Consider the following 43,410-nt stretch of genomic DNA (forward strand, 5'->3'; position numbering starts at 1 on the left):
CGCGGTCGACGGAATCCCGACGATCACCACGTCGCGGTTGAAAGTCCGGGCGCAGGTCGCGGGCCTGGACGACGAAGCGTTCGCCACCGTGGTGGGCCAGGCCGCTGCCCTGTGTCCGGTATCGCGATTGTTCGCCGGCGCCACGATCAGTGTCGACGCCGAGCTCGACGAGAGCGAATCCGCCCGCTCCGCGGGTTGACGCAGAGGAGCACGCGATGCCCAGCCTGGCCTTGGCTGTCGAGCTGACGAGGGAACACCGCGAGATCGACGCTGCGATAGAGACTTTCATGGAGACGCTCGATTGCGGCGGCATCCAGTACGAAGTCCTAACCGAGACATTGGAAGCGCTGCGCCGGCACATCTACCTCGAAGAGGTGTTCCTGTTCCCTCCGCTCCGGGATGCGGGGATCGTGATGCCGATCTTCGTGATGATGCGCGAGCATGGTCAGCTGTGGCGCACCATGGATGCACTCACGGATCTGCTCGCTGACGGAAACGACAACTTGCGGCTGAGGGATACGTGCGTGCAGCTGCTGGACCAACTTCACCAGCACAACTCAAAAGAGGAGCCGGTCATCTATCCCAACGCCGACACCGGCGTACCACCACAAACGAGCGCGGAACTGCGCCGGTTCATCGAGACCGGCCGCGCCCCGGATGGATGGGTATGCCAGCAAGCGGGTGGGTGAGGTTCGACTGTTGTGCTCTCCCAGCCCATCCGACAGCCGGAGTCGGACTAAAGGAGGATTCACATGCGCGTCGTGGTAGACCGTGATCGCTGTGAGGGCAACGCGTTCTGTGTGAATATCGCGCTGGAGGTGTTCCAACTCGATGACGACGAGTACGCCGTGGTCATCACCGACCCCGTCCCCGTCGAGCAGGAGACGCTGGTCGAGCAGGCGATCGAAGCCTGCCCTCGCGCGGCGTTATCGCGCGCAGACTAGCATTCGGCTGACGCTGAGGCTGCTCAGTATGCTGCGTCACAACGGATTTCGAGCCGCCTGTCTGAAGTAGCGGTTGCCTACCGCTTAATCAGGCGCAGCCGCCAGGCCTCCGGCCCGCGCAGCTCGTACTGAATTTCGAGCCGGCCCGAGGCGCGGTGGTCGAGTTGGTGCAGGAGCGGGATTGGATCATGTGGAGCCACCAGCACCAGCGCGCCGCCGGCCGGAACGGCGTCGAACGCGCCGAACACGGTGGCATGCCGGATCGAGTGCGGCACGTCGCGAACGTCGAGCACGGGAGTGTCGGTATCGGCTTCGCCACAACCGCAAGTGTGCGATGGCTCGGCGCCGTTGGCTGGGTGGGCATGGCCGAGGAGTTCATGCATCCCGCGGGTCACCTCGACGAGGGAGACCTCTGGATCGCCGGCCACGATCGGCAGGATCCGCTCGTTCTCGTCGGTCAGGTGGGCGTCGAACACCACCCGCAGGGCGTGGCCGGACGCGGCCGCACGCAGCGGTGGCTCGATGCGGATGCGCTCGACGAGTGAGCCGATGATGCGGTGCACCGCAATCATCGATTCGACCAGCGGCCGCGCGCCCTCGGTCCGGGTGGCAGCCGGGTACAGGCGGCCCTCTTCAGCGGCGGCGTGCGGCAGCAGCTCGCCGGTCAGGAAGGCCAGGGCCGCGGCGCGCGCCGGCTCGAAGTCCGCACCACGCTCGACCGCCCACAGCATCGCATCGGTGAGCACCGCAAGCTGTCCGGCGAGCTGAGCGTGATGACCCTTGATGGCTTCGACCGCCTCGGCGTCAGCTGCTGTGGACGCGACGATCACATCGTTGGCCGGCATGTTGGTTCCTTCCCGTCGAGTCCAGAAGCTCCGCTGAGCGAATGGTGACTCATTTGCCCTATGTGCATTGCCTCCTAATTTACTACACTAAATTCCGTGAAAAAAGGCGTGGCCGCCCTGGGGCCCGAACCGACGCCGGTGCTCCGGTCGCCGGTGGCGCTGTCCGGGCAGCGACTGCGGGTGCTCGAGTATGTGCGCGCGCACTCCCCCGTCCGGGTCGCTGACGCCGCCACCGCTCTTGAGCTGCACCCCAACACCGTTCGCGAACACCTCGACGCGGTCGTTGGGCTCGGGCTCGCGGAGCGCTCCACGGCAACCGCATTCGGACGCGGACGTCCGGCGGCGTTGTATCGCGTGTCGGCCGCCGACCCCGCCGTCGCGGTCCGCGATTACGCGGGTCTGGCGACCGCGCTGGCCGGTCATCTGGCTCGCAACAGCGTCCACCCCGAGCGCGATGCGCGGGCGGCCGGCATCGAGTGGGGGCGCGAGCTCATCGACGAGGGGAATGAGGGCGGCAGCGATCCGCGGCAGTCCGTGCTCGAGGCGCTCACCCGTCTCGGCTTCGCGCCGGACGACGGAGAAGGCACCCTGGGCGTCCGACGGGGCATCGCGTTGCGTCGGTGCCCGTTGCTGGACGCGGCCAGCCGCTACCCGACTGTCGTTTGTCAGGTCCACCTTGGAATCGTCGCGGGAATGCTGGAGCGGTTGGGCGCCCCCAATGAACGGGGCCTCGATCTCATTCCGTTCGCCGAACCCGGCGCCTGCCGGCTGTTCCTGCCCGATCCCGCTGTGCGACATGGTGATTGACCGGCGGGTTCCAGCCCGGGCAATACTGCTGGTTCCCGGCGGGTTCGCGCTTTGGCCGGACTCGATTCGGCGCTGGTGCCGCTCGACCTGCCTGCGCCGATCAAGACGGCGAGGCTGACCGAATGCACGGTGTCTCGGTAGTGCTCGGGTTCGTCGGCACGATGGTTGCGCTGAAGCGGCCCGGGAAGCGCCTCTGGCTAGACACTGACAACGAGTGACAGTCCTCGACGACCGCGTATTTTCTTAGGTTGCTTACTGATTGCTACCAGACGTGCCACCGCCAACTCGATTCCGCGGGCCAGTGCGTCGATATCTGCCACGGCATCGTAGTCGGCGAGGACACCGAAAAAGAGGTCCTCGGCATAGCTGAGCATTGCCACCCCGGTGCGCAATTGCATCGCGATCGGCGGTACCGGAAACACACTGAGCACTCGTTGGCCCATGAGCTGCAGTGGCTGACGAGGGCCCGGAACATTCGTCGCCAACGTGGTAACGCCGCGTTGCGGCAGTTGGGTCAACAATCGGACTGCCCATGCGGTCAAGGGAAATGGAATGCGGTTGGCCATCGACACGAAAGCGTGACCCGCCTGGCGCTGACCGTGAGACTTCGTGCGGTTCAGGCGGGAATGGACGGTCCGCAGCCGCTCCACCGGGTGCTCCTCGTCGACCGGTAGGTACGGAAGCATCACGGACACGCGGTTGTCCGTCTTATCGAACGCGTCGGCAGTCCGCATCGACACCGGCACCAACGCGCGAAGCGCATCCGGCAGAGGTTCTTCCCCCCGTTGGAGGAGGACGTCGCGGTAACTCTCCGTGATAGCGGCGAGCGCAACGTCGTTGATGGTGACATCGAAAGTCCGACATATCTGCGCGATGTCGGCGAGAGGGACCCGCGCGACGCTGTAGCGACGCAAAGTTGTTATCGGCCCGTTCAGCGACGTCGTGGTGGGGCGCAGCATACCGGCGGCAATTTCTGCAGCACCCAATGCCGTGCGGGTGGCGGCCGCCGTGATGGCAGCCGATGCGTTCCAAAGGCCTCCCAGCACGCTCAGTGGACTTAGATCCCAGAAACTCAGCGAGAGACCTTGCGCTTTAGGCTCTTTGGTGGCGCGGATATCGGTTGCGAAGCTCTCGCCGATTCCGTCGTCGCATAGGCCGGCGAGCATGTGGGTGGCGGCAATTCCGTCGGCCATGCAATGGTGGATCTTGGTGAGCATTGCCCACCGATTGTCACTCAGGCCTTCGATGATCCAGATTTCCCACAGCGGCCGATCCCTGTCGAGACGCCGAGACAGCGCATCGGCGGCCAGCTGGAATAGCTCTCGGTCGTCTCCGGGCCGTGGTAGGGCAACGTGTCGTATGTGACGGCCGAGATCAAAGTCCGGATCGTCCACCCATTCCGGTGCGCCGAGGTCAAACGGGCGCGTTCGCAGCCGCTGGCCGAACCGGGGGCACGCGCGCACCCGCCGAGCAAGTGTCGCCATCAACGAATCACGGTCCGGGATCGGCCCCGCGATGACCGCCAGGCCACCGATCGCCAAACTCACGTGCCGGTCAGCGTCTTCCGCTTTGAGAAAGCCCGCATCAAGGGTTGTCAATTGATCCACGACCACACCTCCCAACTTTATATGCAACTAGTAGTAACACCATTTTCGCCTGCGCTGCGGGCGCGACAGCAGGGCCAAAAGTCCCCAAGCCGAGCGGCCGGGTAACAGCGCGGAAATCTGCCCCAGCACTCTCAGGCATGGGGCGAAAGATGTTTTGGCACTGTCGGTTAGCGCCTAGATGCATGCGCTCCGACGGGCTTGGAACCATCCTGACCATCCGCCCAAGTGCCCTCTCGCAAGTTGCCCAACCATCTATTTAACGGATATTATTCATTAAAATATCTCCCGCCGCAAGCGGCTTAGCCCGGCTCGCCCGAGTGAGCGCATCAACCGCATTCCCTTCGTACGTCTTGCGCCGCGCCCCCGCCTGGCCAAAGTGTTTGGCGCCAGCCAGGAGCCGATGGTGCGCTCTGTGGCAGGCGCGGCATCGCGGCTGGTAGCGTTGGTAGCACTGTGAGTTTCGGAGTTGTAATACCGTCACGGTGGCCACGACAGCAATCTGCGTCAGCCATCGTTGCTGCGCTAGCCCTCCTCGCAGCTGTGCTCAGTTGCGGGGCTTTGCGCGCCGAGACGACAACCGATGCGTTGCAGCCCAACGTAGTGAGCTCATCGATCGGTCCGGTTTCTGGCCCGACGGCGTTGACCAACGGGTCGGTCCCGGTCCGTCGTGTTGGAGTGGGGTCGACCGTGAACGACGACCAGGCGTTCAAAAGCGCAGGGCTGAAGCGCTTTCGGTCGACCAGTGTGGCGCTCTCCACGCCCCGCCCGTCGGGATCCGCGGTACCCCCAACGGTGGGGGTTGCGCGGTTTCAGCAGTGGGTTGACGCACCCGCTCGTGCGCCGGCATTGAGGTCCGTCAACGAAAATCTGTTGATTCGATTCTGCATCGCCCGCTGCTGACCGAGGGCGGCTCTTCGTCGGCGCCCACCACTGTCGCGGCAGGTTAAACGTTAGACACCAATAGCTTCCGCGTCCTCGGCATCGGCTGATCCGATCGTCGCGGCTGTTTCATAGGTGTGCTCGACGCTGTCGACGGCGACACGGCGCGCCAGTTCCGCAAAATTCGAACGTCAAGCGGCGAACCGTCCGCGACGTAGCTCACCACGCCGCCATTGCGCGACGCCTTGGCGATTTTCATTTCGTCACGACTTGCTTCTACCGCTGACCAGATGTCGTGCGCGCGAAGCCTCCACGTCACCCCGAGGCGACGGCGCGAGCAAGGTCAGCCCAGACGAACAACCAAGAAATTAGGGATAGACATGGATTTTGGCGCTTTACCACCGGAGATCAACTCTGGTCGAATGTACGTGGGGCCCGGGCCCGCCACCTTGCTGGCTGCCGCCGCGGGGTGGGAGGCGCTGGCCGCCGAGCTGACCGACGGCGCCGGCAGCTATCACGCGGTGGTCGCGAGCCTCACCGACGAGTCCTGGTCGGGGCCGGCGTCGATGTCGATGGCGGCGGCGGTCATGCCCTACATAGCGTGGATGACGACGACCGCCGAGCAGTGCGGGCAGGCGGCGGCGCAGGCGACGGCCGCCGCGGCAGCGTTCGAAACCGCATACGCGATGACGGTGCCGCCTCCCCTGGTGGCGGCCAACCGGGTGCGCCTGCTGGCGTTGATTCAGACCAACATCTTCGGGCAGAACACGCCGGCCATCATGGCGACCGAGGCCGAGTACAGCGAGATGTGGGCCCAGGACGCCACCGCGATGTACAGCTACGCCGCCAATTCCGCTTCGGCATCGACACTTTCGCCCGTGCCGTCGCCGCCGCAAACGACCAACCCGTCGGCCGCCGGCCACCTCGCCGCCCTCACCCACGCGGCAGCCCACGCCGGCAGTACCGCACACACATCGGCGACGCAGGTGATCTCCTCGGTGCCCCAGACCCTGCAAAGTCTCTCAACCCCCAGCTCCTCCTCGAGCGCCGGTCTGTCGCAGGCGGCGATGGGCACCGGTGCGTCGCTGGGATCGTCGGGAGCCTCCGCCCCACTCAGTTCACTGTCGAGCCTGACCGGCGCCTCGGGTAAAAGCGCGACAAAGACCGCGAGCACCGGTGCGGGCGCGGCCTCGGGATTGGCGTCGGCGTTCGCTGCCGCACCCGCGGCGGACGGAGCCGCCGCCGGGCTGGCATCCGAGGCGGCCGGGTACGGCGCCGACGGCGCCGGTTTGATCGCCGACGGCGGTGGCATCGGCATAGACCTCTATGGCCTCGATCTGGATTACCAGGGCTTAGCGCTCGATGAAGCGGGCGCCGGATCCATTTTGGGGGCCGAGGGTGGCGCCGGGATCGCGGGCATGGGAGGTGCGGGCGCCGCCACCGGTTTGGAAAACCTCGGGCCGCTGGCAGGACTGGGTCAAGGCGCGTCGGCGAGCGTGGGCCAAGCCAGTTCGCTCAGCACCTTGTCCGTACCCCCGAGCTGGGCGACGACGGTGTCGTCGGTCGCCCCGCTGCCGGCGCTCAACGGCGGGGCGGCGCCGGGCGGGTGGGCCGTCGCGCCCGGCGCATCACCCGGCACCGCGGTGTCCAAGCTGCCGTTGGGCGGCATGGTCGGCCGCGAGTCCGAGGGTGCGGTTCAGCGCGTCGGCATGCGCGTCTCGCTCATTCCGCATTCGCCGGTGGCCGGGTAGTGCACCGAATCAGTCACCACATCGTCCAAGGGTGTACAAGCGCATCAACTCGAAAGGAAGTCGCATGGCCATAGCCAAGCCACCCCAGCCAGGGCGGCCCTCGCTGGTCGCCCGAACCCCGTTGGCTTTCAACATCAAAACGCTGACCTGTGTTGCCCTGATCGTGGTGTTCTGCGCCGTGCGGCCGGCGCCGGCGGTTGCCGATCCGAGCCCCGGTGGCTCTAACCTCAACCCTTTCGGCAACCTCAGCTGTAGCTGCGGCCCGAGCGCCCCGACCGACGGCGCGACCCGAAAGCAACAGATCCGTCGGGGAATGCGGCAGGGGCTTTCCGGCAGGCGTCGTGACTGATACCGTGCCGTCGTCCCGGTAGTCGCCCGATTAAGTCCGATCGCCAGACCGAAGGGAGGTTCGACCACAGCGGCCTTCAGCGGAGCCGCCCCGCGGGATTGGGAGCGCGCGTTGCCTAGTCACGGTGAGCGTTTGGTGCCTGCGTGCTGGCAAACCCATCCATCGGGTATGCGCCCAGTAACGAGGAACCGGCTCAGTTCCGCGCTCGTCGGCGCCGGCAAATGGTAGTCGGCGTGGAGATAGACGGGCGGCTCCTCTTTGAAGTTGTGCCGGTGCAGCTGATCCAGCAACTGAACGCACGTATCCCTCAGCCGCAAGCTGTCGTTTCCGTCAGCGAGCAGATCCGTGAGTGCATCCATCGTCCTCCACAGTTGGCCGTGTTCGCGCATCATCACGAAGATCGGCATCACAATCCCGGTCTCCCGGATTGGCGGGAACACGAAGACCTCCTCCAGGTAGATGTGCCGACGCAACACTTCCAACATCGACGTCACTAGTTCGGGTTGCAAACCGTCGGCACCGAGCTTCTCGATGAAAAGCTCGATTTCAGCGTTGACTTCGCGGTGCTGCCGCATCAAGGCGGCAGATAAAACCTCGCCGGGCATTTTGTGCTCCCTCCGCGTCAGCCCGCAGGACGGAGCCGTCCGCTTTCGTCGAGTTCGGGTTCCAGGTCGACTGCGGTACCCGCCTCAAAGAACCGCGCAACCGGAGCATGGCGTAGCGCTGCTGAGCGGGGCCCAGATCCACGCTTTCGCCGCGCGGTAATAATCACGGGGGAAGCCTCGGTCGTCACATTGCCGTCGCTCGACTTCATCCGGTGGCATAGCCTCTGGCGGCGGCTACTAGCAGTTGAGCCCGGCAATGCACTGGGCGAGCACACCGTGGTGGATCGGGGCCCCGCCTACCCGCGAGGGCGCGCCGCCAGGATTGGCCCGACTCCCCCTCTCGACCGAAACCGCACCTTCCGGGCCCTCGCGATGATCGGACGTCGTCAAAACACCCACTGCTTCGGCCTTTTCACGTCCCGTGCCGTCATGCCGCCCGAGGGACGGCGCGATGCCAGCGACCACGAAAGCCGCGGCGACCACGCCGACCGCGCACCGCGTTGGGCTCCGAGGTCGGATCCGTCGGGTGAATTCCAGCGATAAGGCGGGCAAGCAACCGCTCTCCTCTCATGGGCCAAGTCCTCCGTCGGATACGATAGTCTATTACAGTAGACAACAGTAGCCTCTGGAAACCTTTTCTCCAGCGATTGCGCTCTATGTCCACCTGGCAGGTACCCTGATGGGCATGGACGACCGCGACAAAGACCCAGCGGTGGTTCTGCCCTACCTTGTGGGCAGATCTCTCGCCGCAACCGAGGTCTACGAAGCGTTTGGCTACCGTAAGTCGGCCTACTACAAGGCAGCTCGCGAAGGCAGGCTTATCAACGCCGACAATCTGATCCGGGTCGCCAAGTACTTCGGGCTCAATCCCGTCGACTTACAGGTCCGCTTCGGCTTGGTCTCCCGCGATGCGGTCGCTGAATATGTGGAATCGTTACCCGCCACCCCGCGGCTGCGCGATTTGCGCCCGGATCCCACCAAACCACCTATCTGACATCGGCTGCGAGGTCCGGTTTGACAATCAGATTCGCGCTCATCGTTTTCACGCTGGTCGCGGTCGTCGCCAGTTTGTGGGTGCGACGTCATAGTTGGCGTTCACGGTGGGAAGCCGGCGCGAGTTTGAACATCGCACTGCAAGGGTGCGCGGTGCTGCTGATGTCACCGTGGGCATCGGCGACCTTGGGGCCACGCTTGCATCGCATTCTCGGGCGGTGGAACTTTGAAGATCTCTTAGGCCACATCTGCCTCATCGCCGCGGTAACCGCGATCATCTATCATGGACTGGCCCGACTCGATGACGAACGCCAACTCCGCGGACTCTTCCGTCGGCACGTCAAAAGCCCTCTCCTGCTGGGTATTCCAGTGCTCGTGCTGGTGTTCATCCTCGCCGACGAGGGTTATCACGCGGATCTGTTCCCGGCTCATGTCAGCACAGTCTGGTTCGGTGCTTACTGGCTGGTGTTGGGCGGCTTGCTGGTCTATTTGTTCAGCTATGCGGGCAGAGTGCTGCTGATCCTGCGAGAGGATCCCCGCTCGAGAGCGACCGCTAACCTCTACCTCGTATCGGCCGCCTTTGGTGGGGCAGCCACGGTGATCCAAGTGACTACCGCCGAGGCGGGAATCGATATCACTCTGCCGGTATGGCTGTGCGCGTGCCTGGCAGCGGTCGGCTTCGCATACGGGTCCGCGCGATCCTGGCACACCAAGGTCGAGTGGTTCACGCCCAGAAGGCCCTCGCCGTAACCAGATCAGTCGGCCGCGTCGGGGCACCATTAGGGAAGCCATTACGATCCGACCCCCAGTATCTACGAAACCGAGGCACTGCCACAGCGATATGTTCCCCTCCGACTGGTACCGCACCTGAAATCGGCTGTCAGCAGCATAGGTGATGAGGCGTGTGATATCGGATATAGACTCGCTACTCATCCAGACAGCGCCGTGCCGTGGTGGCGATAGGGTGTTCCATCCCTGAAAAATGGCTAACCCTAACCAGACTCGTCCGCTCCGTACTTGCGGGCCAGTGCGCTTTTATAGATCTTGCCGGCATCAGTACGGGGCAGTTGAGCCTCGAAAGAGATCGATCGCGGGCACTTGTATCGAGCGAGCCGATCCCGTAGCCAGTCTAACAACTCACCGGCGAACTCGTCGGTCGCGTCGGCCGGGTCCACTGTCTGCACAGCGGCTTTCACCGACTGACCCATGGCCGCGTCGGGGGTTCCGAAGACCGCCGCGTCGAGCACCTTAGGGTGACATATCAGGAGATCCTCGGTCTCCTGCGGATAAATGTTGACCCCTCCCGAGATGATCATGTGGTGCCGACGATCGGTCAGATACAAGTAACCGTCCTCATCCAGATAGCCAATGTCTCCCACACTGACCCAGCCGCGGTCGTTGCGCGCCACGGCGGTCTTGGCGTCATCGTTGAGGTACGAGAAGGACAATCCGCCTTCGAAGTAGATCTCGCCCGGCTGCCCCGGCGGTAGCTCAACGCCGTCGTCGCCGAGAACGTGGGCACACCCGACCATCGGTCGGCCCACCGACCCCGGATGCGTCAGCCACTCCTCGGCCCGAATATAGGACGCACCGGCGCCCTCTGAGGAGCCGTAGTACTCGTCGACAATCGGCCCCCACCAATCGATCATCTGCCGCTTGATCTCGGGCGGACACGGTGCGGCCGCATGCACCACGCGGCGCAGGCTCGACGTGTCATAAGCGCTGCGCACCGATGCGGGAAGCTTGAGCATCCGAACGAACATGGTTGGCACGAACTGGCCGTGAGTGACCTGATAACGGGCGATCGCCTCCAGCGCGTCCTGCGCATCAAATCTTTCCAGCATCACCACCGTGGCTCCGAGGGCCTGGGTCGACATCGACCAAAACGACGGCGCCGTGTGGTACAGCGGCGCAGGGCTGAGATACACCGCATGCTGGTCGATTCCGACTGCACTAAGCAGAGGCGCCAGCATCACACCCGACTGTTGTGGTGACGTCTGCGGAAGGGCACGACGAATCCCTTTGGGTCGCCCGGTGGTTCCGGATGAATATTGCAGCAAATCACCCTCGGACTCATCGGCGATCGGGGTATCCGGGCACGACGCGACGCACTCGGGATAGCGCTCCCAACCATCCAGATCGTCATCAGCGAGCAGGCGCACCCCCGGAAGGCCCCCGGGGAGCTGCTCGCCCAACCCCGCACATAGGGCACGAGTGGCCCGCGAGCCAATGATCGCCCGGGCGCCACTATTTTCGACGATGTACGCGGCCTCCGGCGCGGTGAGGTGGGTACTGATGGTCGCGTAGTACAGACCGCAGCGCCGCACTCCCCACATCACGGCGTGCATGTGTTCGTTGTTCTCCATCACCACGGCCACCGTGTCGCCTTCGCGCAAGCCCACGCCGCGTAGGTAATGGGCCAACCGGTTCGCGCGCGCCTCAAGCTGCGCGAAGCTGATCTCTACGCCCGCCGGATGCACGATCAGCGCGGCCCGCTCGCAGTCCACCCACTGCCGAATTTGCATCGACTAATCCGATGCCGGCAAGGGCTTCGCCCAACGAACGACGAGTTCACGTCCAGCGAACTGCAACGGGCCAGACCCCGCCTTTACGCACAGCACCTCCAGCCCAGAGGACTCATCTAAATAGCGCTTGCCAAGCTGGATGTCGACCGATGCGCCATCGAGCCCCTTGGCACCCTTGGCTGCCATTTCGGCTCCGGCGCAAGTCAATACGCCCTCATCTGCATTTCCCGGCGGTCGCACCACCAACACCTCACAAGCGGATGCGGGCGTCGACAGCCGCATCCCCGGCTTGAGTGACATCACACCTCCTTAATAGGATACTGATCTAGTTAATCGTAGTAGCTCGGACAAGACAAGGGAGACCACCGTGCACGGGATCTCAGTGCTGCTGGAGATGGCCGCCTCGGCCGACCCCAATCGGGAGGCCGTGGTGTGCGATGAGCAGCGCTGGACCTCTGGCGAAATCAACACACTTTCCCGGCGAGGGGCCGCCGCGCTGTCCGGCTACCAGGCCGCAAGCGTCGCCTACATCGGGCTGGGAGGGTCGATGATGCCGCTGCTGATATTCGCCGCCGCCCGTAGCGGGTTGCCGTTCGCCCCACTCAATTATCGCCTCAGCCCGGCCGCGCTCGATGAGCTGATCGCCCGGCTGCCCGGTCCGCTGGTGATCGTCGATCCCGATTATCGCGACGCAATTGGCACTACTCACCGGGTGATCGACACCGCGGAGTTCCTGACGTCCGCCACTGTCGCCGAGCCGGGCGAGGACACACCTGTCGATCCTGATGACATCGCGGTCCTGCTGTTCACCTCGGGCACCACCGCCAGGCCCAAGGCGGTTGAACTGACTCACGCCAACCTGTCCAGCTACGTGCTGGCTAGCGTCGAATTCGCCTCCGCGGCAGCCGAAGACGCGGTGCTGATCGCGGTGCCGCCGTACCACGTCGCCGGGGTCACGGCGGCCTTGTCGAACCTCTATGCGGGGCGCAGGATGGTGTATCTTCCTCGATTCGATGCCGGCAATTGGGTGCGCACCGTCCGTGCCGAAAAGATCACTACCGCGACCGTGGTGCCCACCATGCTCGACCGCATCGTCACCGAACTGCAGGAGGACCCTCAGCCACTGCCGTCGTTACGCACACTGGCCTACGGAGGCGCCAAGGTGGCGCAGCCGCTGCTGCGCCGCGCGCTGGACCTGCTGCCCGACACCGGATTCGTCAACGCTTACGGGCTGACCGAGACCAGCTCGACCATCGCCGTGCTGGGCCCCGATGAGCACCGGATCGCCCACCGTGCAACAGAACCCGCCATCGCGCGGCGGTTGTGTTCGGTCGGACGGCCGCTACCTGGAATCCAGATCCAGATCCGCGCCGAGAACGGCCGGGTTCTCGGGGCGGGCGAGCCGGGCGAATTGTTCGTCCGCGGTGAGCAGGTGTCCGGGCGCTATGCCGGACTGGACTCGGCGCTCGACGAGGACGGCTGGTTCCCCACCCGGGATCTGGCCGAATTCGACGAAGAGGGCTATTTGTTCATCGCCGGCCGCGCCGATGACACCATCATCCGCGGCGGGGAGAACATCGCCCCGGCCGAACTGGAAGATGTGTTGGTGGAGCACCCCCAGGTGCGCGAGGTGGCCGTGGTGGGCGCCGAGGATGCCCAGTGGGGCCAGATCATCGTGGCCGCCGTGGTTCCGGAGCCCGGCAGCACACCAGACCCGGATGAGTTGCGATCATTCGTGCGAGATCGGCTGCGCGGATCCAGGACTCCCGACCGCATTGTGTTTCGTGACGAACTACCCACCACCACGACCGGCAAGGTGCTGCGCCGCGAGATCGTCGCAAGCTTGAACAGTTGACCTGACGCCGAGCCCCGTCAACCCGCAGCCCGAGCTGGGTGTCAGCCGTCCGGCGCAGACGCATCAGAACTGCCTTCGGCGTCAGATGTCCCACCGCAAGGGCAGCCGATCGATACCGAAGACACCGCCGGCGTGCTCCGACACCGCACCGAGTTCGCCGTCGTGGGCCAGCTGGTAGTCGGGAATCAGGCGGTGCCATTCCTGCAGGGCGACCACCATCTCCTGGCGGGCCAGATGCGAACCGAGGCAGCGGTGCGGACCGGCGCCGAATCCGATATGACGCGGCGCGCCGGCATCGAAGTCGACCTCTCCACCGCGCTCGTGTTCCTTCGGGTCGCGGTTGGCCATGGCAAGCGGAAAGGCCACCATGTCACCCTCTTTGATCGGACAGCCGTGAAAGTCGATGTCCTGCATGGCGATCCGTGCGGTCTGCACGATCGAGTAGGCGCGCACCAGCTCTTCGACGGCGTCGGGCACGCGGTCCGGATCGGCAACAAGTTTGGCACGGCCGGCTTGGTGGCTGGCCAGGTGATGCATGGCGTAGCAGAGCTGCGAGGTCACTGTGTCCAGGCCCGCCATGAACAGCAACAAAAAGCAGGACAACAGATCTTGGTCGGCAGGTGGTTCACCGTCGATACGCCACTCCAGGGCGTGGCTGACGATATCGTCTTCCCAGCTGTCGGGATTGGTCCGCTTCTCGGCGATTAGGCCGGCGAAGTAACCCATCACCTCGACCATCGCAGCTCCGGCCTTCGACCCGTCCGGGTCGCTGTCGGCGTTGGCCCGCAAGATGGCGTCCTCCCACACCATGAAGTCCGGTAACCGATGGATGGGCAGGCCCATGATCTGCAAGAAGATCGTGGTGGGGAAGATCGCCGCGAAGTCGCGATAGAAATCGCAACTTCCCGTCGCCCGGAACCCTTCGATGAGTTCGCTGGCAAACGAACGTTGCTCTTGCTCAAGCCTTTTGACTCGGCCCGGCGAGAAGTACTCAGCCAGCAGTCGGCGCCACACCGAATGCTCCGGGGGATCGAGCATCAACGGAATCCACTTGTAGGCCGGGTTGGGCTCGGTGGGCACCATCACCCGGTTCGAGAACAACTCCGGGTGCTGCAGCCCTTCTCGGATCGCATCGTGATCGGTGATCACCCAATAACCGCCGGCCTCCTCGGTCTGCAGGTAGGGCCGGTGCTGCTTTTGCAGTCCGTCGAGTTTGGCGAAGTTCGCACAGGGCGGAACGGGTCCACTCTGAAATGTGTAGTCCGTCATGTGAGCGTTGTCGGCAGTGCGCATCACAATCCTTAGTTTTCGGCGGTGACGGGTTGACGCGCGGCGGCCCGGGCGCGGGCCTGCCGGACTTCCAGGATGGCCGGGTCCTCACCGGCGGAGTTGAGCATCGCCTTGAGTGCGGCCCGGCGGGCCACCCGTCCCAACGGCGTGAGCTTCGGGGTGTTCATCAGCTTTTGTGCCCACTCCGGATGCATGTCCTGCACGGCCCAATAGATCACCGAGTACAGCGGACGCTGATGGCGCGGATAACGCCACGGCGCCAACGGATTGAGGAGTTCGACCGTCGGCATGGTCACCCCGAGTCGAGGCACCGAGTCCGCCAGGTATTCGTCCACCCCGGACTTGGTGGTCGGTGGCGGCGCCGAGCCGATTTCGATCGCCATCCGGGCGTATTCGGAGAAGAACTGTTCCAGCCGCTCCCCTTTCAGCGGATTCGGGTGGAACCGGGTATGCGACTCGGCCAGCGCCCACGCCTGGGTGCAGTAATTCCAGCACAGCAGATCCGGATCATTGGCCCGGTACGAGACACCGTCGGGCCGGGTTCCGTAGATATGTTCGTGGATCCCGTAGACGGTTTTACTCACCTTTTCGGCGACCGCTGTCGGCCCCATCGCGGTGCCGTAGAAGAACGACAGCGTGTGGCCGCCCCGCGAGACGATCGCCTCGTCGTCAATGTTGCCGGTCGGCACACCGTCGGCGTCTCGTTCGATGGCCCTGGTGTGCTCGTAGGCCATCCAGGCCTGCGTGGGGTGCAGCGTCTCCATCATCGCCGCCGCGGCCATGGCGATCTGCACCGTAGGCAGATGCGAGTACACGTACCAGACCGCGCTGTCCGGACCGAACCAGCCAGGGTCGCCCGCCGGTTCGGTGAATTGCACGGTCTTGAAGAACTCCCGCCGGGTCGGTTCGAACATCCGGTCCAGCATGCGCGCACCGAAACTGACCTTCTGCGCGGCGGTAGCGGCGGAAGCGGTTACCATGACCCCACGTTAACGCGAGTAGTTACTCGCAAAATAGTCGCGTTTAATCCCGTCCGGAGGTGTCCCGTGGCACGTCAGCTACCACGCAAAATACCCCGCCAGGAACGCTCCAGGCAGATGGTCGAGAAGATCTTGGACGCGTGCGCTCGCATACTGTCCGTGTCGGGCTACGACGGCGTGTCGACCTATCGCATTGCCACCGAGGCGGACATCAGTCCGGGCAGCCTGTATCAGTATTTTCCGAACAAGGACGCCATCATCGCCGCGGCGGTGGAACGCATGATCGAAAAGGTGGCCGGCGAACTCGCGGCCGCCCTCGCCGAGATGCCCCGCGGCGAGCCGAGCACTCAGATCCGTTACGTCGTCGGCGCAGTGCTCGACGCCACCGAGCGCAACCGTGAGCTCGCCCGCGTGCTCGTCGAACAAATGCCACGCCTGGGCGGGTCGGCCGAGATCAGGAGCATTGAGCGACGGGCCATGGACATGGCACTCGGTTATCGGGCCGCCCTCACCGACGCCATACCGTTCGCGCAACGCTCTGCAACGGAATGGATGTCGATCCAGGCGCTACAGCAGATCACCGCCCGCTACGTGCTCGACCAACCCCCGATCGAGCGGGATGTCTTCATCGACGAATTAAGCCGACTCCTCACGACTTTCGTCGCGCTGTCGATGTCCGAGCCGGGCTCGACTCGATTGCCGGGCTAGGGAGCGATCGCGCCCGGAACCCGGTAGGCGTACGACTTCTTCTGACGTTCCTTCATCCTCTCCATGCATTGGTGATGTTTGCGTGCGTGATACGCCAGCGGGAAGTAGGTGAGCCGGTCTGGGAGCACGCGGTACGCGATGCGGATCCCGCGGTAGATGCGCTGCAGTTGACGTTCCTCCGCCGCACTCCAGTTGACACCGAGCTTTGCCCGAAGGCGCGGGTCCAGCAAGCCGACGATCGACAGATAGTTGAGCCGCATGGCGGGTCGCAACAGCGCCCGGACCAGCCTGTAGAGCACCCTGGGCACCGACGGCCCCAACTCCAGCTGCCCGGTGACGAGGTCGTCCATCAGCCGCATCGCCTGCGGAGTCGGTTGCAGCGTGTCGATCATGGCCTCGAAGTACTCGGTCATCTCCTGATCGGTCTCGGGATAGCCGCGCATCGGCACGTGGAGCAGTCGTGCCAGCCTGCGGTTGTCCCGGACGAGTTCGGCCTTCTCCGCGTCGGTGAACTCGCGCCCGATCAACAACCGGCCGCCTTGCGCGTTCACCAGATAGCCGGTGACGATCACCCATTGGTACGCCTCCGGATTCAGCGCGCTGATCTGCTTGCCGGTCGCCTCGCTCTTCATCGTCATGGGCTTGTGCATGGCGCGGACCCGGTTGCCCTCGGCCACTGCCTCGGTGCCGCCATAGGTCCAGCGCAACACCGAATCGATGGAACGTATTGCACGGCCCCCCGAATCACCCTGGAACGCAGCCGAATAGCGGCCGGTCACCTCGGCGATGACGGGGTGCATCGCCTGCATCATGAATGCCGCACCTTCGACGATGAGGAAGGTCCACCGTCCGGTGTGCTCTGCGGTCAGCGAGTCCGGTGGGACGAGTTCGGGTGTGTCAGGATCGGCGACAGCATCGGTCGGGGCCTGGACGTCGATGTGCGAAGTTGCGGTCATGAGTTTCGAGCGCCTCCTGTCGAGGGGATGACCGCGACGGTAATCTGACCATCAGGTCGCATTCAAGTCGCGAAGGGATGCTGTTTGAACATGAGTAACCGCAGCTCAGGGCGGCGCAAGCCACCGCAACAGCAACGCTCCCGCGACATGGTCGCAAAAATAGTGGGGACGACGGCGGCCTTACTACGGACCACCGAGCCCGCTCAGATCACCACCAACCTGATCGCCGAAAAGGCCGGCATCAGCAAAGGGTCGATCTACCAATACTTTTCCGACAAACACGACATCCTCGACGCCGCCGTCGAACGCCTGGCCGCCGAGCAGGCACCGGCCGTTGAGGAGATGTTGCGTACCGTCACGCTGGACCAACCGGCGGCCGCGATGGCGGCTTCCATCGATATTCTCATCGACCTGACAATCGCCAATCGCAGCCTGATCAGATACTTGGCGGAACGTCCACATCACGTCCGGACGATAGAGAACATCTCCGGCTTGAACGCCACCCTAGTGGCGATGTCGACCCTGCACATGAACCACTACCGCGACCAGTACCGCGACGAACTCACTCCAAAAGCGCTGGCCTGGTTGTTCTTCAACATGGCGGTGGCAACCACCCTGCGCTACATCGAAGCCGACGACCCGATCCGACTCGACGAGCTGCGCAGCGGACTGAAGTTCGCCTCATCGGGCCTGCTCGCCGGCGGCCTCAATCGGCTCGATTGACTACCGACTGCCCCCGCTGTCACGGTAACGGCGGGCACGACGGGTTGGGATCGATTCCGCACATCCCGTGATGCACGTAGCTCGGAACGTGCTCTGTTGGTTGCACATCGGCATGCGCGTTGACGAAGTTAAAGCCCAACATGAACACCATCATGATCAGGTTGAACACCGCGGTCAGGGCCAGGATCCGCACCAGCGGCAACCACCGTGTTTTGCTGAGCTGCTCGCTACCCTTGTCGGTCAACATCATTCCGTCGTTATCCCGGAAGCAGTAGACGCCGATGGATAGCACGGTGACCACACCGCCGAAAAAGATGCCCTCGTAGAGCGGGAACTGGTGCATGGTGCCGGGGAATATCGACCAGTCGGAGTCGACGCGCAGGTAGTGCCACGCGCCGATCCGGAGGAAGAACTGCTCGCACCCCATGCACAGCACGGTGAACAGCCCGATCATGAACACGATCACGCCGGCCTTGTTGATACGGGGGAACCGCTTGCGCACGGTCTCGATCAATTTGTCGATACCCATGATGGACAGCGGGGTGAGCACGATATAGCTGGCAAGGAAATAGATGAGGGGCTGCGGGTTCTCCGGCCCCTTCTCCACCCAGCCGGGAATGAACTCTCCCCAGGTACCCATGTTGAAGAAGCCGCCGTTATAGCCGAACACCGGCCGCACGGCGTTGACGCCGACATCCTGCCAGGCGGCCAGCAGCCAGGCGAAGACGAACACCCCGAGCGTGGGAAATTGCCGGTCGCGGCGGAACTTTCGGATGATCCACCAGAACAGACCGACCCCGAGCACCAGGCAGCCGATCTCCCAGAACCGGATCCAGGCCATCGTCGAACCGGGTATCCGGTCGGGCCCGTTCGGTGCGGGCGCGAACTTGTCCGAGAAGATCCAGCGCAGGTACACATACGTCTGGAAGACCACGAACACCGCGCCGAGTCGGGCCAGCCAGACGATCGGGGGTGAATCTTTGGCACCCACCCAAAGGCGGTCCAAATTCTCGGAGGCGGTCCTGCTCACCTGATCTGCGGTCACTGCACAGCTCCAATCCGTCCGAAAAGTTCGCCAATGTGCGCGCCGTACTGTCTGCGGCGCCGTGGACTCACGAGAAAGCCCGGGGAAGACAGGAACCCGATGTCGGGCAGTCGTTCGCGCGCCGCCAGCATCTCGGTGGCTTGCGCGGTGTCACCACACACCGCGATCGACCACAGCATGTCGTCGGATACGTGCTTGCCGAGTTGACGGAGACCTCCACCGGCAAACTCGGTGCGAATGGCGGCGACCTCGTCGTCCCAGCCGTGCAGGGCCACCAGGGAGTCATAGGTCCTGGCAGTCAATTCGAAGGCGATCTGGCGCTTGGCATCCGCGATCGCGCGCTCAGGATCGTCATCGTCGATCGCGGTGGTGATCCAGCCCCAGCGGTGCAGGTCGGTGACGTCACGGCCGCGGTCAGCCGCGCCGACGGCGAGCTGGGGCTCGATCATCTCGGTCCACCAGCGGTCGGTGAACAGCGGATGGCCCAGCACTCCGTCGGCGACCCGCCCGGCGGTACGGATCATGTGCTTGTTAAAGGCGCCCAACACAATCGGAACATCGATTCGGCCCAATACCGGTGCGCGGATATGGGCGTTGAGCGAGTAAAATTCACCGTCGAAGGTGATCTTCTCATCGTTCTCGGCCTCCAGGAAGGCGCGGATACAGGTGACGAGTTCGGCCATCCGTCGGGCCGGATGGCTGGAGTCCACCCCGAACCAATCCCGGTTCATCCGGGCCGTGCCCGCCCCGAGGCCCAGGAACACCCGGCCCGGCGCGATCTTGTTGAGACTTCGGACCGAGGACGCGTGCACGAACGGGGACCGGGCGAACGCATAGGCGATGCCGGGCCCCGACCTGGCAGTGGTTGTCATGCGCGCCATCTCGGTGGCCGTCACGTACGCGCCGGTGTCCGCGAATTCTCCGGAGCAGAATGCCACTGCGCCGGCGCTCTCGCACTGCTGCGCGAGTTCAGCTCCGGGCCAGGGCATTCCCCACTTCATCGCGGTCCTCTCAGAATTTCAGGGTCGCGCCGGCGTCGACCTTGAGCTGCACGCCGGTGACATACCGCGACTCGTCGGAGGCCAAGTAGCACACCGCATGGGAGATGTCCTCGGGCTCCACGTAGGGAATCGGCATGCCCTGCATCAGCGGGAAGACCGGCAGCGCATCGTCGATGCCCGGGTGTTCCAGATCGGGCCGGAACATCTTGTACATCGGCTCGTTGTGCAGCATCGCAGTGTTGACGTTGGTCGGGTGAATCACGTTGGCGCGGATGGATAACGGTGACAGTTGGCCAGCCAGCGCCAAGGTGTACTTGTCGATGAACTGTTTGGCCAGGTTATACCCGGCGCCACCGGCACCTTGCGGGCCCATGGCCGAACCCGGTCCTGCCTTCTCGGCCAGCAGTCCGGCAACCGAGCCGACGGTGATCACTGATGCACCGGCGGTCAGATATCGCAGCGCTGCGTGCACGGTGTTGATCACACCGCCGAAGTCGACGTCAAAAGCGTTGACAAAAGCGCCGATCGGCTGGTCAATGCCAAGTGGACAGATACCGGCGTTGGCGACCACGACGTCGAGCTTGCCCAGTTCGGTGACCGCCGAGGCCAGCGCGGTCTCCAGCGCGGCGCGATCCCGGACGTCGACGGCGGCCGAGACGACGCGGTGGCCCGACTTCTCGACCTCCCGGGTCGCCTCGTCGAGGTCATGGGTGGTGGCCATCGGGTAGTCGTTGTGTTCGATGTCGGCGCAGATATCGAACAGAATGACATCGGCACCTTCCTCGGCCAACCGCACCGCGTGCCGCCGGCCCTGACCGCGCGCCCCACCGGTGACCAGGGCCACCTTGCCGTCAACTCTGCCCATTTCGGTTCCTTCCCGCTATTTCAATTGGTTTCGCAGAACGTGCTTTTGAACTTTTCCGCTCGCAGTACGCGGCAGCTCGGAGACCACCACGATGCGCTCCGGGGTCTTCTGGCGCGCCAGCCCACACTCGGCGAAATGCGCTGCGGCATCGGAGATGTCGAAGCTAGTCCCGGCGTTGACGACCACGAACGCGCAGACCCGTTCGCCATAGGTTTCGTCGGGTGCGCCGATCGCAGCGGCCTCGGCAATCGCCGGATGTGCGCTGAGCACATCCTCCACCTCCTTGGAGGAGATGTTCTCCCCACCCCGGACGATGATGTCCTTCTTGCGGTCGGTGATCGTGAGATATCCATCGGGATCCAGCCGCCCGACGTCACCGGTGTGGAACCAGCCGTCGACCATGCTGGCCCGGGTGTACTCGGCATTGGTGTAGCTGGTGAACATTTCGGGACCGCGGGTCAGGATCTCACCGGGCTCGCCGGGGGCCACCTCACGTCCGTCGTCGCCGACGATCCTGATCTCGGTACCCGGGCAGATGCCGCCATCGGTGTCGGCCCGCTTGTCCAGCGGATCCTCCGGCCGCCCCGAGCTGATCGTCGGGTGTTCCGAGGAGCCATAGCAGCGGAACGCGCCGACGCCGAATTCGTAGGCCCGACGAATCAGGGTGCCGGCCACTCCCGCGGCGCCCGTGACGTATTCACGCAGGCTGGACAGATCGAGCCCATCGCGTGCGGCGATATCCAGGATGCCGTTGAGGTGGATCGGCGCACCCCCGGAGGAACTCACCGCGTGCCGGTCGATGAGCTTGGCGGCCTGTTCGGCGTTCCAGGCGTCCATCGCGATGGTGGTGTCGCCCCGGCACAACATCCGCAGAATGCCGAGCGTGCCCGCGATATGCCCTGACGGAAAAACCGAAAGTGTGGTGCGATCCGGTCCCGCCGAACGCATTTCATCCATCGCAGCGATCTCACCCAACAGGCTGGCATGAGTGTGCTGGACACCCTTCGGCTCGGCAGTAGTGCCGGAGGTGTACACCAGCAGGCAGCGCTGGTTCGGGTCGTCGCCGGTGATCGGGGTGAATCCCGGTGCCGCGGCAGCAGCAAGCTCTGCATAGGACAGCGTTCCCGGCAGCGCGGGCCCGACCACGATGTGGTGTTGCAAGCCGGGCACATCGGCCAGCGCCGACAGCGTGGTTGCGGCATCCCGCTTGCGCAGTTCGCGGGCCACAATCAGCGCCCGCGCACCGGATTGGCCTGCGATGAAAGCGACTTCGGCGGGACCGTAGATCGGCACGATGGGCAATGCCACCGCACCGGCGAGCCAGATCGCGGCATGCGCGGTGAAGCACTCCCGCCAGTTAGGCAATTGGATGGCCACCACATCACCGGGCCGGATGCCCAGCGCCACCAGCGATGACGCCACCCTTCGACTTTCCTCGAAAAGATCCCCGAGCGTGCCGGCGTACGGGTTGACCTCGCTGTGCACCTGCACCGCGGTGTCCGCATGCGCGGCGGCGGTCCGGACGATCTCGACGGGTATCCCGACCAATGTGTCGGGGCTGGTCTGGGTCAGCATGACAGCAGCACACATCCCGCGATCGGACCGCCGCCGGCCGAAACCACCGCCACCTCAGGGCGTTTCGCCAATGCTGTCGGTCCGGCATGTCCCCGCAGCTGCTGACAGGCCTCGTGCAGCACCCAGTAACCGTGCATCCGGCCGGCCGACAGTTGTCCACCATAGGTGTTGAGCGGAAGCTCGCCGTCGGGCGCGATGCGTCGGCCACCGTCGACGAACGGTCCGGATTCACCGGGTCCACAGAACCCGAGCGCCTCCAGCCACGCCAAGGTCAAGAAGCTGAACCCGTCGTAGAGCTCGACCAGGTCGACATCACCAGGTTTGAGCGTCGTCTTCGACCACATGTCCGCGGCAGCATCCGTAGCGGCCATCTGCGGATAATCCGCGCGGCCGAACCACCCGCCGGCGCCCGGGGAACCGCCGGTCGACTCGATGGCGACGGCACCGTTGGGGGCATCGTCACGGTACCGTCCGGCCGAGATCACCACGGCGATGGATCCGTCGACCGGCACATCGCAGTCCAGCAGACCGAGCGGGGTGGAGACCGGCCTCGCGTTCAGATAATCGTCCATGGTGATCGGGTCGCGGTACACGGCCAACGGATTGCGGGCCGCATTGCGGCGCGCGTTGATCGCCACCCAGCCGAGCTGTTCCTTGGTGGTGCCGTACAGATCCATGTGCCTGCGGCAGTGCATTGCCAGCCAATTGGCGGCCGAATAGGCATGTGCGGCAAGTAGATATCCGACGTCGGCCATGGCCGGCGGAACGATCTGTCCCTTGTTCGGTTTATCGACGGTACCGCCCATCATCTGCACGGTCCGGTAGACCAAGATGTGGCGGGCCCGGCCCTGCGCTACCGTCGCCGCGGCCTGCGCTACCGGCGTGAGCAGTCCCGCTGATCCCAGCGCTGCCCCGAAATCCCCTGGGCTTGCGACGCCCAGCAGTGCAGCGGCCTCGGCCGCCGGGGTGTCGCCGAGAGTGATGATGCCGTCGATGTCGGCAGCGGTCAGCCCCGCATCGGCGATTGCTGCGGCGGCGGCCTGCACCGTGAGGTCCGCGGCAGCGATGCCGGTGCGCCGTCCGATCTGGGAGATCCCGGTCCCCGAGATCACCGGAGCGGATCCCGCTGGCTCAACCATCAGTTCCTCCAACGACAATGTATTAAATGAGTGTACTATTTAGCAATGACTACTGTGCGCCCTTTCGCGCCCCGGATCCTGCCCGAGATCACCGATGAAACCCGGCCCTACTGGGCCGGCGGTGCCGACGGGGAGCTGCACATCGCGCGGTGCGAGGCGTGCCGGCGGTATGTCTACCCGCCGCAGCGCAATTGCGCGCACTGTGGCCAGGATCTGACCTTTGTCGCGGTCAGCGGGGAAGCCACCCTGTTCAGCTATACCGTGGCGCATCAGCAGTTCCATCCAGCAGTACCAACACCCTTCGTCATCGCTTTGGTCGAGCTCGTGGAGCAGCCCGGCCTGCGCCTGGTCGCCAATCTGGTCGACTGTGATCCCGACTCGTTGAAATCCGGTATGGCGCTTCGGGTTCGGTTCGAGGAGCACGGCGAGACGTTCGTGCCGGTGTTCGCACCGGCCTGAACACCCCGCCGCACGCCTCATTTGATCAGCGGGTCCCGCGGCAGACCGAGGATGCGCTCGGCGATCTGGTTGCGGGTGACCTCGGAGGTGCCACCGGCGATCGTCATGCCGCGTGAACCCAGCACCAGCAGGCCGGTCACCTTGGCCGGCGCCGTCAGCACCGCGATATCTGGCCCGAACAACTCCGCCGACAGCCCAGCCCGTTTGACCACGTGCTCGGCGATCAGGAGCTTGGTGACGTTGCCCTCCGGGCCCGGCTCGGCCCCGGCCACACTGCGCGCGGCCCGCCGCAGGTTGAGCAGACGCAACGCATGGTCCTCGGCGATGAACCTGCCGGCCCGCTCCGGTGCGCCGGCCACCCCCTCGGGGTAGCGCTGGGTCAGATCCACGATCACACTGGCCGCCCCCTGCGCGCCGGCCGCCCCGCCACCGATGCTGACGCGCTCATTGCCCAGTGTCGCCCGGGCCACGGTCCACCCCTCATTGGGTTGCCCGACCACATCGGAGTCCGGGACGAACACGTCGGTGAAGAACACCTCGTTGAACTCCGAACCACCGGTGATCTGCCGCAGCGGCCGAACCTCGACACCGTCGGCGGTCATATCGATGATCACCGTGGTGATACCCTTGTGCTTGGCCGCGTCCGGATTGGTGCGCACCGTCGCCAGACCGAGCTTGCAGTGCTGGGCACCGCTGGTCCAGACTTTCTGCCCGTTGATGATCCAACCACCGTCGGTACGGACGGCCTTGGTGCTCACCGCCGCGGCATCCGAACCGGCGCCCGGCTCGGAGAACAGCTGGCACCACACCTCCTCCTTGCGCAGCGCGGGGTTGACGTAGCGCTCGATCTGCTCAGGGCTGCCGTGCTGGATCAGCGTCAGGATCACCCAGCCGGTGATGCCGTAATCCGGGCGCTTGACCGCAGCCTCGGCCATCTCCTGTTCGATCACCAACTGTTCCACCGCATCCGCGGCACGGCCCCACGGTTTGGGCCAGTGCGGCATCACATATCCGGTCTCGATCATCCGATCGGTCAGCGCGGCCTCGTCCAGACCGGACCAGGACGCGAGCTCGGCGCGCACCTCGGTGCGCAGCGCCTCGGCCTCCGGTGGCAGGTCGATCGAATTCTCCCGGATCACGCCCTTAGCGGTCAGCTCGTACACCCCGGTCGGTGCATCGCGACCGCCGAACAACCCGCGCAGCACCAGCGACCGGCGCAGGTGCAGATGCGCGTCGTGCTCCCAGGTGAATCCGATGCCGCCGTGGAGCTGGATGTTCAGCTCGGCATTGTGCACGTAGGCCGAAAAGGCAAGGGTGGCAGCACATGTGGCCATTAGCGCGAACTCATCGTCACCGTCGCCGGCAGCGCGGGCGGCATCCCACACCGTGGCGGTGGCCGATTCGGCGGCGACGAGCATGTTCGCCGCGTGGTGTTTGACGGCCTGGAACGTTCCGATGGTGCGGCCGAACTGCTCACGCACCTTGGCATAGTCCACCGCGCGGTCCACGCAGTCCTGTGCTCCCCCAACCGCTTCGGCGGCGAAGATGGTGCGGGCCAGCGATCTGGCCACCGCGGCGGCACCGGGCAGGACCTCGTCGCCGGTCAACTCGACATCGGCGAGTACGACCCGCCCCGCCCGGCGGGTGGGATCGAGATTGGCCGGGACCTCGACAGTTACCCCGCCGGTGCTCGGCCTGACCGCGATGATGTCTTCGCCCACCGTCAGCAGCAGTAGATCCGCCAGTCCGGCTCCCACCACCAGGCCGGCATCACCGGAGAAACGGTTGCCGTCGACGGTCACCGACGACCCGACGCCGACCGCGGCGGTCACCGACCCGTCGACCAGACCGGGAAGCCAACGCGCCCGCTGGGTCTGGTTACCGGCTGCGGAGATAACCGCCGATGCGGTCACCGTCGGGACGAAAGACCCGGGGGCATTGGCGCGGCCGAATTCTTCCACGACCGTGACCAGTTCCAGCAGACCGCAACCGGCGCCACCGTATTCCTCGTCGATATGCAAACCCAGCCAGCCCAATCCGGCCAGCTCACTCCAAAACGAGGGCTGCGCTTCATCTTTGGCATCGAGCAGCGTCCGGGCGGCGTCCCGTGCCTTGCGTGCTTCCAGGAACGACCGGGCAACGCCCGCCAGTTCCCGGTGGTCTTCGGTGATTGCGATACCCAACGGTCCTGCGCTCCTTGCCTATTGTTCGATCGAATGACTCAGCGGCGGCCAAGTCCGGCGCGCCAGCGCGCCGGAGGCCGTGCGGGTCAGATAGTCATCTCGTTTGATGCCGCGCCATAGCTGCGCGACATAGTCGTGTTCGCTGATCGCACCGCGACCGACGGCCACGGCCAGGGCGGCCCGGCCAGCCGATACCGAGGCCGGGGCGTGCCCCAGCAGCTCGGCCAGTTCGGCCGTCTCAGCCGCATCGACCTGCGCCCCGACCCGGTCGACCTCGGCGAGGTATTTCATTAGTCGGGCAGCACCTTTGACATAGCGCAGTGCCAGGGCGTCGGTGATACGCGCAGCAGCCCCCGACATCGATCCGGCAGCCGCTTCATACACCCCCGTGAACTCCGAGCGTCCGGCCTCGTCGGGCAGGTCGACCTGCACCTCGGGGATGCCCACCACCTTGGCCAACGCCTCCACCAGCATTCGCCGGTGCAGCATGCCATAGATCAGGCTGTTGCCGGCATCGGATGAGCCGGCCGGAGCGGAGGCCCGGATGTCCACCGTGCCCGGGCTGATCGACGTCAGCCGGGTCTCGGCGAACAGCCGGTAGTACCAGACCCGGTTCTCGTCGATGCGGTGGCCGGACAGCATTTCGTACTCGGCCAACCGGTCCGGAAAGACCGTGAAGGTGTCCTGCACCGTACGCAGTGACAGCCAGGCGATGTCATCCATCGGGTCACCGAAATGTGCCAGCTCCCAGTCGACCACGGCGGTGACGGCGCCGTCGGCATACATGAAGTTTCCCGGCCCGGTGTCCCCTTGCACCAGCACGGTCGGCCCGTCGTAGTCGGGCACATTGCGGTCCAGCCAGTCGATGCAGAATCCCAGCAGCGGTGCCGGTTTGCCGTGGCGTGCCACCCTCGCGCGCATCGCCGCGATCTCGGCACGGACGTGTTCGGCGACCGGACCGGCTGGCCCTAGGGCTTCGATCTTCATATCGCGCCCGTCGATACGGTGCAGCGCAGCCAGTTTGGCGATGAAATCCTGGGCGGTGCGCACCTGCTCGTCGGGATCCTTGATCAACCGGAACCAGGTTTCGCCGCGCACCCGCTCCAGCAGCACGGCCTGCTGCACCGGATGTGCGGCGATCACCCTGGGCACCGTCACACCGTGGCGATACAGCTCGGCCATGATCTCGGCCTCCACCTGCAGCGGATGGAAGGCCCCGCCGGGTTCATGGGTCTTCGGGTCATACCGCAGGAACAGCTCTTGAGTTACCTCCCCGGACACCGCGTCGACGAACCAGGCCTGCCGGCTCGCGCCGCCGGAGACCTGCTTGAGCTCGACACGATCGGCACCGGTGGCCTCGGCGATCCACTGCCGAAGTTCATCGCTGACCTGTGGTTCGCTCATGCTTTCGCACCTGACTTCTGCGCCGCCGTGGCCATCCACGCCCGCACCGCCGCCCGGTGTTCAGCGGTCAGAGAACTGCGAACCATCCGTTCGCTTTCGGCCAGTACCGCCTCGGTGAGCGGCAGGCGTTGTGCGTCAAGCACATTGGCCTTGGTGCCGGCAAATGCCGCGGTCGGGCCGGAGGCGATCTCGGCGGCCCAGGCCAAGGCCGCGGCGGGCAGCTCCTCGTCATCAACCACACGATTGAAAAGGCCTAGCGTCGAAGCGGTTTCGCTGTCGATCGGCCGATCGGTGATCAGCAACTCCAGCGCAATGGACGGTCCGAGCAGGTGCGTGAGGAACCAGGCGCCGCCGAAGTCCCCGGAGAACGCCAGCTTCGACCACCCCGGCACCAACGTGGCCGAGCGCGCCGCGATCCGCAGATCGGTGGACAGCGCAATGCTCATGCCGGCCCCGACCGCAGCGCCGGGCAATGCGGCGATGGTGATCTTCGGCATCTCGTGCAGCAGTGTCACCATCCGGGCGTTGTCGGCCAACATCGCGCCACGCTCCTTGACCTGCGCCTCCTGACCAGACTCGGGATCCATGCCTCGAGCCTCGCGGGCCGACCCACCGTCGCGGACATCGCCGCCGGCGCAAAAGGCGGTGCCGCTGCCGGTGATCAGCACCGCGCCGACGGCGTCATCAGCGGCGAAGCGGTCCAGCAGGGCCGGTACCGCCACATACATCTCGTGGTGCAGGGCATTACGCCGATGCGGCCGGTTGAAGGTGATGAGCCCGACCCCGTCGACGACCTGTGCCAGCACCATTTCGGTGCCGGTCTCGATCACCGTGTGGTTCCCCGTGCCAGTTCGTTGTGCCGCTGCATCATCGCCGCGCCCTTGCGGCGCAGGTCCTCGCTGGGCTGCGGCAGGAGCACCGGGCCGAGTTCGCGGCTCGGGAGCGCCACGGTGGCCTTCGCCGGAGCGGTCACCTCGCCACGCTGGCTGGTGGCCCGGAACTCCAGATCCACCAGCGCATTACCGCTCTCGACACGCTTGCCGACGACCTCGCCGGTGATCACCTGCGTGTCGCCGATGAAGTTGAACTTGCGCATCTCGTCGTACTGGCGCACCAGCCAGCCGTCGTCGCCCATCCAATCGGTGAGGAAGTGGGTCAGCCAGCATTCCCGCATCACGCCGTAGTCGTAGGCCATCGGGTTGCCGATGGACTGTGACCACTCGTTCTCCCAATGCAGGCGCTGGGCGACGTCGGGAATGCCCGCTGCGTTCTTGATGTAGAACTTGGGCGCGCGCTGCCGGTTCCTGTAACCGACCCGGCCGGGCCCGATGCCGTACGGGGCCAGGCCGTATCCACCGGTGTGGAAGCAGATCATGTCGGTCAGCGTGAACGGGCCCTTGACCATCTTCGGCAGCACTTCGCCGACGTTGACGTCCTCGTAGTAGCGCGGTTCGGCCCCCCGGGGACCCTCGGCGGCGTAGATCTCGTCGATCTCGGCAATCTCGGCGTCGGTATAGGTCGCCGGCTTGAGATCCATGTATTTGCCGCGCTCCCGCGACTTCTTGCGCTCGGTCGCGATCAAAATCATCCGGGTCACCGCTACCACCTCGGCCCGCTGGTTCACCCGCACCGAGCGGATGATCCGGATGACCGAACGGCCGGCGTACTCGCTGACCTTCTCCTCGATGGACTCCAGGCCGCCGAAGCCATAGAGCGTGTCACCCGGATGGACCGGCGCGAACCACTCGGTGTCCTGACCCGAGACAAACATGTGCACACCGGAGAACAACCCCTTGGTGGCCTTGCGGATGTCATCGGGGATCGGGTCACCGAGCATCTTGCGCGACATCGCGATATGAATCATCGGCGGTGCGATCGGGCCACCCCAGCGGGTGCTCGCCGCGTACTCCGGGTCGGCGAACAGCGGGTTGTCATCTCCGTAGGCGCGGGCGAAGTTGCGGATCCCATCGGCGCTCAGTTGATGGTAGTACTCGTCGATGCTGGTCGGGGCGTCCACGCCCAACAGCAATTTGGCGCGCTCGATGTCCTCGTCTTTGATGGCGTAATCGAATTCGTTGGCCTGCTCTGTCTGAGTCATGTCAGTACATCCGTATCGGTAGTGTGGTCAGTCCTCGAAGCGAAACCGTCGGCTTGTAGCGCAAGTGATCCCGAGGTGTCGCCAACTCCCAATTGGGAAAGCGTTCCAACAGCGTCGCCAGCGCGGTGCGGCCCTCCAGTCGCGCCAATTGGTGACCCAGGCAGTAGTGGATCCCGAAGGCGAACGCCAAGTGTTTGTTGGGTTTGCGGGTCAGGTCCAGCGCCTGGGCGTTGTCGAACACCGCTTCGTCGCGGTTGGCCGAAGTGATCGAACCCAGCAATTGAGACCCTCGAGGGATCGGGATACCGCGAATCTCCATGTCTTGCAATGCCAACCGAGGGGCACCATCGGCGACCGGCGAGGTGAACCGCAGCAGTTCTTCGATCCCGGTGGTCTCGAGCAGTTCCGGCTGTTCACGCAGCAGCGACTGTTGGCCTGGATGCTCGATCAAGGCGAGCACGCTGCTGCCGATCAGGTTGGCCGTGGTGTCATGCCCGGCCAACAGCAACAAGAAGACCATGGCGACGGTTTCCTTGTGGCTGAGCCGGTCACCGTCCTCGTTGGCGCGGACCAGCTCGGAGATCAGGCCCTCGTCGGGCCGCAGCCTGCGATCCTCGATCAAGGCCTCGAACAGCTTGACCAGCCTGCGGGCACTAGGCAGTTCACGCAGCATGCCACCGCGCTTGCCCGAATCAGAGCCGATCTTCTCGACCAGCAAATGAAACTTGTCCCGGTCCTCGTCGGCAACCCCCAGCATGGTGGCGATGACCGCAAGCGGGAGACGTACCGCGAACTGGTGGACCAGGTCCACGTCCCGTTTGGCCTCCACCTCGTCGGCAAGCCGTTCCGCGATCTTGGCGATGTCAGGCGCCATGGTCGCCACCAGCTTCGGGGTGAATGCCTTGTGCACCAAGGTGCGCAGCCGCTTGTGGTCGGGGTCGTCCTTGAACACCATCGTCTGCGTCAGCATCCGAATGGTCGGCGGCAACAGCCACGCGAACTTCCCCACCGACGTGTTCCGGATGACGTCGGTGGAGAACCGTTCGTCGCTGTGCACCTCAACAACGTCTTCATAGCGGGTCAGCAAAAACCCGCCGTGACCGTACAACAGCCCCGGTGCTGTCGCCCAAGAGACTGGTGCGTTCTCACGCAAGTGCGCGAACCGGGTATGAGGGCGGTCTAGCATCTCGCGACTTCCCAGCTCTGTCTTCTCCAATGCGCCACTGGCTTTGGACATCGCTACTCCCATCCGTGCCTACTCCTGCGAATCCGGTCGCACCTTGGCAGTGCCCGCGAGCACGATCGCTCCGTGTTGGTTGTGGGTCGTCAGGGTGATGTCCATTTCTTGCTGTCCGGCGGCGCCTTCCGGTCGCACCGCGTCGATCCGCGCGGTCGCAGTCAGGGTGTCACCCGGCCACACCTGCGCGGCGAACCTCGCGCCGTACTCGACAATGGACTCGGCCCCGAACCAGTCGGTCAGCACTCGCCCGGTCATCCCCATAGTCAGCATGCCATGCGCGAAAACACCTGGCATACCTAACTTTTCCCGCGTAAATGGTTCGTCGTGGTGCAGCGGGTTGAAATCCCCGGATGCGCCGGCATACTGAACGATCTGCGTCCGGCTCAGCCCCTCGACGAGCCGGGTCTCGCGGGCATCGCCCGCCTGCACTGCAGTCACTGCTCGCCCCCCGCACTAGCTGGCGGCACTCGGACCGCCACCGCCGTGGCGACCACCACCAGCTCCGCATCGCCGTCGCGGTACTCGGTGATCGTCTCGGTGAAGCTCAGTCGGCCCCCGCTGCGGCGCTGCTTTTCCCAGCTGCGACCGATCCGCTGGGTGGCACTCAAGATGTCGCCGACCCGCACCGGACGACGAAATTCAAAGCGCTGCTCGGCATGCAGGACGGTGCCCTGCGGTTTGTCGCTTCCGATACCGGGCTCGGACTCCGATTTGTCTGTCACCCAAGGCTTTCCCGGCTGCGGACGCAACACATAGTCCGGGTCGAACTGCGCGGAGGCCTGAATGAATGTCGGCGGCACTGCCACACCGGCCAGCCCGCTCCGGCTGAACGCCTCATCAGAATAGGACGCGCTGGTGTCTCCGATCGCACGCGCGAACGTCAGCACGTGTCCGGCCTCGACAGGGAATCGATTGATGCCCATCTCAACCCCGCATCGGATGGTTGAGCTCAAACGGAACCTCGGCGAAATGGGCCGCTTTAGTCTGCAGGTCCGCGACGGTCCAACGACGCCCGTCAGCTGTGTCGATCCGGTCGATGATCGACCACGGCTGGAACAGCTGCACCGATCCCCCCATCACGAAGAAGACCCGTCCTGTGATCGGGCAATCGGCGGTACCCAGGTAGGCCACAAACGGTGAGACATTGGCTGGATCCATGGCGCCCACGGCATCTCCGCGCCCCGGGTCGGGCACGCCAGGCAGTCCGGCCGTGAGGCGAGTCAGGGCGGCCGGAGCAATGGCATTGACCCGCACGCCGTACCGAGCCAACTCGCCGGCAGTGATCATGGTCATCATCGCGATACCGGATTTAGCCGCGCCATAGTTGGTCTGCCCCGGCTGACCGAACAACCCAGAGGTCGAGGAGGTGTTGATCACCGACCGGTCGGCGGTAGCACCGCTCTTGGCCTGTTCGCGCCAGTACTCCGCAGCGTGACGCAGCGGTCCGAAGTGGCCTTTGAGGTGGACCCGGATCACGTCGTCGAACTCCGCCTCGGACATGTTGACCAAGGTTCGGTCACGCAGGATGCCGGCATTGTTGACAAGGACGTGCAAGTCGCTGAAGTGGTCGACGGCGGTGCGGATGAGGGCCTCGGCACCCGCCCAGGTCGCGACGTCATCATGGTTGGCCACCGCATCACCGCCGCGGTCGCGGATCTCGACCACGACTTCTTCGGCCGGCGTACGGTCGCCACCGCTGCCATCGATAGCGCCCCCGAGGTCGTTCACCACGACCTTGGCGCCTTCAGCGGCAAACAACAAAGCGTGCTCGCGCCCGATGCCGCGCCCGGCGCCCGTCACCACGACGACACGCCCCTCCAGACTGCCCATATCGACTTCCCCATATCTCGTATTCAGCGCTCCGGTTTATTAGTACACTGATTTCTATGATTTCCGCTACCCCTCAGCCTGACACCAACGACAGACCCCACGAAGCAATCGCGCTCGCGCACATCGAGTTCGACGTCAACGAGCACGTCGCCACGATCACCCTGAACCGTCCCGACGCGATGAACGCAATTTCGGCCCAGATGGCTGGCGAGTTGGCGTGGGCATGGCAGACGGTGCGCGATAACGACGACATTCACGCCGTCGTGCTACGGGCGGCAGGCGACCGAGCATTCTGCACCGGGGTCGATGTCAAAGGCGATTCCAACTGGTTCTTCCGAAGCAATGTCTGGAACACCTTTGACCCGGGCACCGTGGTCTCGCCGAAGATCACCCATCGCTGCTGGAAGCCGGTGATCACCGCCGTTCATGGACTGGCAGCTGGCGGCGCCCAGTATCTGCTGAACGAGTCAGACATCATCATTTGCTCGCAGGACGCCGCATTCTTCGACCCCCACGCCAACGCGTCGATCGTCTCCGCACTGGAACCGATCGGCATGCTGCACCGCGGGATTCCGCTCGGGGAGGTGCTGCGCTGGGCGCTGATGGGCACCGAGGAGCGGATCTCGGCGGATACCGCCCTGCGGATAGGGCTGGTGTCCGAGGTGGTCAACCGCGCGGACTTGTGGGACCGCGCGCACGAGATCGCCGCGTCGATCGCGGCGCGCAGCCCGCAGGCAATCCAAGGCACCATCCGCGCGATATGGGAATCTTTAGATATGACCCGGTCCACCGCACTTCAGAACGGGATGGCCTACACGCATATCGGAAACCCGCCGTTGGCCGAGCGACGGGCAGCTCCGCGGCGTAACGGACCCGCCTCATACCGGTGATGACGTGAACCCCGAAGTGATCGCGTCGCGCGTCGATTCGCGTCGCGCCAAACTCGCCGGCCGCGCGGCGGAGCAGATCGTCGCCGACGTGATCGAGTTGGGTTGGCCGGTGGGCCACGTGCTGGGCTCGGAAACCGAGCTGTTGGAACGGTACGGGGTAAGCCGCGCGGTGCTGCGAGAGGCGATCCGGCTGGTCGAACACCAACACGTGGCGCGGATGCGGCGGGGCACCGGAGGCGGCCTGGTCATCGACGAGCCGGATATCGATACCGTGATCGGCCCGGCCGTCATCTACCTCTTGCGCGTGGACGCCACGCTCGACGAGGTCTTCGACACCCGCATCCTGCTGGAGGAGCTGGCCGCCGAGATCGCCTCGCAGCGGATCAAGGAATCCGGTATCGCCGCAATCCGCCAGACGATCGAGCTGGAATCGGCCGGCAATATCTCCAACTATCGACTTCTGCACTCGCAAATAGCAGCGCTGACAGCCAATCCGGTGCTGGAACTGTTCGTCGAGACATTCAGCCGGCTGACCAATTTCTACTTCAGCGACACCGCCGCCTTGCCCGCCGATATCGATCAGGAGATCGCGCGGGCCCACGACGGCATCGCGAAAGCGGTCCTCAGTAACAACCCGGGCCTGGCCCGCGACCGGATGGGCCGGCACTTGCGGGCCGAGGCCGAATTCATCCGGGCGCAGCCCGCCACGTTGCATCGGCTCGACCCTGCGGTGAGCTTGGCCGGAACGCTCGGCGACAAGCGGGGCGAGGTGCTGGCCCGCCAATTGTTCACCGAAGCAGTCAATTCGGGCGCCGGCCCGGGCAGCTTCATCGGGTCCGAGACGTCTTTGATGGAGAAACACCGTGCCAGTCGGGCCGTGGTGCGAGAGGCGATCCGGATCCTTGAGTACCACCAGATTGCGCTCGCCCGCCGAGGGCCGGGTGGGGGGCTGTTCGTCGCGGAACCAAATATTTCGGCGCTGGCGGATACCATCACCATCTATCTGCGCCGACGCGGCGTCCGGCTGCGCGACATCATGGACCTGCGCACCGGTCTGGAATTGGCGGTGGTCGAACGCGCCGCCGCAGACCTGCATGCCCATCCCGAACATGCGGAGGCTCTCGAGCGGTCCCTGCAATGCGAATCCGAACAAGGTTTTGCACTCGCCTTCGCCCATGGCGAAGACTTTCACTCGATGCTCGGCGCACTCACTGATAACCGGGCACTGCAGTTGTTCCACCGGGTCACGATGCGGCTGGGTTGGCAGTTCTTCGCACAGTTCTCCGAGGACGATCCGCGAGTGGGGGCGATGTCCCGCCCGTCAAAGATCGAACCTGCTCACCGCAACATCGTCAACGCACTCATTGCCGGAGACACCGAGCTGGCCGTTATGCGGATGCGTGCCCACATGACCGAGACCTCATCCCCCACTCCCTGACCGGACGATCACCGCGAGCTGGCTCACAGACACTTCCCACCGCCCGCAGTTAAGGATACTGTTCTATCTAATTAGCAGTAGGGAGTATGGATGCAGCATCCGTGGGATCAACGTCTGGGTGTGTGGTGGATCGCTGAGGACCACCCCAATGCGCCGGCGATCGTCGACTCGCCCAGCGGCCGGACCCTGACCTTTGGCGAATTGGTCGCGGCCGCACACCAGGTGGCAAACGCCTTGTGCGCGCACGCACTACATGACGGAGCGGTGGTGGCCTATGCCCTACCCAACGATGTGGATGCGGTCATCTGGCAGTTGGCCACCCTCGAAATCGGGCTGCGCTATGTCGCTCTCAACACCGCACTCTCGGCCGACGAGTTCGCCTCGATTCTCGACCATTCGGGCGCCGCTGTCGTCGTCACCCACGCCGAATACCTGGACCGGTTCACCTCGGTTCCCGATGGAACGCGACTGAGGATCGTCGTCGGCGCCGAAACGCGTGCACCGGCGGGGTTTATGAAGGAGGCCGATTTTCTGCACGGGCATCCGACGAACGCCCCCACCGAACGCAAACAGGGTGATGCCATCCGGTACTCCTCGGGAACCACCGGCAAACCCAAGGGCATCATCCGCCCACTTGACGCTCGCGACCCGTCCATCGCGGCCAACGCGATGTCAATCTTCGGGCACGCCTTCGACTTCCGGCCCTTCGATGGGGCGCACCTGGTCTCCACTGGCATGCACCATGGCGGGTGCCAGAGCTTCTATCTGGGCGCCCTCAATGTCGGTCAGGCCCTTGCGATCCTGGGTCGGTTCGATGCCGAGCAGACACTCGCCGCGATCGACCGGCACGCGGTGACCACCGCCTACATGGTTCCCACCCAGTTCGTCCGCATGCTCAAGCTGCCCCAGCAGGTCCGCGACAAGTACCACCTGTCCAGCCTGCGTACCGTGGTCCATTCGGCCGCCCCCTGCCCGCTGCAAGTCAAAAAGGACATGCTGGACTGGTGGGGTCCGGTCATCTGGGAAACTTACGGCGGGACCGAGGGTGCCGCCACCATCGCCAAACCGCACCGCTGGCTGCAGAAGCCCGGAACCGTAGGTCGCCCGGTGCGTGGCATGAATGTCAAAATCCTCGATGACGAGGGAAACCCACTGCCACCCAACGCGATCGGCAACGTCTACATTGAGCGCCTGGACGGCACACGATTCGAGTACCGCAATGACGCCGAACTCACCGCGTCGGTGCACCGCGGTCCTGCCTTCACCATCGGCGACGTCGGCTACCTCGACGACGACGGATATCTGTTCATCTGTGACCGGGCCAAAGACATGATCATCAGCGGCGGGGTCAACATCTATCCGGCCGAGGTCGAAGGGGTACTCAGCACACACCCCGCGGTCGCCGACGCCGCCGTCATCGGAATCCCCGACCCGGAATGGGGCGAGCAGGTCAAGGCGGTAGTCGAGCTGGTCGACAACGCTGAACCATCGGCAGAGTTGGCCGACGAAATCATCGCCCACTGCCGTGCTCAGTTGGCCGGGTTCAAGTGCCCACGCTCGGTCGACTTCGAATCCGCCTTGCCCAGAACCGAAACCGGCAAGCTCGTCAAACGCCAGATCCGCGACGCCTACTGGGCCGAAGCCGGCCGGCAGGTCTGATCAAAATTCCCCAAGGAGCCGACAACATCATCATGACCGACTCAACCGCCCCCCCCGCTGATCCCATTCCGATCGTCGGCTATCTGAACCTGGCCGATCCCCCGCACCTGACCGCCACCGTCTGTACCGGCTGCGGTGCCTATTATTTCGATCACCGCGATGCCTGTGCATCCTGCTTCGGAAACCACTTCACCACCACACCGGTTGCATCAGTTGGTGCTTTGGAGACCTTCACGGTGGTCGAGGTGGCCGCGCCCGGAATACCGGTACCCTATGTGGCCGGCGTAGTCGACTGTGACGGAATCTCGGTGCGAAGCAACATTGTTGGCGTCGATCCCACAGTGGATTCGATCCGTCTCGGCATGCGGCTACAGCTGACCACCTTCCCGATCGGTACCGACGACGAGGGCCGGACCGCGATCGGATTCGGATTCGAGCCCGCGGGCGAAAGCGAGGCACCTCGGTGAACAGCGATATCTGGATTCTTGGTATCTCGATGACCAAGTTCGGCAAGCGGCCCGACCGTGACGCCGTCGGGCTCGGCGTCGATGCGGCCACGGCGGCCCTGACGGACGCCGGCGTCAGCGTTGCTGACATCGACGTCATCGCGGCGGGCAACCTGCTGGGCGCCCCAGGCTACGGGCAGGCGGTACAAAAACAACTGGGCCAAACCGGCATTCCGGTATTCAACGTTGCCAATGCGTGCGCGACCGGCGCGACCGCGCTGCGGACCGCAATTTTGGCCATCAAGGCCGGTGAGGCCCACCTCGGATTGGCCGTGGGCGCTGAGAAGCTCGCCGGCGCCGGGATGCTCGGCGCCTCAGGCAAGCCCCGCAGCGGACCTAAGACCTGGCAACCCAACGGTCGACTGGACGCCGTCACCGGCCTGGAGGGACGGATCGGCACCGACCTGATGCCAGGCGTGTTCGCCCAGATTGGCATGCAATACCTGCATCGCCACGCTTACGCGGGGACACCACTGGATCTGTTCGCCCGGATCAGCGAGAAAAACCATTCCCACTCGACGCTGAACCCGCTCGCCGCGCACACCAAAGCCATGTCCGCCGAGCAGATCATGGCTGATGTGATGATCGCCTATCCCAACACGCGTCCGATGTGCTCGGCCAACTGCGATGGTGCGGCCGCTGCGGTACTGGTCAGCGGCGAACGGCTGCAGTCTCTTTCGCCCGAGCAACGCCGTCGCGCGGTCAAGATCAGTGCCTCGGTACTCACCACCGACCCTTGGGAGCAGGCCTGTCAGGTACTGCCCAATGTCAACACAGTCACCCGCAACGCCGCCACCCAGGCCTACGAGCAGGCCGGCCTGGGGCCCGGTGATCTCGACCTGGTGGAGTTGCACGACTGCTTCGCCACCGCCGAGTTGGTGCACTACGACAATCTCGGCTTGTGTGAGCCGGGCGGCGCGGTCGACTTCTTCGAGAGTGGCACACCATGGCGCGACGGGAAGCTTCCGGTCAACGTCTCGGGCGGGTTGCAGTCCAAGGGACATCCGATCGCGGCCACCGGCATCGCCAACGTCTGGGAGGTGTGCCAGCATCTGCGCGGTGAAGCTGGTCAGCGCCAAATCGACGGCGCCCGTGTCGGTTTAGCGCACGTCATCGGGCTGGGCTCTACTTGCGGTATCCATATCCTGGAGAAGTCCGCATGACCACCAGTACAGCCCCCGCTGCGCTGAGCGAACAGATCGGGCACACTCTGGTGATCACCCTGAACCGACCCGAAGCCCGTAACGCGGTCAATGCCTCGGTGAGCGTCGCGGTGGGCGAAGCCATGGCCGCCGCCCAGGACAACCCCGAGGTACGGGTGGTGATCCTGACCGGCGCCGGAGACAAATCGTTCTGTGCCGGAGCAGATCTCAAGGCGATCTCGCGGGGCGAAAGCCTCTATCACCCCGCCCACCCGGAGTGGGGTTTCGCCGGATATGCCCGCCACTTCATCGACAAGCCGACGATCGCAGCGGTCAACGGCACCGCACTGGGTGGCGGCACCGAGCTGGTGCTCGCCAGTGACCTCGCGGTGTCCGACCAGAACGCGACATTCGGCCTGCCCGAGGTCAAGCGCGGGCTGATGGCCGCGGCCGGCGGCGTCTTCCGCATCGTCGATCAACTGCCCCGTAAGCGAGCCATGGCCCTACTGTTCACCGGCGAGGCGATCTCGGCGGCCGAAGCAGCCGAATTCGGACTGCTCAATACCGTGGTTCCTGACGGCACCGCGCTAGACGCTGCACTACGGTTGGCCGAACGGATCGCGGTGAACGCGCCACTGTCGGTCCAGGCAAGCAAACGCGTTGCCTCGGGCTTCGACAGCGGCACCATCCTGGCCGAAGAACCCAAATGGGAAAGGACAGCTCGCGAGTACGCAGCGCTCAAACAGACCGCCGACGCAAAGGAAGGAACCCAGGCCTTCGCCGAGAAGCGCCGACCTCTCTGGGCCGCAAGATGATTTGTTACCAGATCCCATCAGTGTCACAACGTCGGTTGGGCAGGATATCCGTGCCCAGTGCGTTCGCAAGTTCGTCGTAAAGGGTTCGCAACGCGCTGGGATCGATCGGGTGCTGTGTCAGCTGCATGCCGGCCAGTATCGCGATGGCGACCGTGGCGAAGGCATCCGCCTTCTCCTTCGACACGCTGTGGCGCCGAAGGGATTCCGCAAGACCCTGATGCCGCAACTGATCGACCCTTTGTTGAGCAGCAGCCACACAGGAGTTGATCGTCCCCCATGCGCGCAGAGCAGCCTCAGCGGTGTGGGGCAAGCCTATTGCGAAATCAACTTGATTCCGGATCTGGGACCTGAGGTCACCTGACAGTGATCTTGATATCAGGTCACGACTGTAGCGTTCCTCCCAATACGCCATGAGCTTCTCGATGAAATCATCAAAGCTCTCGAAGTGATGGTAAAACGAGCCACGGGTTACACCCATCCTGGCGCAGAGCCCGACCGCGGTCAGATCGAGAAACCCTGACTCTTGCAGAACAGCGATCGCCTCGACGAAGTAGTCCGTCGCCGAGTGCCTCCCGTTCGGTGAACCCGTCACGATTCGAGCCGCTTTCGTCTTTCACAGTTTTTCGAAGGCTCAAGGTCTGCCTGTCAGGCATCAACCCTTCTCGCAGGGCGGGTTACCACCGAGTCCGCACATGTTGTTCCGGAGGTAGCTCGGCACTGTCGGTTGTGTGGTGTCCGCGTGCTGGTTGATGGCGGCGAAGCCGAGGTTGAATACGATCATCGCCACGTTGAAGACTGCCCCCAGCGCAAGGGCACGGACGAAGGTACGCCCCCTGCTGATCTTGAGTCGATCAAGACCACGGTCGGTGAACATGTGGCCGCGCCCGTCACGGAAGCAATAGATCATGGCGCTCAAACCGACCATTCCACAGCCCCAGAAAACTCCCTCATAGAGCGGGAATTGATAGTTCGTGCCCGGCCACAACGAGATGCTTTTGCCGACCCATAGGTAGCGATCCACACCCTGAAGGAGGGTGATCAACTCACCGATGACGTCCTGGGCGAACATCACAATCATGAGGAAGGCGATCAGTCCGGCGCGATTGATCCTCGGCCGATGGCGCCGTACCCATTTCAGATACGCATCGACCCCCAACATGTTGAGCGGCACGAAGAACAGGTAGATGCCGATCCACCAAAAGATCGGCTGCGGGTTCACGCCACCGTTGTCGATCCATCCCGGAATGAACTCTCCCCAACTGCCGAAGTTGAGAAAGTGGGAGTTGTAAGAAAAGACCGGGCGAATAGCGTTGACTAGCGGGTCCTGCCAGGCGGTCAGCATCCATGCCATCGCGACGATCGACACTGGCGGCAGCTCGCCCTCCCGCAGTCGCTTGCGCACGATCCAGGCGACGAACACCACACTCCCACCGATGCTGAGCACGTCCCAAAAACGAATCCACAGCATGTTGGTGCCATCGTCCGAACCCGGCATCACTCGCTGGAACTTGTCAGAGCTAACCCACCGTCCAAAAAGGTAGAGCTCGAACACCAGAAAGACCGCACCCAGCCTGGCGAGCCATACCACGCGCGGTGAATCGGTGCCGATCGGTTGGGCGAAATTATGACCCCCCTCGTCTTCTACCAAGATCTCCGGGGAATTCTTCGTCGTCATCACACAGCCATTCCCTTCTGGCGCAACGGCTCTGTCTTGTGAACAGAGGCGCAGACCATACACACCTGTATGCCTCGCTAAAGTATACTGAATACACTGTTTGGTATAAAGAGTCAATCGCAGTAGGGCCAGCCGTTGTTGGCGTGGCAGCTCCCATCACGCCGAAATCACATGGCAGAGTTGGCTATTCGATTGAGACTGAGAGCGAAGTCTGAATAGCTCAGACTCTTATCGCGATCTCTAGGCCGATTAGATCGCGCGCGCTTACCAACCGGAGCGAGGGAAACGAGCCGAGCGTGGCGTTCACACCCCCGAACGGCGGGCTGCCCATACGCCAACCGCATTCGAAGCGATGAGCGAATCGCCCGGTGTCCTCAGCGGGGCGCCATCCTTAAGGCCCCGTCCAGGCGGATCGTCTCACCGTTGACGAACGGGTTCTCAATCAAGCTGACCGCCAAGTGCGCGTAGTCGCCGGCATCACCCAAACGTTTCGGATGAGGGATCGCCTCGGCCAGGCCCTGACGTATGTCGTCACGCAGCCGGGCCAGCATCGCGGTATCGAACGTTCCGGGCGCGATGGTGTTCACGCGAATCTGGTACGAGGCAAGGTCTCTCGCCGCAACCAAAGTGATACCATGCACCCCGGCCTTGGATGCGGTGTAAGAAGTCTGGCCGATCTGACCATCGAAGGCGGCGACCGACGCCGTCATCACGATTGCCCCGCGGTCGCCGTCGAGGAGCTCGTTGTCGGCCATCCTTGCGGCCGACAACGTCAGAACGTTGTAGGTGCCGAAGAGGTTGACCCGCACCACTTCGGCGAAGCTGTCGACGTCGGCGGGGCGGCGTTGTTTGTCCAGAATCCGCAGCCGGTCCCCACCGCGTCCAGCGCAATGCACCACGGCGCGCAGCGGTCCGCGCGATGCCGCGGCATCCAACGCGGCCTTCACGGCCTCGCCGTCGGTCACATCGGCAGGCATGAAGGTGGCCAATTCGCCGAGTTCCTCGGCCACCCGCGCGCCGTCGGAGGTGGGCAGGTCGACGAGCACCACTGAGGCGCCCTCCTTGACCAGCCGGATGGCGGTGGCCCGGCCAAGGCCTGAGGAGGCCCCGGTGACCAGGGTCGATATTCCGTTGATACGCATTAATTTTCCCTTCTTCTTGCGGCCTGGCCGCTACCGCAGCCCCATGGATTTCGCAATGATGGACTTCATGACCTCGCTGGTGCCGCCATAGATGCGGGATACCCGGGCGTCGGCGTAGAGCCGGGCGATGGGCAGTTCGGTGATGTAGCCGTAACCGCCAAAAAGTTGCAGGCAGCGGTCGACCACCCGGCCTTGCATCTCGGTGACGAACAATTTGACCCGGGCGGCGTCGGGTGAGCTCAGCTGCCCGTCGACAAGGTCGAGCACGGCCCGGTCGATCATCGTCTGCGCCGCTTCGACTTCCGCACTCATTGCGGCCAGTTCGAACTTGGTGTTTTGGAAGTGTCCGACCGTAGTGCCGAACACCTCGCGGCTGTTGACATAGTCGACGGTGAGATCTACCGTCGCGCGGGCCTGGGCCATCGCCCCGACGGCGATCGCCAGCCGCTCCTGGGCGAGATTGTGTCCGAGATACGAGAAGGCGGCGTCCTCCTCACCAAGCAGGTTGGCCACCGGGACCCGGACGTCACTGAAGGACAATTCGACGGTGTCCTGAACGTGCAGGCCGAGTTTCGGCAGCCGGCGGCCCTTCTCAAAGCCTGGGGCGCCCGCCTCGACCACCACCAGGCTCAACCCGGACCGGCGGTTGGACTCGTCGGCTCCGGTGCGCACCAGGACGATCACCAGATCGGCTAATCCCCCACCAGTGATGAAAGTCTTCGCACCGTTGATCACATAGCTGTCGCCGTCACGCACCGCTCGGGTGCGCACCCCGGCCAGATCCGAACCGGTGCCCGGTTCGGTCATCGCGATCGCCGTCAACAGTTCTCCGGAAACCAGGCCTGGGAACCAGCGGTTTCGCTGTTCGGTGTTGCAGTACTTCAGGAAATAGGGTGCGATAACGTCGGTTTGGGTGCGCAACGTGCCGAGCGTCACCAAGGCGCGGGCAGCTTCCTCCTGCACCACCATGTTGTAGCGGTAGTCGGGGAGCCCGGCGCCGCCGTAAGCCGCGTCGAAGGGCATGCCCTGCACACCAATGGCAGCGATGTCGGTGAAGAACCTGCGCGGCACGGTGTGTTTGTCGACCCAGCTGGAGTAGTCAGGAACTACTCTGCGAGCTAGGAATTCCCGCACGTTGGACCGAAACTCGTCGTGCTCGGCTTGAAACAGGGTTCGACGCATCTGGGTCAGCCGATCAGCTCGAGAATGGTGGCGTTGGCGGTGCCGCCGCCTTCGCACATGGTCTGCAGCCCATATTGCAGGTCGCGCTCACGCATGTGGTGCAACATTCGGGTCATCAAGATCGCGCCTGAGGCACCCAATGGGTGGCCCACTGCGATGGCCCCGCCCAGCGGATTGACCCGGGCCGGGTCCGCGCCCAGTTGGGCGGTCCAAGCCAGTGGCACCGAGGCGAACGCCTCGTTGACCTCGAAGGTGCCGATGTCAGACATCGACAATCCAGCTCGTGCAAGGGCTTTGGCGGTCGC

Annotated in this window: 42 protein-coding genes and 1 pseudogene (1 of these 43 running past the window's edge); 17 read left to right on the plus strand and 26 right to left on the minus strand. The window is 64.4% G+C overall.

Annotation, left to right across the window (positions count from 1 at the left end; translation table 11 throughout):
* The 3 genes from A5688_RS17125 to A5688_RS17135 all read left to right on the plus strand — a co-directional run.
* Nucleotides 1-199, plus strand: partial view of an OsmC family peroxiredoxin gene (locus A5688_RS17125; RefSeq protein WP_067911832.1) — the 3' end only. Its footprint begins 269 nt before the window's first position; 199 of the gene's 468 nt are visible here — the last part of the coding sequence; the start codon falls outside the window, past its left edge; the stop codon is at nt 197-199.
* Between the two features lie 16 nt (nt 200-215).
* Nucleotides 216-689, plus strand: coding sequence for a hemerythrin domain-containing protein (locus A5688_RS17130; RefSeq protein ID WP_067911835.1), 474 nt, complete (start codon nt 216-218; stop codon nt 687-689).
* Between the two features lie 63 nt (nt 690-752).
* The gene (locus tag A5688_RS17135) at nt 753-944 is read left to right on the plus strand and encodes a ferredoxin (protein ID WP_067911838.1); all 192 of its coding nucleotides are present in this window, start codon (nt 753-755) and stop codon (nt 942-944) included.
* Nucleotides 945-1,021: 77 nt separating this feature from the next.
* Here A5688_RS17135 and A5688_RS17140 read toward each other — a convergent pair whose 3' ends face one another.
* The gene (locus A5688_RS17140) at nt 1,022-1,789 is read right to left on the minus strand and encodes a DUF2249 domain-containing protein (RefSeq protein ID WP_067911842.1); all 768 of its coding nucleotides are present in this window, start codon (nt 1,787-1,789) and stop codon (nt 1,022-1,024) included.
* A 96-nt stretch (nt 1,790-1,885) separates the two neighbouring features.
* Here A5688_RS17140 and A5688_RS17145 point away from each other — a divergent pair, with 96 nt between their 5' ends.
* Nucleotides 1,886-2,596: a helix-turn-helix transcriptional regulator gene (locus A5688_RS17145; protein ID WP_067911846.1), complete on the plus strand. Its 711-nt coding sequence runs from the start codon at nt 1,886-1,888 to the stop codon at nt 2,594-2,596.
* A 197-nt stretch (nt 2,597-2,793) separates the two neighbouring features.
* On the opposite strand, the gene A5688_RS17150 is transcribed toward A5688_RS17145, so the two are convergent.
* Nucleotides 2,794-4,203, minus strand: coding sequence for a WS/DGAT/MGAT family O-acyltransferase (locus A5688_RS17150; protein ID WP_067911949.1), 1,410 nt, complete (start codon nt 4,201-4,203; stop codon nt 2,794-2,796).
* 1,259 nt (nt 4,204-5,462) lie between these two features.
* Between A5688_RS17150 and A5688_RS28345 the strand changes: the two genes are divergently transcribed.
* Nucleotides 5,463-6,833, plus strand: coding sequence for a PPE family protein (locus tag A5688_RS28345; RefSeq protein ID WP_068268221.1), 1,371 nt, complete (start codon nt 5,463-5,465; stop codon nt 6,831-6,833).
* A gap of 468 nt (nt 6,834-7,301) precedes the next feature.
* On the opposite strand, the gene A5688_RS17160 is transcribed toward A5688_RS28345, so the two are convergent.
* A complete protein-coding gene (locus A5688_RS17160) occupies nt 7,302-7,787 on the minus strand; it encodes a hemerythrin domain-containing protein (RefSeq protein ID WP_068268222.1) in 486 nt (161 codons plus the stop codon).
* Nucleotides 7,788-8,472: 685 nt separating this feature from the next.
* Between A5688_RS17160 and A5688_RS17165 the strand changes: the two genes are divergently transcribed.
* Both A5688_RS17165 and A5688_RS17170 read left to right on the plus strand, forming a co-directional pair.
* Nucleotides 8,473-8,781 (plus strand): hypothetical protein, encoded by a 309-nt coding sequence (locus A5688_RS17165; protein WP_067911952.1) that lies wholly within the window; start codon nt 8,473-8,475, stop codon nt 8,779-8,781.
* 125 nt (nt 8,782-8,906) lie between these two features.
* Nucleotides 8,907-9,530: a hypothetical protein gene (locus tag A5688_RS17170; protein WP_242663214.1), complete on the plus strand. Its 624-nt coding sequence runs from the start codon at nt 8,907-8,909 to the stop codon at nt 9,528-9,530.
* Between the two features lie 242 nt (nt 9,531-9,772).
* On the opposite strand, the gene fadD4 is transcribed toward A5688_RS17170, so the two are convergent.
* On the minus strand, nt 9,773-11,305 hold the full coding sequence (fadD4, locus tag A5688_RS17175; protein WP_067911857.1) for a fatty-acid--CoA ligase FadD4: 1,533 nt from the start codon (nt 11,303-11,305) through the stop codon (nt 9,773-9,775).
* A gap of 3 nt (nt 11,306-11,308) precedes the next feature.
* Nucleotides 11,309-11,605, minus strand: coding sequence for a hypothetical protein (locus tag A5688_RS17180; protein WP_067911860.1), 297 nt, complete (start codon nt 11,603-11,605; stop codon nt 11,309-11,311).
* Nucleotides 11,606-11,699: 94 nt separating this feature from the next.
* On the opposite strand from A5688_RS17180, the gene A5688_RS17185 reads away from it, so the two are divergent.
* Nucleotides 11,700-13,160, plus strand: a complete 1,461-nt coding sequence (locus A5688_RS17185; RefSeq protein ID WP_067911955.1) for a class I adenylate-forming enzyme family protein — start codon at nt 11,700-11,702, stop codon at nt 13,158-13,160.
* Between the two features lie 81 nt (nt 13,161-13,241).
* On the opposite strand, the gene A5688_RS17190 is transcribed toward A5688_RS17185, so the two are convergent.
* Together A5688_RS17190 and A5688_RS17195 are read right to left on the minus strand one after the other, a co-directional pair.
* Complete coding sequence (locus tag A5688_RS17190) at nt 13,242-14,453, minus strand: cytochrome P450 (RefSeq protein WP_242660312.1); 1,212 nt, start codon at nt 14,451-14,453, stop codon at nt 13,242-13,244.
* An 8-nt stretch (nt 14,454-14,461) separates the two neighbouring features.
* Nucleotides 14,462-15,430 carry an oxygenase MpaB family protein gene (locus A5688_RS17195; RefSeq protein ID WP_082955122.1) on the minus strand — a complete coding sequence of 323 codons (969 nt, stop codon included), beginning with the start codon at nt 15,428-15,430 and terminating at the stop codon, nt 14,462-14,464.
* Nucleotides 15,431-15,547: 117 nt separating this feature from the next.
* Here A5688_RS17195 and A5688_RS17200 point away from each other — a divergent pair, with 117 nt between their 5' ends.
* Nucleotides 15,548-16,138: a TetR/AcrR family transcriptional regulator gene (locus A5688_RS17200; protein WP_067911863.1), complete on the plus strand. Its 591-nt coding sequence runs from the start codon at nt 15,548-15,550 to the stop codon at nt 16,136-16,138.
* On the opposite strand, the gene A5688_RS17205 is transcribed toward A5688_RS17200, so the two are convergent.
* A complete protein-coding gene (locus A5688_RS17205; protein WP_067911865.1) occupies nt 16,135-17,094 on the minus strand; it encodes an oxygenase MpaB family protein in 960 nt (319 codons plus the stop codon). The two genes, A5688_RS17200 and A5688_RS17205, sit on opposite strands and share 4 nt — an antisense overlap.
* A 147-nt stretch (nt 17,095-17,241) precedes the next feature.
* Here A5688_RS17205 and A5688_RS17210 point away from each other — a divergent pair, with 147 nt between their 5' ends.
* A complete protein-coding gene (locus tag A5688_RS17210; protein WP_067911868.1) occupies nt 17,242-17,817 on the plus strand; it encodes a TetR/AcrR family transcriptional regulator in 576 nt (191 codons plus the stop codon).
* A 19-nt stretch (nt 17,818-17,836) separates the two neighbouring features.
* On the opposite strand, the gene A5688_RS17215 is transcribed toward A5688_RS17210, so the two are convergent.
* The 5 genes from A5688_RS17215 to A5688_RS17235 are packed head-to-tail and all read right to left on the minus strand — an operon-like array spanning nt 17,837 to nt 23,442.
* On the minus strand, nt 17,837-18,862 hold the full coding sequence (locus tag A5688_RS17215; RefSeq protein ID WP_165607482.1) for a spirocyclase AveC family protein: 1,026 nt from the start codon (nt 18,860-18,862) through the stop codon (nt 17,837-17,839).
* Nucleotides 18,859-19,863 (minus strand): LLM class flavin-dependent oxidoreductase, encoded by a 1,005-nt coding sequence (locus tag A5688_RS17220; protein ID WP_067911871.1) that lies wholly within the window; start codon nt 19,861-19,863, stop codon nt 18,859-18,861. The genes A5688_RS17215 and A5688_RS17220 overlap by 4 nt, the downstream gene beginning before the upstream one ends.
* Before the next feature lie 10 nt (nt 19,864-19,873).
* Nucleotides 19,874-20,728 (minus strand): mycofactocin-coupled SDR family oxidoreductase, encoded by an 855-nt coding sequence (locus A5688_RS17225; RefSeq protein ID WP_067911873.1) that lies wholly within the window; start codon nt 20,726-20,728, stop codon nt 19,874-19,876.
* Nucleotides 20,729-20,743: 15 nt separating this feature from the next.
* On the minus strand, nt 20,744-22,303 hold the full coding sequence (locus A5688_RS17230; RefSeq protein WP_082955123.1) for a class I adenylate-forming enzyme family protein: 1,560 nt from the start codon (nt 22,301-22,303) through the stop codon (nt 20,744-20,746).
* A complete protein-coding gene (locus tag A5688_RS17235) occupies nt 22,297-23,442 on the minus strand; it encodes a thiolase family protein (RefSeq protein WP_067911966.1) in 1,146 nt (381 codons plus the stop codon). Before A5688_RS17235 ends, A5688_RS17230 begins: the two co-directional genes overlap by 7 nt.
* Nucleotides 23,443-23,487: 45 nt before the next feature.
* On the opposite strand from A5688_RS17235, the gene A5688_RS17240 reads away from it, so the two are divergent.
* Complete coding sequence (locus A5688_RS17240; protein WP_067911876.1) at nt 23,488-23,901, plus strand: Zn-ribbon domain-containing OB-fold protein; 414 nt, start codon at nt 23,488-23,490, stop codon at nt 23,899-23,901.
* Between the two features lie 17 nt (nt 23,902-23,918).
* On the opposite strand, the gene A5688_RS17245 is transcribed toward A5688_RS17240, so the two are convergent.
* From A5688_RS17245 to A5688_RS17280, 8 genes are all read right to left on the minus strand, one after another.
* Entirely contained in the window at nt 23,919-26,084 is a 2,166-nt protein-coding gene (locus A5688_RS17245; protein ID WP_067911878.1) for an acyl-CoA dehydrogenase, read from the minus strand.
* Between the two features lie 18 nt (nt 26,085-26,102).
* The gene (locus A5688_RS17250; RefSeq protein ID WP_067911881.1) at nt 26,103-27,488 is read right to left on the minus strand and encodes a phosphotransferase family protein; all 1,386 of its coding nucleotides are present in this window, start codon (nt 27,486-27,488) and stop codon (nt 26,103-26,105) included.
* Nucleotides 27,485-28,318 (minus strand): enoyl-CoA hydratase/isomerase family protein, encoded by an 834-nt coding sequence (locus tag A5688_RS17255; protein WP_242660313.1) that lies wholly within the window; start codon nt 28,316-28,318, stop codon nt 27,485-27,487. The genes A5688_RS17250 and A5688_RS17255 overlap by 4 nt, the downstream gene beginning before the upstream one ends.
* Nucleotides 28,315-29,586, minus strand: coding sequence for an FAS1-like dehydratase domain-containing protein (locus A5688_RS17260; RefSeq protein WP_067911884.1), 1,272 nt, complete (start codon nt 29,584-29,586; stop codon nt 28,315-28,317). Before A5688_RS17260 ends, A5688_RS17255 begins: the two co-directional genes overlap by 4 nt.
* A gap of 1 nt (nt 29,587) precedes the next feature.
* Nucleotides 29,588-30,673 carry a cytochrome P450 family protein gene (locus A5688_RS17265; protein WP_242663215.1) on the minus strand — a complete coding sequence of 362 codons (1,086 nt, stop codon included), beginning with the start codon at nt 30,671-30,673 and terminating at the stop codon, nt 29,588-29,590.
* A gap of 168 nt (nt 30,674-30,841) precedes the next feature.
* The gene (locus tag A5688_RS17270) at nt 30,842-31,264 is read right to left on the minus strand and encodes a MaoC/PaaZ C-terminal domain-containing protein (protein ID WP_082955124.1); all 423 of its coding nucleotides are present in this window, start codon (nt 31,262-31,264) and stop codon (nt 30,842-30,844) included.
* Nucleotides 31,261-31,749: an FAS1-like dehydratase domain-containing protein gene (locus tag A5688_RS17275; RefSeq protein ID WP_067911893.1), complete on the minus strand. Its 489-nt coding sequence runs from the start codon at nt 31,747-31,749 to the stop codon at nt 31,261-31,263. Before A5688_RS17275 ends, A5688_RS17270 begins: the two co-directional genes overlap by 4 nt.
* Before the next feature lies 1 nt (nt 31,750).
* Nucleotides 31,751-32,656, minus strand: a complete 906-nt coding sequence (locus A5688_RS17280; protein ID WP_067911896.1) for an SDR family oxidoreductase — start codon at nt 32,654-32,656, stop codon at nt 31,751-31,753.
* Between the two features lie 56 nt (nt 32,657-32,712).
* On the opposite strand from A5688_RS17280, the gene A5688_RS17285 reads away from it, so the two are divergent.
* From A5688_RS17285 to A5688_RS17310, 6 genes are all read left to right on the plus strand, one after another.
* Nucleotides 32,713-33,546: an enoyl-CoA hydratase/isomerase family protein gene (locus A5688_RS17285; protein WP_082955125.1), complete on the plus strand. Its 834-nt coding sequence runs from the start codon at nt 32,713-32,715 to the stop codon at nt 33,544-33,546.
* Nucleotides 33,547-33,550: 4 nt separating this feature from the next.
* On the plus strand, nt 33,551-34,984 hold the full coding sequence (locus A5688_RS17290) for a FadR/GntR family transcriptional regulator (protein ID WP_067911899.1): 1,434 nt from the start codon (nt 33,551-33,553) through the stop codon (nt 34,982-34,984).
* Between the two features lie 90 nt (nt 34,985-35,074).
* On the plus strand, nt 35,075-36,643 hold the full coding sequence (locus A5688_RS17295) for an AMP-binding protein (protein WP_067911902.1): 1,569 nt from the start codon (nt 35,075-35,077) through the stop codon (nt 36,641-36,643).
* A 32-nt stretch (nt 36,644-36,675) separates the two neighbouring features.
* On the plus strand, nt 36,676-37,110 hold the full coding sequence (locus A5688_RS17300) for a Zn-ribbon domain-containing OB-fold protein (RefSeq protein WP_067911905.1): 435 nt from the start codon (nt 36,676-36,678) through the stop codon (nt 37,108-37,110).
* Complete coding sequence (locus tag A5688_RS17305; RefSeq protein ID WP_120312555.1) at nt 37,107-38,312, plus strand: thiolase family protein; 1,206 nt, start codon at nt 37,107-37,109, stop codon at nt 38,310-38,312. Before A5688_RS17300 ends, A5688_RS17305 begins: the two co-directional genes overlap by 4 nt.
* Nucleotides 38,309-39,106: an enoyl-CoA hydratase-related protein gene (locus A5688_RS17310; RefSeq protein WP_067911908.1), complete on the plus strand. Its 798-nt coding sequence runs from the start codon at nt 38,309-38,311 to the stop codon at nt 39,104-39,106. The genes A5688_RS17305 and A5688_RS17310 overlap by 4 nt, the downstream gene beginning before the upstream one ends.
* Nucleotides 39,107-39,110: 4 nt before the next feature.
* On the opposite strand, the gene A5688_RS17315 is transcribed toward A5688_RS17310, so the two are convergent.
* The 5 genes and pseudogenes from A5688_RS17315 to A5688_RS17335 all read right to left on the minus strand — a co-directional run.
* Entirely contained in the window at nt 39,111-39,698 is a 588-nt protein-coding gene (locus tag A5688_RS17315; protein ID WP_067911911.1) for a TetR/AcrR family transcriptional regulator, read from the minus strand.
* 60 nt (nt 39,699-39,758) lie between these two features.
* Nucleotides 39,759-40,781: a spirocyclase AveC family protein gene (locus A5688_RS17320; RefSeq protein ID WP_082955126.1), complete on the minus strand. Its 1,023-nt coding sequence runs from the start codon at nt 40,779-40,781 to the stop codon at nt 39,759-39,761.
* Nucleotides 40,782-41,155: 374 nt separating this feature from the next.
* Nucleotides 41,156-41,923, minus strand: a complete 768-nt coding sequence (locus A5688_RS17325) for an SDR family NAD(P)-dependent oxidoreductase (protein WP_067911914.1) — start codon at nt 41,921-41,923, stop codon at nt 41,156-41,158.
* Nucleotides 41,924-41,953: 30 nt separating this feature from the next.
* The gene (locus A5688_RS17330; protein WP_067911918.1) at nt 41,954-43,105 is read right to left on the minus strand and encodes an acyl-CoA dehydrogenase family protein; all 1,152 of its coding nucleotides are present in this window, start codon (nt 43,103-43,105) and stop codon (nt 41,954-41,956) included.
* Between the two features lie 5 nt (nt 43,106-43,110).
* Nucleotides 43,111-43,410 (minus strand): annotated as a pseudogene (locus tag A5688_RS17335) (acetyl-CoA C-acetyltransferase); the annotation flags it as partial.

Origin of the sequence: Mycobacterium mantenii (genome assembly GCF_001667865.1) — a bacterium.
GTDB classification, from domain to species: Bacteria; Actinomycetota; Actinomycetes; order Mycobacteriales; family Mycobacteriaceae; genus Mycobacterium; species Mycobacterium mantenii_A.

Excerpts from the sequence above, each read along its gene's own strand:
- A5688_RS17130 (WP_067911835.1), top strand. The coding sequence starts at position 216 with ATGCCCAGCCTGGCCTTGGCTGTCGAGCTGACGAGGGAACACCGCGAG.
- A5688_RS17135 (WP_067911838.1), top strand. The coding sequence starts at position 753 with ATGCGCGTCGTGGTAGACCGTGATCGCTGTGAGGGCAACGCGTTCTGT.
- A5688_RS17140 (WP_067911842.1), bottom strand. The coding sequence starts at position 1,789 with ATGCCGGCCAACGATGTGATCGTCGCGTCCACAGCAGCTGACGCCGAG.
- A5688_RS28345 (WP_068268221.1), top strand. The coding sequence starts at position 5,463 with ATGGATTTTGGCGCTTTACCACCGGAGATCAACTCTGGTCGAATGTAC.
- A5688_RS17160 (WP_068268222.1), bottom strand. The coding sequence starts at position 7,787 with ATGCCCGGCGAGGTTTTATCTGCCGCCTTGATGCGGCAGCACCGCGAA.
- A5688_RS17165 (WP_067911952.1), top strand. The coding sequence starts at position 8,473 with ATGGACGACCGCGACAAAGACCCAGCGGTGGTTCTGCCCTACCTTGTG.
- fadD4 (WP_067911857.1), bottom strand. The coding sequence starts at position 11,305 with ATGCAAATTCGGCAGTGGGTGGACTGCGAGCGGGCCGCGCTGATCGTG.
- A5688_RS17180 (WP_067911860.1), bottom strand. The coding sequence starts at position 11,605 with ATGTCACTCAAGCCGGGGATGCGGCTGTCGACGCCCGCATCCGCTTGT.
- A5688_RS17185 (WP_067911955.1), top strand. The coding sequence starts at position 11,700 with ATGGCCGCCTCGGCCGACCCCAATCGGGAGGCCGTGGTGTGCGATGAG.
- A5688_RS17190 (WP_242660312.1), bottom strand. The coding sequence starts at position 14,453 with ATGCGCACTGCCGACAACGCTCACATGACGGACTACACATTTCAGAGT.
- A5688_RS17195 (WP_082955122.1), bottom strand. The coding sequence starts at position 15,430 with ATGGTAACCGCTTCCGCCGCTACCGCCGCGCAGAAGGTCAGTTTCGGT.
- A5688_RS17200 (WP_067911863.1), top strand. The coding sequence starts at position 15,548 with ATGGTCGAGAAGATCTTGGACGCGTGCGCTCGCATACTGTCCGTGTCG.
- A5688_RS17205 (WP_067911865.1), bottom strand. The coding sequence starts at position 17,094 with ATGACCGCAACTTCGCACATCGACGTCCAGGCCCCGACCGATGCTGTC.
- A5688_RS17210 (WP_067911868.1), top strand. The coding sequence starts at position 17,242 with ATGGTCGCAAAAATAGTGGGGACGACGGCGGCCTTACTACGGACCACC.
- A5688_RS17220 (WP_067911871.1), bottom strand. The coding sequence starts at position 19,863 with ATGAAGTGGGGAATGCCCTGGCCCGGAGCTGAACTCGCGCAGCAGTGC.
- A5688_RS17225 (WP_067911873.1), bottom strand. The coding sequence starts at position 20,728 with ATGGGCAGAGTTGACGGCAAGGTGGCCCTGGTCACCGGTGGGGCGCGC.
- A5688_RS17230 (WP_082955123.1), bottom strand. The coding sequence starts at position 22,303 with ATGCTGACCCAGACCAGCCCCGACACATTGGTCGGGATACCCGTCGAG.
- A5688_RS17235 (WP_067911966.1), bottom strand. The coding sequence starts at position 23,442 with ATGGTTGAGCCAGCGGGATCCGCTCCGGTGATCTCGGGGACCGGGATC.
- A5688_RS17240 (WP_067911876.1), top strand. The coding sequence starts at position 23,488 with ATGACTACTGTGCGCCCTTTCGCGCCCCGGATCCTGCCCGAGATCACC.
- A5688_RS17250 (WP_067911881.1), bottom strand. The coding sequence starts at position 27,488 with ATGAGCGAACCACAGGTCAGCGATGAACTTCGGCAGTGGATCGCCGAG.
- A5688_RS17260 (WP_067911884.1), bottom strand. The coding sequence starts at position 29,586 with ATGACTCAGACAGAGCAGGCCAACGAATTCGATTACGCCATCAAAGAC.
- A5688_RS17275 (WP_067911893.1), bottom strand. The coding sequence starts at position 31,749 with ATGGGCATCAATCGATTCCCTGTCGAGGCCGGACACGTGCTGACGTTC.
- A5688_RS17280 (WP_067911896.1), bottom strand. The coding sequence starts at position 32,656 with ATGGGCAGTCTGGAGGGGCGTGTCGTCGTGGTGACGGGCGCCGGGCGC.
- A5688_RS17285 (WP_082955125.1), top strand. The coding sequence starts at position 32,713 with ATGATTTCCGCTACCCCTCAGCCTGACACCAACGACAGACCCCACGAA.
- A5688_RS17295 (WP_067911902.1), top strand. The coding sequence starts at position 35,075 with ATGCAGCATCCGTGGGATCAACGTCTGGGTGTGTGGTGGATCGCTGAG.
- A5688_RS17300 (WP_067911905.1), top strand. The coding sequence starts at position 36,676 with ATGACCGACTCAACCGCCCCCCCCGCTGATCCCATTCCGATCGTCGGC.
- A5688_RS17310 (WP_067911908.1), top strand. The coding sequence starts at position 38,309 with ATGACCACCAGTACAGCCCCCGCTGCGCTGAGCGAACAGATCGGGCAC.
- A5688_RS17320 (WP_082955126.1), bottom strand. The coding sequence starts at position 40,781 with ATGACGACGAAGAATTCCCCGGAGATCTTGGTAGAAGACGAGGGGGGT.
- A5688_RS17325 (WP_067911914.1), bottom strand. The coding sequence starts at position 41,923 with ATGCGTATCAACGGAATATCGACCCTGGTCACCGGGGCCTCCTCAGGC.
- A5688_RS17330 (WP_067911918.1), bottom strand. The coding sequence starts at position 43,105 with ATGCGTCGAACCCTGTTTCAAGCCGAGCACGACGAGTTTCGGTCCAAC.